A 42,223-nucleotide genomic window follows, 5' to 3' on the forward strand; every position below is an offset into this window, starting at 1 on the left:
ACACGATGGCGTACCGCGCGGGCTCCTCCCAGGCCACCCAGCCCGCCTTGGGCGTCACCGGTACGAAGACCAGCTCGGCGCCGGAGATCTCGCGCGGCGGGTACTCGTGCAGGTTCACCTGGAGCCGGTTCTCGCCGAGCCACCTGGTCCGCCCCGGCCGCAGCCCGTCCAGCACGGCCGCCCACCCTCCCTGCCCGAACCGCGCGGTACGGGCGACGACATCGGCCTCCAGCACGCGCCGCCGCCGCTCCCAGGTCGGCCGTACGCCCGTCTCCCAGACGTACTCCAGGAGCGCCGCCGCCCGCTCGGGCAGGTCGTCGCCGTGGAGCTCGGCCGGGAGCGGGGTGCCGGGGCGGTGGTCGGTGGCGAGGGAGACGGCGAGCTGGTCGCGGACCTCGGCCGCGGGGACCGCCCGGACGCGGGCCACGCCCGCCTCGAAGGACTCGCCGTCGCGGGGTGTGGGCGTGAGGAAGTCCGCGTTCCAGTTCCGGGCGAGCCCGGCCCGGACCAGGTGCGCGGTCACGGGGTCGGCGGCCAGCAGCGCGCGGTAGCCCGGCAGGTGCGCGCGCAGCCAGGCCCGCTCGCCGGGGTGCGTGCCGGCGCCGGCGTGCAGCAGCTTGAGGCAGGCGAAGGTCTCGGCGAGCGGCGAGATCACGAACCTGCTGCTCGCGAGGGTGTCGGCGTTCAGCTGCCACCAGCCCATGCGAACGCCCCCTTCTCCGTGCCCCACCTTTCGCCGTCACGCGAAACATTACTGGCCGTCGCCGGGTCGTCTGAGACTCCACCGCATGCGCAGTTACCAGGACCTCTTCCGCACCCCGGAGTTCACGCCCCTCTTCCTCTCCTCCGCGCTGCAGAGCGCCGGGCAGACCGTCGGCGGCCTCGCCATCGGCACGCTCGTGTACGCGGCGACCGACTCTCCGCTCCTGTCGGCGGTCAGCATGTTCACCCCGCAGCTGGCCCAGGTGCTCGGCGCGACGACCCTGCTGTCGGCCGCCGACCGGATCCCGCCGCGCGCCGCGCTGACGGGCATCGCGCTCGCGTACGGGCTGGGCACGGCCGTGCTCGCGCTGCCCGGTCTGCCGGTGTGGGCGGTCTTCCCGGTGATCCTGCTGCTCGGCCTGATCGCCTCGCTCGGCGGCGGGGTGCGCTGGGGGCTCCTCAACGAGATCCTGGCCAAGGACGGCTATCTGCTGGGGCGTTCGGTGTTCAACATGATGAGCGGCCTCACGCAGGTCCTCGGGTTCGCTACGGGCGGTGTCCTGGTCGCCGCCCTCTCCCCGCGCACCGCGCTCCTGCTGTCCGCCCTGCTGTACCTGCTGACGGCCCTCGGCGCGCGCCTCGGCCTCGCCGCCCGTCCGCCGCGCGCGAGCGGCCGCCCGTCCATCGCGGCGACCTGGCGCACCAACGCCCTCCTGTGGTCCTCCCGCCCCCGCCGCCTCACCTACCTCGGCCTGTGGCTCCCCAACGGCCTGGTCGTCGGCTGCGAATCGCTCTTCGTGTCGTACGACCCCGGGTCCGCGGGCACGCTGTTCGCGGCGGCGGCACTGGGCATGCTGCTGGGGGACGTGACCGTCGGCCGGCTGGTCCCGCCCGCCGTACGCCCCCGGCTGGCCACACCCCTGCTGCTGCTCCTCGCCGGTCCGTACCTCCTCTTCGCCCTGCACCCGGCGACTCCCGTGGCCGCGGTGGCCGCCGCCCTCGCCTCCGTCGGCTTCGGCGCGAGCCTGGTGCAGCAGGAGCGCCTGATGGCCCTCACCCCGGACGAGCTCTCCGGCCACGCCCTGGGTCTGCACTCCTCCGGCATGCTGACCATGCAGGGAGTGGCGGCGACCCTGGCGGGCTCCGTCGCTCAACTCACCTCTCCCGCAACGGCGATGACGGTCATGGCGGGCGCGTCGGCGGCGGTTACGGTGACGCTGGTGGCGGCCGGCAGGCGGCGACCCGTGCCCGAGCCGCAGCCGGCGTGAGCACGCCGTCTTTCGCCGTACGTCCCGTCCCGCGAGGATGGCGGGATGCGTGTCGTGGTCGTGGGGGCGGGGTTCGGCGGGATCGCGGTCGCCGCCGAGCTGCTGCGGAACGGGATGGACGACGTCACCCTGCTGGAGGCCGCGCCGGAACCCGGCGGCACCTGGTTCCACAACCGGTATCCGGGAGCCGCCTGCGACGTCCCGAGCCACCTGTACTCGTACTCCTTCGCCCAACGCGCCTCCTGGACCCACCTGTTCTCGCACCGCGACGAGATCCTGCGGTACGCCCGGGAGACCGCGGACGCGCTCGGGATCACCCCGCGGATCGTCACGGACACGACGGTGACCTCGTGCGTCTGGGACGACACGGACCGGACGTGGACGGTACGGAGCCGTCGGGCCGGGGTGGCGGAGGAGCGGGTCGCGGACGCCGTGGTGCTGGCGACGGGGCAGTTGGACAAGCCGGCCTTCGCCGAGGTGGAGGGGCTGGGGGACTTTCGCGGGCACAGTTTCCACTCGGCGCGCTGGGACCAGGGCTACGACCTGCGGGGGAAGCGGGTCGCGGTCATCGGGACGGGAGCGAGCGCGGCCCAGCTGGTGCCGGAGATCGCCCCGGTGGCCGGCCACCTGACGGTGTTCCAGCGGACCGGGAACTGGTTCCTGCCGCGCCGGGACCAGCCGATGCCGAAGGTGCCGGCCCGTGTCCTGCGCCGGCCCTGGGCACGCCGGGCCTGGCGCCAACTGATCCACCACGCCCTGGAGTTGATCACTCTCTGCGTACGTCACCCACGTACGGTCGGCCGTGTGGGCGCGCTCGTCTCCGGTGCCCACATGCGCCGTCAGCTGCCCGACCCGGAACTGCGGCGGAAGGTCTGGCCCGACTACCCCTTCGGCTGCAAGCGGGTGCTGCTCAGCTCCGACTTCCTGCCCGCGCTGCGGCGGCCGGACGTCGAGCTGGTGACGGAACGGATCGTGCGGATGACACCCGAGGGCCCGCTGACCGGGGACGGGCGGGTGCACGAGGTCGACTGCGTGATCCACGCGACCGGATTCCGTACCAACGTCTTCATGCTCCCGATGGAGGTGCGCGGGACGGGCGGCCGGTCGATCGCGGACGCGTGGGCGGACGGGGCCCGGGCGCATCTCGGGATCATGGTGTCCGGGTTCCCGTCGCTGTTCCTGATGTACGGGCCGAACACGAACACCTCCGGCGGGTCGATCCTGTTCTTCCTGGAGGCCCAGGCCGCCTATGTCCGGCGGGCCCTGCAACTGGCGCGGCGCAGTGGGGCGGCGGCGCTGGACGTGCGGCCGGAGGTGGAGGAGGCGGGGCTGGACGCGGTGCGGGCCCGGTTCGCGGGGACGGCCTGGCAGGCGTGCTCGTCCTGGTACCGGACCCGCGACGGCCGCAATGTCGCCAACTGGCCCGGATACATGGGTGAGTACGCGCGGCGCACCCGCCGTCTCCTCCCCGCGGATTTCAGGTTCCTGCGGGCGCGATGACCGCTTTCCCGCCCCGTGTTGAGGGGATGACCGTGGGGGCGGAGACTGGAAGGGTACGCGGTGTGGGAGAGAGGCCGGGGTCATGGGCGAGTACGTGAAACTTCCCGGTGTCGAGACCTGGTACGAGACCGACGGGGCCGAGGGCGCCGAGCCGCTGCTTCTGCTGCACGGCGGAATGTGCACCAACGAGACCTGGGCGGCCCAGCGGCCCGACCTCGCGGCGGCCTACCGGCTGTTCCTGCCGGAGCGGCGCGCGCACGGCCGTACCCGTGACGTCGAGGGGCCGCTGAGCTACCTCGACATGGCCGACGACACCGTCGACTTCGTCGAGGCGGTCGTGGGCGGCCCGGCCCATCTCGTCGGCTGGAGCGACGGCGGGATCGTCGCGCTGCTGGTCGCACGGGCCCGCCCCGAGCTGGTGCGCAAGGTCGTCGCGATCGGCGCCAACTTCCGCCCCGCGCCGGAGATCTCCTCCGGCCCGAACATGCTGGACGAACTGGACCCGGACGAGCCGGACCTGGCGCCGCTCCGGGACATGTACCAGGCGGTCACGCCCGACGGCGCCGACCACTGGCCGGTCGTCGTGGGCAAGTTGAAGGACATGTTCACCCGGGAACCGGACCTCACACCGGCCGACCTGGCGAAGATCACCGCCCCCACCCTGATCCTCACCGGCGACGACGACATGATGACCCTGGAACACACGGCGGCCCTCTACCGCTCGATCCCGAACGCCCAGCTCGCCGTCATCCCGAACGCCTCCCACGCAGCCCCTCTTGAGAAGCCGGCCGAGGTCAACCGCATCATCCTGGACTTCCTCACGAACGACCCGGCTCCGACGATGCTGCCGGTGCTGCGGGCATCGTCGGAGGCCGGGTGAGCCGTGGGCCGGCAGCGCTGGGCCGCCGGGCCGGTGTCGTTCAGGCCACGACCGTGAACAGGCCCGACTTGTCGCCGAGTTTGGCGAGGGAGATCTTGCCGGGGATGCCGTTGGCGTCCGTGCCGGTGTAGCCGAGGTGGTGCTGCCACTTGGCGTACGCGGCGACCGTGGTGGTGCCGAAGGAGCCGTCGCCCGCGTAGGTCTTGGCGAGGTAGCCGAGCTTGACCAGGGCCGCCTCGGTGAGGTTGGTGCCCGCCATGTAGCTGACGTGGCCCTGCTTGGCGCCGGGGTCGGTCTTCGCGGCGGCGACCAGGCGGGAGAGGTCCACGCGGGGCTTGGACGCCTTGGTGGGCTTGGTCGGCTTGCTGGGCGCGGGGCTCGTCTTGGTCGCCGTGGCCGCGAGCTGCTTCTTCACGTCGGCCCGGAAGTCGTCCATGTCGAAGCTCGGGTCCACCTTGCCGGGCTGGACCTCCTTGTGGCCGGCCACCGACTTCTCGGACCAGCCGTGGGCCCGGCAGATGGCCGCCGCCCACAGGACCGCCTGGCGGTACTGGGCGTCGGGGTAGGGGTCCTTGCCGTTGCCCAGGTTCTCGATCTCCAGGCCGTACAGGCAGTCGTTGCCGTCGGCGTTGGCCTGGTTGTCGGTGGGCAGCGGGGACTTCTCCTCGCGCAGGGCGTTCAGGACGTCGAGGTCGACGCCGCCCGCGTGGTTCGTACGGCCGTTGCCGATCGTCCACAGGCCGTCGGTCTTGCCGAGCCAGGCGTGGCAGAGCGGGCCGGGCAGGTCGGATCTGCCGTTGTAGCAGAGCTCCTTGTCACCGTGGCCCGCGGTGTGGTGGATCAGTACGCCTATCACCGGGCCGAAGCTCTTGCCGGTGGCCGCGTCGCGGTTGTGGGTGGTCCAGCCGGTGTGCTCGTGGACGGTGAGGCCTTCGGCCTTCAGCGCGGCGAGCATCTGTGCGGCGGTCAGGGGTGTTGCCATGACTGCGGTCCTTTCGGGCGGATCCGGCAACGTAACCGGGAATCCTGTGAAGGGAGTTGACGCCTCAGGCCGCGTGCGGGGCGGCAACCGCCTTCGTACCGGTTGAAAGGCGTACTGGCCACGCGACGCGCTGATGTGTCACAAACTCAGCTACCGGCTCCTCCGCTAGCTCTTCTGCAGGGTTCGCGTCACGCCCGCGATGACCGCCGTGGTGAGGATCCAGCCGAAGGCGATGAGGACGTACGACAGCGCCTGGAGGGAGGCGTCGGTCCAGTACCAGTTGGTGCGCTGGCCGAGGCCGCCGATCGGGATCAGGAGGTCGAGGGTGTAGACGAGGGGCTGGAAGGGGGCGCCCTCGCCCTTCTCCGCCCGGGTGGGGGAGCTGGCGCCGAAGACCGCCGTGCCCAGCAGGGTCAGTACGAGCAGCCAGACGCCGGCCAGCCAGGGGCGGTAGCCGTAGCCGACCGTGGCGTCCAGCAGGTGGCCCCACACGCGGGCCGGCAGCGAGAGGGAGCGGCGCCGGTGACGCTGCTTGGTGAGCAGCACGCGGCGGGCGTCGTCGTCGTGACCGGCCTTGCGGTACCAGCTCGCCAACTGCTCGTACGGCTGCGGGCTGTAGCCGGGGCTGCGGCGGATCCACGCCAGCCGCTGGGCCGTAGAGTCCGGCCGCGCCACCGCCTCCCGGCGCTCCCCGGCCTCCGTCACCTTGATGGAGCCGTAGACCAGGCCGTCCAGCTCCACCACCTCCGGCCAGCTCTGCTCGCTGTCGTGCAGCTGGGACACCTGTGCGCCGCGCAGATCCACCGTGCCGGACGGCGGACGGGCGAGGGTGAGGTCGAAGTCGACGGCCTGCATGAGCGTGCAGAGCAGGGCGGGTCCGGTGCCGTCGGGCGGCCCGTTCAGCACGGCTCCCTCGAAGGTGACGTAGTCCGAGACGTGGGTGCCGCGCAGGCGTACGGTGCCGTACGCGGTGAATCCCCGGGAGAACTCGAGCGCCGAGACCGCCGCGTTGTCGAGGGCCAGGGCGACACCGCGCGGACCGGGACGCTCCAGCCGCGCGCTCCGCATGAACAGCCCGCCCGGCAACTGGGCGCCCAGCAGCCGTACTTCACCGTGCACGACCATCCGGCGGCAGAACACCCCGCCGTCCGCGACCAGCCCACCGCCCGACAGGGCCCACCCCTCGGGCGCGTTCAGCACGGTGTCGTTGAGGATCACCCCGCCGGTCACGTGCGCGTGGGTGAGGGACAGAGCGCTGATCTCGCGGTGGAAGGCGGAGACGGGCATGGTCTCCACGGTCGAGCGGAGCAGGTCCAGACGCCCCTCGATACGGGTCGACCCGGCTTCCAAGCCGGGGATGCGGCTGCCGGTGATGGCGACGGTACGGGTCTCGGCGCCGAAGAGGTGGACGCCCTCGTCGAACCAGCAGTCCTCGAACCACATCGGGTGCCCGATCTGCGCGCCGCCGAGGTTGAGCGTGCCGGATATCCGGGCGCCGACGAGCCCGACGGAGGCCACGGCACCGGCGTCCTCCGCACCCGGCGCGCCGAGCAGCAGGGCGGCGATCACCTCGGCCCGCACGGTACGCCCGGGCCCCCACTCCCCGCCCCCGGCTACCCGGTCGCCCTCTTCGCTGCCCACCCGCAGATCCACGCGCCGCCCTTCGGGGAACGCGTTCCACAACTCCTGCTCGGGTGAGGTCAGTTCGTCGTACGACAGCACGGCGGCAGCCTACTGACAGGGGTCGGCCGCGCTGTGGGTGACGGCCGGTTGGGGGACCGGCCGTCGTGAGGGGAGGGGCGGTTCAGGGGGCCACGGCTCGGCCCGTCGTCGGTGAGATCTGGCCGGCGCACAGGCCGCGGGCGGCGAGGCCCTGGGCGATGCGCGGGATCGCGGCGAGGGTGTTGGCCGCCCAGTCGTGCATGAGGATGACCTGGCCGTTCGTGAGCCGTCCGGCGGCGGCCACGATCGCGTCCGTACTCGCGCCGTTCCAGTCCTGCGAGTCCACGTCCCAGATGATCTGGGTCAGACCGTACTTGGCGGCCACCGTCTTCACGGTCGCGTTGGTCTCGCCGTACGGCGGCCGGAACAGCCTGGGCGTACCGCCGCCCGCGGCCGCGACGGCCGACTGGGTCCGGGAGAGCTCCGAGTCGATCTGCGCCTGGCTGAGCTGGGTCAGGTGCGGGTGGGTGTAGCTGTGGTTGCCGACCCACATTCCGGCGGTGACCTGGGCCTTGACCTGCGCCGGGTAGGCGGCGGCGTACTGGCCCTCGTTGAACATGGTGGCCCGCAGCCCGTTCTGCTTCAGGGCGCCCAGGAGGGCCGCGGTGTTGCCGGAGGGGCCGTCGTCGAAGGTGAGTCCGACGTAGCCGGAGCAGGCGGCGGCGTGGGCCGGGGCGGGGTGGAGGGCGAGGGTGCCGGCGGCGGCGAGTGCCAGGCCGGCGAGGGCGGCGGGCAGCGGTCGTAACGCATGACGGCGGGCGCCGCTCATGCCGACACCGTGATGTTGGAGCTGCCGCTGCTCTGGTATCCCTCGGTCGCGAGGATCATGTAGTACTTGAAGCTGCCGAGGGTCATCCCGGCGCGGGACCAGGCGTCGAAGTGGTTGCCGGTGGTGATGGTGCCGCCGGTGCGCTTCGACTGGCGCACGCTCCAGTACTGGTTGAAGGTCTTGGTGCCCTCGACGGACGGCGCGTTGTAACGCGTCGTCAGGTAGATGTCGTACGTGCCGCCGTCGCTGGTGACGGTGCCCTTGTACGTGCCGGTGGGGCGGTAGGTGCCCCAGTTGTCGACGATGTAGTACTCGACGAGCGGGCTGGACGTCCAGCCGTACAGGGACAGATAGCCGTTGCCGGACGGACTGAAGCTGCCGGAGTACGTCACGTTCCGGCGCGCGCCGGTGCTCCAGCCCTTGCCGCAGACGAAGTTGCCGGTGTTCTTCCAGCTGGTGCTGTAGTTGCCGCCGGAGCCCAGGGTCATGGAGACCGTGCCCTGTGCGTCCGTCCAGAACGAGTAGTAGAAGCCGTTGTTCGTGCCGGTCTGGTTCGTGGTGACGACGGTGGCGGCGCGCGCGGTACCGGGCAGCGCCAGGGCGGCGCCCGTGCCGAGCAGCAGCGCGCAGGCGCCCCTGCGGGTCAGGTCCGGGGTCGTGCGAGGGTTCGTGTGCGGGTCCATGTGAGGGGTCATGTGCGGGTGCCTCCTCGCGGTCCGAGGGCGGGTTTTGGACCGACAGTGTTGGCCTGTCCCGGTCAAGCGTCAATAGTTTCGGCAGCTGTTACGAAACATTCGGAGGCCTTGGGGTCCAGCTGGGCGAGTTCTGGCCACTTCTGGGAGTCTTGATCCCGGCGCCCACGCGTGACGAACGGCTTCGAATGTTTCGAAGCTGTTCCGGTGAAAGCCCACGACCAGCAGTGACCCTCTCGCTGGATTATTTTGCGGTTTCTTTGTTGCTGCGCGGGTTGGTTAAGTAGTTGTTGCGCCTGCTGTGAGGGTCACGAAAACCATTGAGGAGGGGTGCGGGGTCGTGTGAGGCTAGCCTCATCAACCTACGGAGATTTTGGGGGAGATTTCTATGGGCTTGCCGTTATCGTCCGCGGCGCAGGAGCAGGTGTACGGGGACGCGGGTCCCTGGTCGATCCTCGTTGTGGAGAGCGACGAGGCGAACAGGGAGATCCTCGTGGCCGACCTACGCCGGAGCGGACAGGATGTGCGAGCTGTGGGAAGCGGGCGGGAGGCGCTGGAGAGCGCGGAGGAATCGGACCTCGTACTGCTCGGCATGAAGCTGAAGGATCTTGACGGGCTCCATGTGTGTCGGCTGATCAGGGCCGTCACCGACACTCCCGTCATCTTCGTCGGAGCCGCCGCCTCGGAACTGGACACCGTGCTGGCGCTGCGCGCCGGCGGTGACGACTACCTGGCGCGACCGTATCGGCCTCGTGAACTCATGGCACGGATCGGCGCGGTCATGCGGCGGGCCGGCGTCTGTCGACCGGGGCCCCCGGTACTGGAAAGGGGGAACCTGAGCATCGACATACAGAAACAGGAAGTGAATTACCGCGGGCGTTCCCCGAGGCTGACGCGCAAGGAATTCGAACTTCTTCTTCTCCTGGCGAGGAACCCCGGGAAAGTGATTTCACGGGACGAGATAGTCAGCGAAGTGTGGGGAAATTCCTGGTCGCAGCGGACGGTCGACACGCACGTGAGCAACCTGCGGTCCAAGCTGGGCGACCGCAGCCTCATAGTCTCGGTGCGGGGCGTGGGATTCATGCTGGCAAGGACCTGAGACGCAGCTCTACTCCGCGGCGACGGCCGTGGGTTCCCGGTCGGCCGTGGCTCCGAAGTCCGCCCAGCCGAACCGCAACCGCTCGAAGACCGCCTTCAGGTCGTCCGGTGAGTGGTCGCCGTAGGTGGCGAGGAAGTTGGCGTCCAGTACGAAGCGGGCGAGCGTCGTCGCGAGCAGGTGGCCTTCGGGGAAGCCGGCCTCCTGCGCCAGGGTGGCGGCGAGGCTTGCCTCCCAGTGCCGCCGCACCCGGCCGGCGTACTCCAGCAACGCCGGTGTGGCTTTGACGAGTTCGACGAAGTCCTCGCCGGACGGGCCGTCCGCCGCGGGCTGCGCCGTGGGCACCAGGTGTGCTTCGAGCGCGTCCAGGATCGAGACGCCGACGGCACGGTCGCGGACCGCCGCTGTCAGGGCGCGCTCGTACTCGTCCTCCGCGTCGAAGACCAGCGCCTCCTTGCAGGGGAAGTAGGCGAACAGTGTGCTCACGGCCACGTCCGCGGCATCGGCGATCTCCGCGACGGTCACGTTCTCGAATCCGCGCTCACGGAACAGGGTGAACGCGGTGTCCGCCAGGCGCTTCCGCGTCTGAGCCTTCTTCCGTTCTCGCAGTCCCGACACTCCGGCACCCTCTCGCAACTAGGACGTTTCGCTCCATTGTCCGGCGACGACGGGCTCCCGGCGCCGGGAAAGCGCCTCTGACCTGCAAGGGTGCGAGCGTTCAGAGCGTATTCGGCGCGGCACCGGGGCGCCTGTCCGCTGAGTGAGCGTACAGGCCTGATCCGCTGTCTGTCTGTGATCGCCGACGAGAAGAGGCAGGTCGCAGGCGTGTGCCGACGATCGCGGGCCCCTCGGCGGCTTCTGTCAAGGCCCGGGTGCACCCCTTTTGACCTGCGGATTCACCGGCTCGCACTACCGCATCCCCGAACTTACAGGAGTGAGTACGGAAGTCGATTCCCTCGGCATTGACATGCCTGAGAATCTCGTATCTACTCTGAACTCGTAGTTACTTCGAAAATTTGGAGAGCTCATGGAAGTGACGGCCACGCGCCGATGGCTGGCCCTCGGCGCACTCGCCCTCGCGATGCTGACGGTCGGGCTCGACATGACGGTGCTCAACATCGCCCTGCCCACACTCGCCCGTGACCTGCACGCCGGCACGGCCGCGCTCCAGTGGTTCAGTACCGCGTACACGCTGACTCTGGCCGGCGTGATGCTCCCGGCGGGTGCGCTGGGCGACCGGTTCGGGCGGAAGAAGTTCGTGTTCGGCGCCCTGGTCCTGTTCGGCGCCGCCTCCGTCTGGTGCGCGTTCGCCTCGTCGTCGGGGGAGCTGATCCTGGCCCGCGTGCTGCTCGGTGTCGCGGCGTCGGTACTGATGTCCCTGTCGATGGGCATGATCCCGGTGCTCTTCCCCGACCAGGCCGAACGCGGTCGCGCCACCACTGTGTGGATCACGGCGGTGACCCTGGGAATGCCGCTGGGTCCCATCGTCGGTGGCCTGCTGCTCGACCACTTCTGGTGGGGCTCGGTGTTCCTGGTGAACATCCCGACCGTCGTCATCGGCGCGCTCGCGGTGGGCCTGCTGGTACCGGAGAGCCGCAGCCGGACCCGCCGGCCGATCGACCTGGTCAGCGTGGTGCTCTCGGCGGCCGGACTGGTCGGTCTCACCTACGGTCTGATCCGGTTCGGCGACGAGGGCTGGGGGGACGGCACGGCCTGGGCGACCTTCGTGGGCGGACTCGCCCTCATCGCGGGTTTCGTCGCCTGGGAACGCACCCGGGAACACGCCCTCGCGGATCTCAGCCTCTTCGGGGACCACGGATTCCGCATGGGCACCTTCTTCCAGCTGACCAACGCCTTCGCGATGTTCGGCCTGTTCTTCACCATCCCGCTGTACTTCCAGTCGGTGCTCGGCGTCGATTCGCTCGGCAGCGGACTGCGCATGCTCCCGATGATCGGCGGCCTGCTTGTGGCCTCGAACTTCCTGGAGGGCCTGCGCGACAAGATCGGCCTCAGGCTGACCCTGATGATCGGCTTCGGGACTCTCGCGATCGGGATGGCGGTCGGGGCGCTGACCGGCATCGACACCTCCTACGGATTCGTCGCCACCTGGATGGTCGTCGTCGGCCTTGGCATCGGACTGGTGCTGCCCACCTCCATGGCGCTGGCCGTGGGCGCGCTCACCCCCGAACGCGCGGGCGCCGGATCGGCCCTGCTGTCGGCGCTGCGCCAGGCCGCCGGCACCACCGGCGTGGCCGTGCTCGGCACCGTGCTGTCCACCCGGTACCACTCCGAGCTCGGCCCGCTGGACCGCAAGCCGATCTCCGACGGCGTCGGTTCCGGCGTGGCCGTCGCCGACTCGTTGGGCGACCGGTCGATGCTCCACCACGTCCAGACGGCCTTCATGAGCGGCATGGACCTGCTCCTCGTCGTCTGTGCCGCGATCGCGGTCGTCGGTCTCGTTCTGTCGTCGGTCGCCATCAAGGACCGCACAGCCGGATCCGAGGCGAGGATGCCCGATTCGGAAACCGCGCGGGTCGCGTGACTGAAAACCAAAACTCTCCCACGAGGAAGGGATGAACATGCGCAGCATGGTTACCGTCTCGAAGATGGACCGGAGCTCCATTCCCGAGGTCTCTAGGCTGTTCGCGGAATTCGACGGCACGGAGATTCCAGGACTGATCGGTCTGCACCGTCGTCAGTTGTTCATCCACCAGAACATCCAGGTCCACCTGTACGACTTCGTCGAGAAGTCCGACCCGGCCGCGTTGGAAAAGGTCAAGTCCGACCCGCGGATGGGCCGGCTTTCGGTCGATCTCCAGCCGTACGTCGCGCCGTACGAACCCGAGACGTGGAATTCTCCCGCCGATTCTGCCGCGGCCTGCTTCTACACCTGGGAGGGTGAGGAGATCGACAGCCCGGGGCCGACGGGGACCACCGTCACCATCGCCCGGATGGATTCGGACGCGATTCCCGACGTACAGAAGATCTTCCGGGATTTCGACGCCACCGCCCGGCTGCTGGGAATCCGCAGGCGTCAGCTGTTCGCCTTCAAGGACCTGTGCATCCACATTCAGGACCACGACGGTCTCGACGACACGAATGTCGCGCGGAAGACCGCCTCGGAGATCTGGTCCGGCAAGGTGCTCCAGGATCTGCCGCGGCTCGCCGGCCAGGAGCCCGTGGCGGACGGCTGGGCGAGCCGTTTCTACGGCTGGGAGGCGTCCTGACGCGATGAGCCGTTGACCGCAACGGCCGGAGAGGTGTGTGGAGCCTCAGGTGCAGACGGGATCAGGCCCCGCTCACCCGGGGCTTCACCGGCCCTCCGGGCAGCACCGGGACACAGGAGGGAACCCATGGTGGAAGTGCCGGGAAAGACCGCTTCGGGTTCACCGTCGCAACAGGACGGCGAGGCCACCGCGGCGGTGTGCGTGGGTCAGCCGGGCCTTGAGCGCCGTGTGCTGGAGGCGCTGATCGAGTACACGAAGGACGTCGGGCCGGTGGGCGGAGGCCTCCTCGGTCTCCGCGCGGCCTCGGCGGGTCCGGCCTGTCTGCACGTGGAAGGGGAGCCGACCCTCCTCGGCTACCTCGTCCACCGGCTCTGCCCCGCGATCGTGGGCGGCGGCGCGTACTTCGTGGGCGTCCCCGGGTTGAGGCTCGCGCGGAGCCGGCCGGGCCGCCTCGAACTGCGCTTTCGCGACGGGCATGGGCGGCTCGTCCTCCATCTGGACGCCGTCGGCGAGCGCGTTCTGGACGAATGGGATCGGGACCGGGCCACCGTCTACCGGGGCGGGCGCTGTGCCCTTGGCACGGTGGACGGGCTCCACCCGGCGGAACTGGAGGCCCTTCGCCACCGTGCCGAAGCGATCGTCGACGCACGGTGGAGCCTGGAGCTGCGCCGGATCGTGCGTCGTCTGCCTGCCATCCCCGATCCGCATGTCCGCTGCGTAGCTGTGCGGATCGGACGAATGCCGTCCTGACCTGCTGCATCGGCGGCGGCCGGTGAAGGACGAGCCAGTTCAAATGTGAAGTCGCAAGAATTAAAGAGCGACTCTTATTCCGATGCGGCTCCGGTTCGGGTACGCTGGCTGTGCCCAGGTGCGGCGCCAACGGGGGACGTGTCGACGAGGTTCTGTTTTGAAATAAATCACCGCGATCGATGCCCGCCTCGCGATCCCCCACGGCCGCATGCGGAACGTCAAGAAGAATTGACGAACCTCTGTGGTTTCGTGATCAGATTCCCGTTGCATGACCAAAGGCGAAGCTGGAGGGTGGAATGGTGGACGCGAGACAGGTGGACAGTGAAATAAGTGGACTTCTCGACCGTTATGTCCTGGGACTCGACTACGACAAACTCGACGACGAGTGGGCGGACGGGCTGTTCGCCGAAGACGTGGTCATCGAGTTCCCCGTGAGCCGACATGCAGGAATCGACGGCCTCGTCGAATACCATCAGCGGGCGCTGGCCATGTGGGCCAGAACCCATCACGTGAACACACCGCCGATCGTGAGCGTCACGGGAGGAAGCGCCACACTTCGCGCCAATATGACGTCCGTGCATGTGCATCACGAGCGAGAAGGCGAGATTCGACCGCACTACGTGTCCGGCACCTACGTCACCGGCGACGCGGTGCGCACCGAGCGGGGCTGGCGCCTGTCGCGTCTCTCGTTCGATCTGGTATGGAAGACCGGCAACCCGCCGGACTGACTTGGGTGGGCATTTATGCGATCAGCACAGATGAAACTGAGTTCTCAACCAGAGATACTCGAGACCCACGACACCGAGCACCGCATGGCGGCCCGAGCGGCATTCGGCGGCCGGGGCGGTGCGGCGACATCCTCGCCGGCGCCCGTTCGGAACATCTCGGACACCTGGCGGATCCTCGTCGTAGAAGGAAGCAGCAGCGATCGGGCGACCCTCACCGAAGCCCTGGAGCGGCACGGCCACCATGTCGACGCCCTCGACTCGGGTGGTGAGGCACTGGCCTGGTTCGAGACCGCGGACCTCGTCCTGCTCGACCTCGACCTCCCCGACCTGGACGGTCTCGAGGTGTGCCGCGAGATCCGGGCGGCCAGTGACATCCCGGTCATCACCGTCACTTCGCGGGCGTCCGAACTCGACTGCGTCCTCGCGCTGCAGGCCGGGGCGGACGACTACGTCATCAAGCCCTACGGGATCCGGGAGCTGATGGCCCGTCTGGACGCCGTGATGCGGCGGTCACGCCGCACCCCGTACCCCGACGACGAGGCCGACGGTGGGGCGGTGCTGGAGCACGGCCCGCTCCGGATCGACAGCGACTCGCGGGAGGTCGAGATGAGCGGCCGGCCGGTTCCGGTCACCCGCAAGGAATTCGATCTGCTCGCCCTGCTGGCCAGTGCCCCGGGGCAGGTGATCTCGCGGGAGTCCATCATGCGCAAGGTGTGGGGCGAGTCATGGTCGCGCCGTACCGTCGACACCCATGTCAGCAGCCTCCGCAGCAAACTGGGCGGACCGGAATGGATCGTCACCGTTCGCGGGGTCGGTTTCAAGCTTCGCGGTATGCGCTGACAATTCCTCGCGGTCGAATTGACATTCGCTGGACCCGGGTCTGTAGCTTCCCCGGTTATCGTGAGTCTGCAGGAAGCGGAAACTCCGATCGAGGGGTCGCATGACGAACACCGATGTCGACGAGGCCACCGAACTCGTCAAGTTCCCCATTCAGCGCACATGTCCTTTCGCCATTCCGCCGGTATACACGAAGTTCCGGGAGGAGTCGCCGGTCGCCCAGGTGGTCCTCCCGGACGGTGGAAAAGCCTGGCTGGTGACCAAGTACGAAGACGTGCGGGCCGTAATGTCCAATCCGAAACTCAGCTCGGACCGCCGTAAGAAGGATTTCCCGGTCGTGGTGCCCGGACAGAACGCGGCGCTGTCCAAGCACGCCCCTTTCATGATCATCCTCGATGATCCGGAGCACGCGGAGCTGCGGCGGCCCGTGATCAGCGAGTTCTCGGTCCGCCGGGTCGCCGCGCTGAAACCGCGCATTCAGGAGATCGTCGACGGATTCATCGACGACATGCTGAAGCTGCCGAAGCCCGTCGACCTGAACCAGGTCTTCTCCCTGCCGGTGCCTTCGCTGCTGGTCTCCGAGATCCTCGGGATGCCCTTCGAAGGGCACGAGTACTTCATGGAGCTGGCCGAGGTCCTGCTGCGCCGCACCACGGACGAGCAGGGCCGGATCAACATCTCGATCAAGCTGCGCGAGTACATGAACAAGCTGGTCGAGGAGAAGATCGACAACCCGGGCGACGACCTGCTCAGCAGGCAGATCGAACTCCAGCGGCAGCAGGGCGGCATCGACCGGCCGGCCCTCGCCAGCCTCTGCCTGCTGGTCCTGCTGGCCGGGCACGAGACCACGGCGAACATGATCAATCTCGGCGTGTTCTCCATGCTGACGAGGCCGGAACTGCTCGCGGAGATCAAGGCGGATCCCTCGAAGACCCCGAAGGCGGTCGACGAACTGCTGCGGTTCTACACGATCCCGGACTTCGGCGCGCACCGGCTGGCGATGGAGGACGTCGAGATCGGCGGTGTCCTGATCCGCAAGGGCGAGGCCGTGATCGCCTCGACCTTCGCGGCGAACCGTGACCCCGCGGTGTTCGAAGATCCGGAAAAGCTCGACTTCTCCCGGGACGCCCGGCATCACGTGGCCTTCGGTTATGGTCCGCACCAGTGCCTCGGTCAGAACCTCGGCCGGGTGGAGCTTCAGGTCGTCTTCGACACGCTGTTCCGTAGGCTGCCGGACCTGCGCCTGGCCGTGCCGGTCGAGGAGCTGTCGTTCAAGAGCGACGCGCTGGTCTACGGCCTGTACTCGCTCCCCGTGACCTGGTGAAGGAGGTGACCATGAGGCTGGAGAAGGACCACGAGCGCTGCATCGGCGCGGGTCAGTGCGTGCTGACCGAGCCGAGGATCTTCGACCAGGACGACCGGGGTCTGGTCCGCGTCCTGATCGAGCGGCCGCAGGGGCCCGACGAGGCCGCCGCCCACAAGGCGGTCTACATATGTCCGGCGAAGGCCCTGTCCATCACGGAGGAATGAGCTCCCTCCCACGAAGCCGCGCCGGTCCCCCTCCCCCGAGGGGACCGGCGCGGCTTCGTCTCCGGGTCAGTCGTGCATGCCCTGGTCGTCACCCGTCGTCCACACGGGTTCGATCTCGATCCGGGACAGCAGCCACGACCCTTCGGTCCGTACGGCGGTGAAGATGTAGCGGGCGCCGAGATCGAAGTGCCGGCCCGTCCCGTCCCGGCTCACGTGCACCGCGGTGACGTTCGCATGCACGGTCGCCCGGTCGCCCTCCGGTTCGGGGGTCACATTGCCCATGGAGTGCATGGTGGCCGCCCACATCAAGTCGTCACGCAGCATGTCGGCCAATGCCTCACGGCCGTCGATCCGGATATCGGGCATCAATTCCATGGTCACCTCCGGAGTGAACACCGTGGTGAGCGACTCGTGATCGCGGGCATCGACGGCCTGTGCGAATCGTGCCACGAGCGACTGCAGCTCGAAGATGTCTTCCATACGTTTGATCGCGGGGATCGCATACGATTCGGTCATGCCTGTGATATTGCCGTGCGAAATTCGTCCGGGGTCCGTCTTCAGGATTCTCTGACGCAGTTCTGACGAACATTGCCATCGTTCTGAACCAGTCCGTATTGAAACCTGTATCAAGGGCCGGAAGACTCGTTCTCGAAAACAGCGGACTCGCGTAACGGGGATGGGTATATGCACAGCACCGTAATTGTGGACCGGATCGAACCGGGATTCACGGAGCAGCTGGCCGGGACCTTCGCAAAGGTGGATGGTGGACCGTCCGCCCATCGGAACCTGGTACGTCGCCAACTCTTCGAGTACAAGGGCGTGTTCATCCACCTTCAGGACCACGCCGAGGAGAACCGGGCCGGGACCGCCCCCTCGGGCGGGCCGGCGACCCGGTTCTACGAGTGGCACGGGAAGCCGGTCACCGACGAGCACCGGATGCACAGCACCATCATCGTGGCCCGGCTCGAACCGGCCCACATCGGCACCGTCGCGAAGCTGTTCGCGGACTTCGACACCAGCACCGAACTGCCGCACACCATGGGCACCCGCCGCCGGCAGCTGTTCGCCCACGACGGGCTCTACTTCCACATCCAGGACTTCGAGTCCGAGAACGGCGGGGAGCTGATCGAGCGGGCCAAACTGGATCCGCGCTTCCTCCAGATCCAGCAGGACCTGCTGCCGTACATCAAGGTCTTCGACCCCGAGACCTGGCGCTCGCCCTCCGACGCCATGGCCTCGCGCTTCTACACCTGGCAGGCCGCGGCATGAGCGGGCGTCGCGTCGTCGTCACGGGGATGGGAGTACTGGCCCCCGGCGGGGTGGGCACGGACAACTTCTGGTCCCTGCTCACCGAAGGCCGCACGGCCACCCGGGGCATCACATTCTTCGACCCTTCGCAGTTCCGCTCCCGCGTTGCCGCCGAGATCGACTTCGATCCGTACGAGCACGGCCTGACCCCGCACGAGGTGCGGCGCATGGACCGGGCCGCGCAGTTCGCGGTGGTCGCGGCGCGCGGAGCCGTCGCGGACAGCGGACTCGACACCGGCGCGCTGGACCCGTACCGGATCGGCGTCACCATCGGCAGCGCGGTGGGCGCCACCATGAGCCTCGACGAGGACTACCGGGTCGTCAGCGACGGTGGGCGGCTCGACCTGGTGGACCACAGCTATGCCGACCCCTTCTTCTACAACTACTTCGTGCCGAGCTCCTTCGCCGCCGAGGTCGCCCGCACGGTGGGGGCGCAGGGACCGAGCAGCGTCGTGTCGGCCGGGTGCACCTCCGGTCTCGACTCGGTCGGGTACGCCGTCGAACTCATCAGGGAGGGCACGGCCGACGTCATGGTCGCCGGTGCCACCGACGCGCCGATCTCGCCGATCACGATGGCCTGCTTCGACGCGATCAAGGCGACCACGCCCCGCCTCGATGAGCCGGAGCACGCCTCCCGCCCGTTCGACGGCACCCGCAACGGCTTCGTACTGGGCGAGGGCGCGGCGGTGTTCGTGCTGGAGGACCTGGACAGCGCCCGGCGGCGCGGCGCGCGCATCCACGCCGAGATCGCGGGATACGCCACCCGCAGCAACGCCTACCACATGACAGGGCTGCGCCCCGACGGTGCCGAGATGTCCGAGGCGATCAGGGTCGCGCTCGACGAAGCCCGGATGGACCCCACGGCGATCGACTACATCAACGCGCACGGCTCGGGCACCAAGCAGAACGACCGGCACGAGACCGCCGCCTTCAAGCGCAGCCTCGGCGACCACGCGTACCGCACCCCCGTGAGCTCCATCAAGTCCATGGTCGGGCACTCGCTGGGAGCCATCGGGTCGATCGAGATCGCCGCGTCCGTCCTGGCGATCCAGCACAACGTCGTACCGCCGACGGCGAACCTGCACACGCCCGACCCCGAGTGCGACCTCGACTACGTCCCCCTGATCGCCCGCGACCAGCTCGTGGACGCGGTGCTCACGGTCGGCAGCGGCTTCGGCGGCTTCCAGAGCGCGATGGTGCTGGCCCAACCGGAAAGGAACGCGGCATGACGGCCTCAGTGGTGGTGACCGGCCTGGGGATCACCGCCCCCAACGGGCTCGGTACGAAGGACTACTGGAGCGCGACCCGGGTCGGCAAGAGCGGCATCGGCCCGCTCACCCGCTTCGACGCGACGCCGTATCCGGCGAAGCTGGCCGGCGAGATCGACGGTTTCACGGCGAGGGAGCATCTGCCCAGCCGGCTGCTGCCGCAGACCGATCAGGTCACCCGGCTCTCGCTGGTCGCCGCGGACTGGGCGCTCGCCGACGCCGGGGTCAGCCCCGCCGACCTGCCGGCCTTCGGCATGGGCGTCATCACGGCCAGCTCCGCCGGCGGCTTCGAGTTCAGCCAGAACGAGCTGAAGAGCCTGTGGAGCAAGGGCGGCGAACACGTCAGCGCGTACCAGTCGTTCGCGTGGTTCTACGCGGTCAACACCGGCCAGATCTCCATCCGCAACGGGATGAAGGGGCCCAGTGGTGTCATCGTCACCGACGACGCCGGAGGACTGGACGCGGTGGCACAGGCGAGGCGCCAGATCCGTAAGGGCACCTCGCTCGTGGTGGCGGGAGCCGTGGACGCCCTGCTGTGCTCCTGGGGCTGGGTGGGCCTGCACACCAGCGGCCGGCTGAGCACGGCGAACGACCCCGGCCTCGCCTACCTGCCCTTCGACGACCGGGCGGCCGGTCATGTACCGGGCGAGGGCGGCGCCCTGCTCGTCCTGGAGTCCGCCGACTCCGCTCGCGGCCGCGGGGCCAGGGTGTACGGCGAGATCGCCGGGTACGCCGCCACCTTCGACGGGCGTGGACCGGGGCTGCGCAAAGCCGTGGAACTGGCCCTCGCCGATGCCCGCTTGGCGCCCTCGGACGTGGACGTGGTCTTCGCCGACGCCGCGGCCGAGCCCGAACGCGACCGGATCGAGGCGCGGACGCTGGTCGACGTGTTCGGTCACCGGGGCGTCCCGGTCACCGCGCCCAAGACGATGACGGGCCGCCTGTACGCCGGTGCGGCCGCCCTTGACCTGGCCACCGCCTTCCTCGCGATGGCGGAAGGGCTGATTCCGCCGACCGTCAACACCGAGCCCGCCGACCGCTACGGCCTCGACCTGGTCACCTCCCAGGCGCGCGCCGCCGAGCTGCGCACCGCGCTCGTGCTGGCCCGCGGCCACGGCGGCTTCAACGCGGCGATGGTCGTCCGTTCCTGAGCCCCCACACCCGATCAACCCGTGCGAAAGGCGGATCTCCATGTCCCAGACCACGTTCACCCTCGACGACCTCAAGCGGATCCTCCTCGAAGGCTCCGGGGCTCCCGAGGGCGGTGGACTCGACGACGACATCCTCGACACCGACTTCTCCGACATCGGCTACGACTCGCTCGCACTGCTGGAGACCGCGAGCCGGATCGAGCGCGAGTACGGCATCGAGCTGGACGAGACCGTCGTGGGAGACGCGACGACACCTCGTGCATTCGTCGACGCCGTCACCACACACCTCGCCGCAACGGCTGCCTGAGCAGGAGCAGAGATGACACAGCAGGAACAGCGCGTCGCCCTGGTGACCGGCGCGACGAGCGGAATCGGCCTGGCCGTGGCCCGGCTGCTGGCCGGGCAGGGCCACCGGGTGTTCATCGGCTCCCGGACCGAGGACAAGGTGCGGACCACGGTCAAGCAACTCCAGGAGGAAGGCCTGGACGTGGACGGAGCGGTGCTCGACGTGCGCTCGGTGGAGTCGATACGCGCTTACGTCCGGGCCGCCGTCGACCGGTTCGGGTCGGTGGACGTGCTCGTCAACAACGCGGGCATCAGCGGCGGCGGAGTGACCGCCGGCATCACCGACGAACTGTGGGACGACATCGTCGACACCAACCTCAACAGCGTCTTCCGGCTGACCCGGGAGGCCCTCACCACGGGCGGCATGGGCGACAAGAGCCGGGGTCGCGTCATCAACATCGCCTCCACCGCCGGCAAGCAGGGCGTTGTCCTCGGGGCGCCGTACTCCGCCTCCAAGCACGGCGTCGTCGGCTTCACCAAGGCGCTGGGCAACGAGCTCGCCCCCACCGGCATCACCGTCAACGCGGTCTGCCCCGGGTACGTCGAGACGCCCATGGCCGAGCGCGTACGGCAGAACTACGCCCGGCTGTCCGGCTCGTCGGAGGCCGACATCCTGGAGAAGTTCCAGGCCAAGATCCCGCTGGGCCGCTACTCGACCCCCGAGGAGGTGGCCGGTCTGGTCGGCTACCTCGCCTCCGACCTGGCTGCGTCCATCACCTCCCAAGCGCTGAACGTCTGTGGCGGACTCGGCAACTTCTGACCGCACCGCGCCCGCCCCAACCGAGGAGCCCCATGCCGTCCGAACTGCGCACGTCCGAGCACGAAATCAAGATCGCGGCACCCGCCGACGACATCTACCGTCTGCTGGCGCAGGCGGAGAACTGGCCCCAGCTGTTCCCGCCCAGCATCCACGTCGACCATGTGGAGCGCGGTGAACGCGAGGAACGTATCCGCATCTGGGCGACGGCCGGCGACTCCGTCAAGAACTGGACCTCGCACCGGGTCCTGGACCCGGAACGGCGCCGTATCGAGTTCCGGCAGGAGGTCAGTTCGCCCCCCGTCGCCGCGATGGGAGGAGCCTGGCAGATCGACGAACTGCCGTCCGGCGAGGCGCTGGTACGGCTCGGCCACGACTTCCGGGCCACCGACGAGAGCGGCCTGAGCCGGCTGGAGGAGGTCGTCGACCGCAACTCCCGCTCCGAACTCGAGTCCCTCCGGACGATCACCGAGTCGAAGGCCGCCATCGACGAACTGACCTGCTCCTTCGAGGACACGGTGCGGATCAGGGGCGAGGCCCGGGACGTCTTCGACTTCGTCTACCAGGCGAACCTGTGGACCGATCGGCTGCCCCACGTGGTCACGGTGCGTCTCGACCAGCCCTCGCCCGGCCTGCAGACGCTGGAGATGGACACGCTGTCCAAGGACGGCACCACGCACACCACGAAGTCGTACCGCGTGGGACTGGAACCCGACCGGATCGTCTACAAGCAGATCACGCTGCCCGCGCTGATCACCCTGCACACGGGCCGCTGGACCTTCGCACCGGCCGACGACGGGATCACGGCTTCCTCGCAGCACACGTTCAGGGTCGACACCGCCACCATCGGGCAGGTGCTGGGCGAGGAGGCGACAGCGCAGGACGCCATCGAGTACGTGCGCACCGCGCTCAGTACCAACAGCATGGCGACGCTCACCCTCGCGAAGGCGTACGCGGAAGGACTCGCCGGGGAAGGCCGGCCATGACCCCGGCAGCGCCTCCGGTGCCCCCGCCGGAGCGGGTGGCCGACCGACGGCACATCACCCTGGACGCGGTCGGCGTCACGCTCTCCGCCCGGCTGGCCCGGCCGGCGCACGTCCCGCCCAGGGCGACGGTCGTCGCCCTGCACGGGGCCGGGATGAGCTCGGCGTACTTCGACGGACCCGCGCACCCCGAGACGTCGCTGCTGACGCTCGGCGCGGAACTGGGTTTCGCGGTCGTGGCCGTCGACCGTCCCGGTTACGGCGCCTCGGCGGGACAACTGCCGTACGGGCAAGGGGTCGTGGAGCAGGCCGCCACGCTGGCGGAGGCGCTGCACGGTCTGGCGGACCATGGCGAGACGGGCGCGGGGATCTTCCTCGTGGCCCACTCGTTCGGAAGCAAGCCGGCGCTGCGGATGGCGGCGGACGGTACCGTTCCCGGCCTGCTCGGCCTCGATGTGTCGGGATGCGGTGCCGAGTACGTGGTTCCGCCCACCGTGCCGGTCACCCGGGCAGGGAGCTGGAAGCTCAACTGGGGTCCCCTGAGGCTGTACCCGCCGGGCACGTTCCAGGCCGGCCTCGGTGTGGTCGCCCCGGTGCCGCCGCATGAGCTCGACGCCGCCGCTCGGTGGCCCGATGTGTTCGCCGCGCTGGCGGGGCGGGTCCGCGTCCCCGTCCGGTTCACCTTCGCCGAGCACGAGGCGTGGTGGCGCCGGGACTCCTCGGCCCTGGCCCGGCTGCGCGGCCGGCTGGGAGCGGCGCCCAGGGTCCTGATCGACCACCAGCCCGACGCGGGCCACAACATCAGCCTCGGCTGGACGGCCCGGGCCTACCACCTGCGGGCTCTCGGCTTCGCGGAGGAGCGCCTGCGCAGCCCGGCGGCCGGGAGGGAAGCGACGGACATGACCGGGAAACGCTGCGAGGCGGCCGCCGGGCGACGGCAGGGAGGCGCCTGATGGCCGGCCCGGCGAGCACACCCCCGGACTTCCCCACGGAGGCGCAGCACCCGCTGGTCGCGGCACTGAGCATCTTCGGAGGCGGCAGGGCTCCCGGGAGCGCGGAGCGCGAGGCGGAGGGCGACGCGGACCTCTGTGAAGCGCCGGCCCGGTGCTTCGTACGACTGGGGGCGGCGTGACCGCGAGCACGGAACCGGCTCCGCCGCCGAAGAACCTCGTCCTCGCCTGCGACCTGCAGGCGCCGGGGACCGAGGCGGCGGCCCGGGCGGTACTGCGCAGACTGTCCGCGAACGACCGGGAACGGATCGCCCGCCTGGGCCGTTCCGCCGACCGGACCCGCTCGGTGATGGCTCGGTGGCTCGCTCTCCAGGCCGCCTCCCAGCTGCTCGGCACGACCTGGACCGGCATCCGGCTCGGGCGCCGCCGCCACGGGCCGCCGTATGTCGTGGCGCAGCCGCACCTGTCCGTGAGCATGGCGCACAGCGGACGCTATGCGGTGGCGGCGGTGGCGCTCGGCGGGCGGGTGGGCGTGGACGTGGAGCGGATTGCCCGGGTGGACACGCTGCCGGACAGCGCCTTCCTCACTCCCGTGGAGATCGCCGCCCTGCCCCCGGCGCGGCAGCGCGGCGAGTCCCGGGCGATGCTGTGGGCACTGAAGGAGGCAGCGACCAAACTGACCGGCGAGGGTCTGCGCGCGGGTGTGAGACGCGTCGGCTTCCACTGGCGCGGCGGAACGCGGGAGCTGGGCGCCGCCCGGACCCCCTACACCGCCGGCGAGTTCACGGTGTGCCGCCTTCCCGGCGGTTACGTCTGTGCGGTGGGGGTGTCGGCGGGCACGCCGCCGCCGGCCCCCCTGCTCCTTGCCGTCGGTCACCGACCTCTGCCGGAAAGAGAGAGGAGCGACTTCTCCATGCATCCCGTCTTCGACGATCCCGCCCAGGGGAACAGCGATCCGGAGCCTGACGGCACGACAGGCGGGGACGACCCCACCACGGCACATCAAGCGCAACCGGACAGGGCAGAGACCGAACCGCACATCTGGCTCAGCGTCGACTGAGCACGCCCAGCCGATCAGGAAAGAGGCCCCCTGTTCGAATAGAACAGGGGGCCTGCTCCCCTCTGACCTGCTAAGCAAGCTGTGCCCCCGGCAGGATTCGAACCTGCGACACCCGCTTTAGGAGAGCGGTGCTCTATCCCCTGAGCTACGAAGGCAGGGCCATGGCCGTGGAGGCCACAGGCGTCAGCGTACCGGATCTGTTGCGGGGGAGTGCCGGGGTCAGGACAGGGGGACGCGGGTGAAGCGGCCCGCCACCTGCAGGTCGGACTCGATGTGGTCCGCCGTCGTGCGCAGGGCGGGGAGGATCTGCTCGACGCACTCCTCCACCGTGTGCCGCGCCGCGTGCATCGCCACGTTCAGCGCCGCCACCACCCGGCCGGTGCGGTCGCGGACCGGGACCGCGATGGAGCGCAGGCCCTCCTCCAGTTCCTCGTCGACCAGGGCGTAGCCCTGGGAGCGGACCGAGGAGAGGACGGCGGTCAGGGCCTCCGGGTCCGTGATCGTGGACCTCGTCAGCGCGCGCAGGGGGCCGAGGTCCCGCTCCGGCTCCGGTACGTCCGCCAGCATCACCCGCCCCATCGACGTCGCGTACGCCGGCAGCCGCGTCCCCACCGTGATGTTCACGCTCATGATCCGGCTCGTCGCCACCCGCGCCGTGTACTGGATGTCCGTCCCGGAGAGCACGGACAGCGACGTCGACTCGTGGACCGCCGCCGCCAGTTCCGCCATGTGCGGGGCGGCGATCTCGGCGACCGACGTGCGGGACAGCGGCGGGAAGCCCAACGACAGCACGCGCGGCGTCGGTTCGAAGACGCGGTCCCTCGCCCGGACCAGACCCAGGTGTTCGTACGTGATCAGAGCGCGGCGGGCGGTCGCGCGGGCCAGGCCCGTCGCCTGGGCGACCTCCGTCAGCGTCAGCGCGGCGCGGCCCTCGCCGAACGCCGTCAGGACCGTCAGCCCGCGCGCCAGCGACTCGACGAACTCCCGGCCCAGGGCCTGCTTGGACGCGCCGGTCCAGGTCGCCAGACCCGACGGCGCCGACCCGGGCGGAGCGGGTGGCGTGGCGCGCAGGTCGTCCTCCATCGCCCTGACCGCCGCCCGCAGCCGGGGGAGCAGGGCGTCGCGCAGGTCCGCCGCGGTGTGCCGGCTGGTGTGGCTCACCACGCTCGCCGCGCACGCGATCCGGCCGGTACGGGGGTCCCGTACCGGAACGGAGACCGCCACCAGCCCCGGCTCGATCAACTGGTCGTCCAGCGCCCAGCCGTTCGCCGCCGCCTCGGCCGCCCGTCGCTCGAACTCCTCGTCCGGGTAGGGGTGTTGGCGCGGTGGTACGGCGGGAAAGCCGCGGTCCTCCGGGTCCGCCGAGCGGCGTGCGCGCCACGCCCGCCACTCCTCCTCGTCCCACTCCGTCGCGAACAGCGGGCCGGGCGCGGTGCGTTCGGCCGGGAGCAGGTCGCCGATGCGGAAGCTGAGGGACATCGCGCGGCGCCGGGTGGCCTGGTGGATGAAACGGATGCCGTCGCGGTCGGCGACCGCCAGGGACACCGACTCGTCCAGCTCGTCCGCGAGGGCGTCGGCGCGCGCGTCCAGCAGTGCGGGCAGGCGCAGGGCGGCCAGGTAGGCGTTGCCGAGTTCCATCAGGCGGGGGGCGAGGACGGCGTCCCGGCCGTCGAGGCGGACGTACCCCATGCGCGCGAGGGTGGAGGTGATGCGGTCGACCGTGGAGCGGGCGAGGCCGGTGGCCCGTTCGAGCGCGCTCAGGCTCAGTGTGCCGTCCGCCTCGGTGAGCCGGTGCAGGACGGCGATCCCGCGGATGAGCGGCGCGACCGCCTCGGCGGGTACGGCGGCTGCGTCGGCGTCGTCGGCCGTCGTGGACTTCGCGGGCATCGGCTTCTCGGGTCTCCGGTACGGCGGTCGGGGCACGGTCACCGTACCCGGGGCCCGGCGCCCGGCAGCCCCCTCACCTCCGCGAGGGGCCCGGCCCCCGCCACTCCCTCACCTCCGCGTGACCGCCACCCGGTAGTTCCCCGCCAGGTCCGTCCCCTCCACCGCGATCCGGATCCCCCGCTTGGGGTCCTTGAAGCTCTCGCCCGGGGTGAAGGGCGCGTCCGAGAGTTCCGCGTGGACGTTCGGGCTGCGGGTGCAGCCGCCGCTGTCCCGGCGGGAGTCGTAGACCGTGACCGGGCCCATTCCGGTGTCCACGTCCGCGTCGACCCGGTAGACGAGGACGCCCGGGCGGCAGACCGCCTCGTCGTTGCCCTCGCGGGTGCGCAGCTCGACGGCGTAACCCGTGCCCCCGGACAGCGGCACGAAGACCAGCTTGGGGCCGCCGGGGCGGGCCAGCGGGGTGAGGGTGTACTCGGTCGTGCCGCGCGCCGTCGCGCAGCCGACCTGGTTCGCGTCCAGCCAGCCCAGCTTCCACTTGTGCCAGCCGAGCAGGTCGTTGTTGGCGCCCCAGTCCTCGCTCATGATGTCCCAGTGGCCGACCGAGCCGCCGCCCTCCTGGGTGTAGAGGTCGGGCAGCCCGAAGACATGGCCGTTCTCGTGCGGGAGCACGCGGTAGCCGGTCCGGTCGTAGGAGCCGGAGCCGTCGTCCTGGCGGGAGTAGACGAAGGACGCGTTGGCGACCGGGACGCCGTCCGCCACCGGCGCCTCCGTGTTGCCGGCGAAGGTCACCGACAGGACCGTGTCCAGGGCGGAGGGGCCCGCGTTGGGGGTGACCAGCACGTTCAGGAAGTCGTAGTCCCGGAAGTCGACCTTGGGGTCGGCCGCGCTGACTATGTCCTGGACCAGGTCGCGATAGCCGGGGTCGAAGGGGGCGCCGCGCTCTATGCCGTACGCCTTGAAGGGCTTGGGCATGCGCAGCCAGTGCGGGATCGGGGTCTCGGGGCGGTAGTCGAGACGGCCGTAGGAGGCGGTGCGGAACCACGCCTGGGTCTGCGGGAAGAACTCGTGGAAGCGGTCGAGAGCGTTGCCGGGGCCCGGTGCGTCCGGGAAGTCGACCATCAGGGTCAGGGCGCGGACGGTGCCCGTGGAGCGGGAGTAGCCGGTGGCCGTCGGTACGCCCTCCGACATCTGGACGGCGTGCCGGCCGCTGATCATGCAGGGGCCGAACGCCGAGCCGCGGGCCATCGCGATCGGACCCGCCCCGGCCGCCGTGCTGCCCGCGGTCGGACGACCGGTGCCGGCGGAGGTGCTGACCGCGAGGGTCAGGGCGGTCACGGACGCGAGAGCGGCCACGCGGCGCGGGCGTATCCGACGGCTGAGCTGCATGCACGGGCCCTTCGTCCATGGCAGCCGCCGGTCCCGGACTGCACCCTTTCGATCACCCTCGGGCGCGGGGTGCGGGGGCGCTCGCTGGAGGCGGCCGAACGTGGGGTTCCGGCAGCACGAGGATGTGACTCAGGTCACATCGATTCTTTCCGTCAACCCGAAATAACCGGGGAGCGTCTCCCCGTTTAGTCAGGTGTCCGAGCGAAACGGGGACTGGCTCCCCGGATCGCCCAAGCAGAACCACCGACCCGAGGAGTACGCCGTGACCGCCACGACGACCGCACAGCGCAAGGTGCCCCGGCCGCGCGCCGACGCCCTGCGCAACCGGGAGCGGATCGTCAGCGCGGCCCGGGAGATGTTCACCGAGCTGGGCCCGGACGTGCCGCTCGACGACATCGCCCGCCGGGCCGGCGTGGGCAACGCCACGGTGTACCGCAACTTCCCGGACCGGGACGCGCTCGTCCGCGAGGTCGTCTGCTCGGTCATGGACCGGACCTCGGAGGCGGCCGAACAGGCCCTCGCCGAGAGCGGCGACGCCTTCACGGCGCTGGAGCGTTTCGTGCACATCTCCGCCGACGAGCGGATCAGCGCGCTGTGCCCGATGGTCCAGTCGACGTTCGACAAGAACCACCCCGATCTCGAAGCGGCGCGTGAGCGCTGCGAGGAGCTCGTCACGGAGCTCATGGACCGCGCCAAGCAGGCCGGCCAGCTGCGTGACGACGTCGGCGTCGGCGACCTGATGGTCGTCGTGGCCCAGCTCAGCCGGCCCCCGGCCGGCACGGACTGCCTCCGCAGCGACCGCTTCGTCCACCGCCATCTGCAGCTGTTCCTGGACGGACTGCGGGCCCCGGCCCGATCCGTCCTGCCGGGTACGGCCGTGACCATGGAGGACATGCGCACGTCCTGACCGATGAGTTCAGCGCTCCACACCAGTCCCTAGTGCAGGGCGGCACAGCCAGTCCCTGACTTCCTCAGCGATCCCTTTTTCCGTCCCGAAGTCCCGAAGTGGGTACCCCCATGTCTGAAACAGCCTCAAAGGCTCTCGGCGTCAGCGATACCAGCGCTCACGCCAACCGCTGGAAGGCGCTCGTCTTCATCGCGCTCGCCCAGCTGATGGTCGTCCTCGACGCCACCATCGTGAACATCGCCCTTCCGTCCGCCCAGACCGACCTGGGCATATCCGACGGCAACCGCCAGTGGGTCGTCACGGCCTACGCCCTGGCCTTCGGCGGTCTGCTGCTCTTCGGCGGCCGTATCGCCGACCTGTGGGGCCGCAAGCGGGCCTTCGTCGTCGGTCTCGTCGGCTTCGCCGCCGCCTCCGCGCTCGGCGGAGCGGCCACCACCGGCGCCATGATGTTCGGCGCCCGTGCCCTCCAGGGCGTCTTCGGTGCCCTGCTCGCGCCCGCCGCGCTCTCCCTGCTCGCCGTGATGTTCACGGACGCCAAGGAGCGCGCCAAGGCCTTCGGCATCTACGGTGCGATCGCCGGTGGCGGTGGCGCCGTGGGCTTCATCCTCGGCGGTGTGCTCACCGAGTACATGGACTGGCGCTGGACGTTCTTCGTCAACATCCCGTTCGCGGTCATCGCCGCGCTCGGCGCGTACTTCGTCATCCGTGAGCCGGAGGGCGGCCGCAACCGCAACCCGCTCGACATCCCCGGCGTGCTGCTGTCCACTCTCGGTCTGGTCTCGCTGGTCTACGGCTTCACCCGCGCCGAGTCCGACGGCTGGGGCGACTCGCTGACCGTCGGCCTGTTCGTCGCGTCCGCGGTCCTGCTGCTGGCCTTCGTCGTCACCGAGTCCCGGGTCAAGGCCCCGCTGCTGCCGCTGCGCGTGGTGACCGACCGCAACCGCGGCGGCATCTACCTCTCGCTCGGTATCGCGATCATCGCGATGTTCGGCACGTTCCTCTTCCTGACCTACTACCTCCAGGTCATCAAGGGCTACTCGCCGATCAAGACCGGCTTCGCCTTCCTGCCCATGATCGCGGGCATGATGGTCGGCTCGACCCAGATCGGCACCCGCCTGATGACCCGGGTCCCGGCCCGGGCGCTGATGGGCCCCGGCTTCCTGGTCGCGGCGGCCGGCATGCTGGTCATGACCCAGATGGAGATCGGTTCGTCGTACGTCTCGATCATCCTGCCGGCCATGCTGCTGCTCGGTCTCGGCATGGGTACGGCGTTCATGCCGGCCATGTCCCTGGCCACCCTGGGCGTCGAGCCGCGTGACGCCGGTGTCGCCTCCGCGATGGTCAACACCTCGCAGCAGGTGGGCGGCGCGATCGGTACGGCCCTGCTGAACACGATCGCCGCGTCCGCGACGACGTCGTACATCAAGGACCACATCGCGGGTGCGACCTCCAAGTCGCAGGCCCAGCTGGTCCAGATGCAGGGTGCGGTGCACGGCTACACCAACGCCATCTGGTTCGCCGTCGGCATGCTGGTGCTGGCCGCGGTGATCGTCGTGACCCTGGTCAACGCGGGCACCCCCGGCTCGACCGCCGTGTCGGGCTCCGAAGAGGGCGCCGAGGACGAGCTCGCCGTCCCGGTGATCGCCCACTGACGGCGACCGCCCGGTCGTACCCCTTCGGCATCACTCGTACGCGGAGGAAGGGGACGCCTCCCGCGTACGACCCCCAGGACCTGCCCTGGCCCTAGCGGAGCCAGGGCAGGTCCGCGCCCGCATCGCTGGGCTGGAGTCCCTCGGCGACGATCTGCATGATCTCGCCGAGGGACTTCTGCTGTTCCGGGGTGAGCCGCTCGAACACCGCCTGCCGTACGGCGCGGACATGGCCGGGCGCGGTGCGCTGGAGCACCTCGTACCCCGCGTCCGTCAGTACGGCGAACTGGCCCCGCTTGTCGGAGGGGCAGTCCTCGCGGCGCACCCAGCCGTTCTTCTCAAGGCGCGCGATCGCGTGCGAGAGCCGGGAGCGGGTGATCTTCGCCTTCATGGCCAGCTCGGTCATCCGCAGCCGGCGCCGGGGCGCCTCGCCGAGGCCGACGAGAAGGCCGTAGTAGATGTGCGGCATGCCCGCGTCCCGCTGGAGCTGGCGGTCGAGGTGGTCCTCCAGGAGGGTGCTGGCGTGCACGTAGGAACGCCAGATGCGCTGCTCGTCGTCGGTGAGCCAGCGGGTGTCTTCGGTAGCGGGTGCTGCGTCCATGTTCTCCACTCTACGAGAACCCTCCTTGAAATTTAAACAATTGGCGCGTACAGTCTTCCGTAGAGTTTGAGACTTAAAGTAACTGCGAGGGAGTCACCGCCATGTCAGCCGCCGCACCGGAGCGCATGCCCGCCCTCTACCTCAGCCACGGCGCCCCGCCGCTCGCGGACGACCCGATCTGGCCCGGCGAACTCGCCGCCTGGTCCGCCGGCCTGCCCCGCCCCAAGGCGATCCTCATGGTCTCCGCCCACTGGGAGGAGGCCCCCCTCGCCCTCGGCGCGGTGGACCCCGTCCCCCTCGTCTACGACTTCTGGGGCTTCCCCGAGCACTACTACCGGGTCCGGTACGACGCCCCCGGCGCCCCCGAACTCGCCGAGTCCGTACGGAAGTTGCTGCGCGCCCCCGGTACGCCGGTGCAGGACATCCCGGACCGCGGCCTCGACCACGGCGCCTATGTCCCGCTCGTCGAGATGTTCCCGGACGCCGACATCCCGGTCCTGCAGATCTCCATGCCGACCCTCGACCCGCGCCGGCTGATGGACATCGGCCGCAAGCTGGCTCCGCTGCGCGACGAGGGCGTGCTGATCGTCGGCTCCGGCTTCTTCACCCACAACCTCGCGGCGCTGCGGCACACGGGCGGGGGAGTGCCGAGCTGGTCGTCGGAGTTCGACGACTGGGGGAAGCGGGCGCTGGAGGCCCGGGACTGGGACGGCCTGCTCGACTTCCTCGACAAGGCCCCGGCCGGACGTTACGCGCATCCGCGCACCGAGCATTTCGCTCCGCTGTTCGTGACCATGGGGGCGGCCGAGGCGGGGGGCGAGCTGGACGCGCAGAGGTCGGTGATCGACGGTTTCTGGTTCGGGATGGCGAAGCGGTCGGTGCAGTTCGGCTGAGCTACAACTGCTTTTCGTACCAGGCGACATCCCAGTAGCGGCCGAACTTCCGGCCCACCTCGCGGTACGTGCCGACGTACCGGAACCCGAAGCGTTCATGCAGCCGCGTGGACGCTTCGTTGGGTTGCGCGATGCCGGCGTAGGCGCGGTGCACGTCCTCGCCCGCGAGGGCCTCGAAGAGCGCCTTGTAGAGGAGCGTGCCGATGCCGCGGCGTCCGGCGTGCGGGGCGAGGTAGATCGTCGTCTCGACCGAGGTCTCGTACGCGGGCTTGGCGCGATAAGGGCTTGATGTGGCGTAGCCCAGAATTTCCTTAGTGTCCGCATCCGTGGCAACCATCAGGCGGTGCGGGCCGTCTTCAGGGTGGGAGAGCAGCCAGGGGCGCCGCTCCTGAGGGGTGAAGACGACGGTGTCGAATGTGATGGACGTCTCACGTACGTAGTGGTTGTAGATGTCGGTGAGGGCTTCGAGGTCCTGCTCGACTCCCGGCCTGACCTGCACCTCTGTACGTTCTGACGACATCGGGCCTCCTTATGTACTCCTGATGCGGCCGCACAGGGTACTGCATGATCAGAAAAATAGGGGGACGGGTTGGGAATTCTGTCCGGATTCCAGTCGTTGTTTCCAACAGATGCTGGGCACCCGAGCAGGGTGCTGAGAGGTACTCGAAGGCGAGCGCCTGGCATCTGAAGGACCACCCGCCAGCCCACCATCGCAAGGGAGCACGCATGGCAACCCGTGCCGTCGCCCGTCGTCAGTCCGCCACCGGCGAGACCGACACGGCAAGCAGTGTTCGCGCACATGGCGGCGAGATCGCAGACCGCGACCTGGTCGGCATGTACCTCGACGAGATAGCGCGCACACCGCTGCTCGACGCCGCCAAGGAGGTCGAGCTGTCCCAGATCATCGAGGCGGGTGTGTTCGCGCGACAGGTTCTCGACGGATACGAGGAGTCCAAGGCCGACGCCTCCCGCGAGGAGCTGGAGGCCCTGGTGGCCGACGGCGAGCGGGCGAAGGACGTCTTCATCCGCTCCAACCTCCGCCTGGTTGTGGCCGTGGCCCGCCGCTACCCCCGCAGCGGCCTGCCCCTGCTCGACCTGATCCAGGAGGGGAACGCCGGCCTGGTGCGCGCGGTCGAGAAGTTCGACTACCGCAAGGGCTTCAAGTTCTCGACGTACGCGACCTGGTGGATCCGTCAGGCCATCACCCGCTCCATCGCCGACCAGTCCCGCACCATCCGCCTCCCCGTCCACCTGGTCGAGGAGCTGGGCCGGATCCGCCGCGTGCAGCGCGAGTTCAACCGCGAGCACGGGCGCGACCCGGAGCCCGCGGAGATAGCGGCGGAGCTGGGCTCCAACGCGGACCGTGTGACCGACGTCCTGGACTGGGCCCGCGACCCGGTCTCGCTGAACATGTCGGTGGACGATGACGGCGACACCCAGTTCGGCGACCTCCTGGAGGACACGTCGGCGGTCTCCCCCGAGCAGTCGGTCCTCACGCTCCTGCGCAGCGAGGAACTGGACCACCTGATCGGCCGCCTGGACCCGCGCACGGCCTCCATCATCAAGATGCGGTACGGCATCGAGGACGGCCGCGAGCGCACGCTGACCGAGGTCGGCAAGGAACACGGCCTGACGCGCGAACGCATCCGCCAGATCGAGAAGCACGCCCTGCTGGAACTGAAGAAGCTGGCGCGGGATACGGGCTTCGAGGCGGCGGCGTAATCGGGCGCAGTCAGGCGCAGTCAGGCGTAATCAACGGTTCGGTGGCCGAGGGTGTGCGCGTGGGGGCTCGGGGGAGCGTGCGGCTCGGCGGTCACCGGGCGGTGCAGGGGGGGCGTGGGCCTCCCGGGGCCTTCCGGTGCAGGACGGCAGCGGGTGTTGAACTCGACCGCGACCGCGTACGCCGGGTGGCGAAAGACCGCGCAAACAATGGCGGTGTTATGCCGCTTCAAGTCTTGGGGGCATGGGAAAAAGACTTCAGGGCACAGGAGTTCGGGGGACTGGGGACTGGGGGACTGGACCGGTCGGGCCTTCTGGTCCGGGAGCGACTGGGCGGGACTTCTAGTCCAGGAGCGACTGGGCGGACTTCAAGTCCAGGAGCGACTGGGTGACGGGTTCAGGCCCAGGAACGACTGGCCGAGGACTCAAGCCCCAGGAACCGACCGAACTTCAGGAACCCGCGAAGGCCAGAACCCTCAACAGAGCCAAGTCCCGACGCACCACCCCCCCGGCGCCGGGACTCTCCCTGAGCCGGGCTCCGGCGCCCCTCCCCCTGGGCGCTGGGGCCCGGCTCTCTTTTTTGTGTGTGGGGGGAGGCGGGGCGGAAGGCGGGGGTTGGGGGCTGGGGATAGGGGGCTGCGGGGCTTGTGGTGCCTTGTGAGCGGGAGCGGGCTCGGCGGGTGGTTGGGGTGGGGTGGCTCGTGGGTCGGGGCAGGTGTCGGAGCGGGGTTTGTGGTGGGGTGGCTCGTGCGCAGGGGCGGGCGTCGGCGCGTGGCTTGTGGTGGCTCGTGGGCGGGGTGGCGTCGGTCCGGGTGCCCGGGTGGCCTGCGGTGCCTCGTGGTGCCTTGCGGTGCCTCGTGGGCTAGGCAGAAGTTGGCCGGGGATGGCTCGCGGTGTCTCGTGGGTGGAAGCGGGCGTCGGCCGGGGGAAGGTTGTGGCGGGCCGGGGCGGGGGCCGGTGTCGAGGCATCGTCGGGGTGCGGGCATGCTGGATGGCGGGGCACCCCGGACCTGAACCCCGGGGTGGCCCGCCGGATGGCAGATTGTGCCACATGGGCATAGCCTGCCGGTGTGAGCAGCTCCACCCCCGCACCCAGAACCCGTGCATCCGTTTCCGCGTCGTCCGGCTCGCTCACCGAGCGGCGCAAGGCCGAGACCCGGATGGAGATCGCCCGCGCCGCGGCCGGGCTCTTCGTGAGACAGGGTCTGCGGGCCACGCGGGCCGAGGACATCGCGCAGGCCGTGGGGATCGCGCCGCGCACGTTCTACCGCTACTTCGCGACCAAGGAAGAGGCCGTCGCCCCGCTCTACGCGGCCGGCGCGGAACGCTGGGCGGAAGCGGTGGCGGCGGCCCCGGCCCACCTCTCCGTCCCCCAGGCCCTGGAACACGCGGTCGAGTACACCCTGACTCCCGGCGCGGGCGTCTCATCAGCCTCCTGGGAACTGGTCCGCACCCTGATCCGCCTGACCGACACCAGCCCGGCGCTGGGGAAGGTGTGGGCAGAGGTGTGCCGTGGGGCGGAGGGGCGGTTGGCGGAGGTTTTGGCCTGCCGGTTGAGTGCGGCGCGTGATGGTGGGCGCGGTCGGGCTGGTGGCGTCGGTGATGGCGAGGGCGGCCGGGCTGATGGTGCGGGCGCAGTTGGTAGCGGGGCCCGCTCGGCCGATGGTGGTGCGGGCGGCGGCCGCTCGGTCGGCGGCGACGATGCTCCTTCGGCGGGTGGCGTTGGCCCGACTGGTGGTGCTGGCTCGGCGGGTGGCGTCGGATCGGACGGTGGCAGCCGCTCGGTCCACGGTGGTGATGCCCATTCGGCTGGTGGTGCTGGCTCGGCAGGTCGCGTCGGACCGGACGGCGGTGGCGTCGGACCGGACGGTGGCGGTGCCGGCTCGGTCAGCGGTGGTGCCGGCTCGGTCGGCGGTGATGGTGCCCGCTCCACTGGTGGCGCCCGCTCGGTCGGTGGCGCCGGTGCTTCCTCGCGCGGTGATGACAACGTTGCTGTGCCCTCCGCTCTCTCCCCATCCCTGCGTTTCGCCGCCGCGGTAGCCGGTGCCGCTGTGCGCGTGGCCGTGGAACGCTGGGCCGCCGGCGAGGCGCCGGCCCGCGGTCCCGAGGGGCCGGGCGCACTGGCGCTGCAGAACCTGGCGGCGCTGAGGAGCTTCCCGTGGGAGGAGTTGGCGGGGTAGACGGGCGTGGGGCGAGGCGGCGGGGGCGGTGAGGCGCGCGGGGTGTGTCTTCGTGGCGGTTGAAAGCCGGCGCGGGTTGCAGCCGGGGTTGAGAGCGACGCGAGCGATGCGCGTCGGGCCGGGGCGGCGTTAGACCGAAACGGCATCGAACCGAGGCGGCGTCGGACCGAGCAGCGCGGGCAGGGGCCACGTCAGGCCAGCCGCCCACACCTCGGCTCTGAGCAACCCGCGTTCAGTTCACCAGCGTTGACACCCCGCCGTCCGCCTGCAATTCCCCGGCGTCGATGCCCCGCCGCCCACGAGCCACCACAAGCCACGCGCCGACGCCCGCCCCTGCGCACGAGCCACCCCACCCCAACCACCCCCGAGCCCGCCCCCGCCCACAAGGCACCACAAGCCCCGCAGCCCCCGCTCACTCCCCGCCATCCGCACCCCCCGCCCCCGCTCAGCCCCCCGCCGCCCGCACCAACCGACCCCCCAACTCCCGTACACAATCCACAAGTTCCACCGGCTCCTGAACCGTGAACTCGAACCCCAGCAGCGCCAGCCGTACCGCCGTCCACTCCACCGCGTCGCCCACCGTCGCCCGCAACCGGCACGACCCGGCGTCCAACGGCTCCGGCACGCCCAGCCACTTCGGCAGCCGCGCGGCGACCTCCGGTGCGGACGCGGCGAAGGTGACCTCGAAGTCGTAGGACTCCTGATGCCGTTGCATGGACCGCCGCAAATACTCCGCCGCGCTCCCCGTCGGCAACTCCCGCGGCACGAACCGCGCCCCCGTGGCGAACGGCTCGCTCACCCGGTCGACCCGGAACGTCCGCCAGTCGGCCCGATCGAGGTCGTACGCGACGAGATACCACCGCCGCCCGGTCGAGACGAGCCGGTACGGCTCCGTCACGCGCCGCGACTCGGTACCGTCCCCCGCCCGGTACGCGAACCGCAGCCGCTCCCGCCCCGCCACCGTCGAGGCCATCACGGTCAGCGTCTCGGGCGCGATGCTCGCCCCGTCCCCGCTGGTCAGCGGCGTGGTCGCGGCCTGGAGCGTGGAGACGCGGTGCCGCAGCCGGGAGGGCAGCACCTGTTCCAGCTTGGCGAGGGCCCGTACGGACGCCTCGTCCACGCCTTCGAGCGCGTGCCCGGCACCGGCCCGCAGCCCGATCGCGATGGCCACCGCCTCCTCGTCGTCGAGCACGAGCGGCGGCATCGCCTTGCCGGCCACGAGCCGGTAGCCGCCCTCCGCGCCCAGGGTGGCCTGCACGGGATAGCCCAGCTCGCGCAGCCGGTCGATGTCGCGCCGGATCGTGCGCCGGGAGACCCCGAGCCGCTCGGCGAGCTCGCCGCCGGGCCATTCGCGGGGCGTCTGGAGGAGGGAGAGGAGCGTCAGGAGCCGTGCCGGGGTGTCCGTCGTCATGAGTTCGAGGATGCCGTAGAACTAGGACATGATCTGACCTATTGGGGTCGTAGCTTCAAGGTATGACCTCCACCGAAACACCTGGACCGAGTACAGCCGCTGTGGCGGACCGGCGCCGCTGGTTCGCCCTCGCGATCGTGATGACCGCGGCCTTCATGGACCTCGTCGACGTCACGATCGTCAACATCGCGATCCCGTCGATCCAGCAGGACGCGGGCGCCTCCTTCAGCCAGATCCAGTGGATAACGGCGGGCTACGCGCTGGCCTTCGCCGCGGGCCTGATCACCGGCGGCCGCCTCGGCGACATCCACGGCCGCAAGCGGCTGTTCCTCGTCGGCATCGGCGGTTTCACTATCGCGTCGGCGCTGTGCGGCCTCGCCGCCAACCCGGAGATGCTGGTCGCCTCCCGCATTCTGCAGGGCGGCATGGCGGCGATGATGGTGCCGCAGGTCCTCGCCATCGTGCACGCGACCTTCCCGGCACACGAACGCGGCAAGGTGTTCGGCCTGTTCGGTGCGGTCGTCGGCCTCGGCGCGGTCACGGGCCCGCTGCTCGGCGCCCTGCTGACGGAGTGGAACCTGTTCGGCCTGGAATGGCGTCCGATCTTCCTGATCAACCTCCCTGTCGGTATCGCGGGCCTGCTCCTCGGCAGCCGCTTCATCACGGAGTCCAAAGCGCCGCGGGCGCTGAAGCTGGACCTGGTGGGCGTGGCACTGGTGACGCTGGGCCTGCTGATGCTGCTGTACCCGCTCACGCGCGGCCGGGAGTTGGGCTGGCCGCTGTGGGGATACCTGTCGATGGCGGGTGCGGTGTTGGTCTTCGGAGTGACGGTGGCATACGAGAAACGGAAGGCCGCACGGGACGGTTCCCCGCTGATCGAGCTGTCCCTCTTCCGAGTGAAGAGCTTCGCGGCGGGCATCGCCGTACAGACCGTCTTCGGTGTCGCGCTGGGCGTGTTCTTCCTGGTCTGGACCCTGTACATGCAGATCGGCCTGGGCTGGAGCCCCCTGCGCGCCGGCCTGACGGGCGTCCCCTTCTCGATCGCGGTCTCCACGGCGGCGGGCCTGTCCGTCCAGCAACTGGTCCCACGCTTCGGCCGCAAGGTCCTGCAAGCGGGCGCGCTGCTGATGGCGACAGGCGTACTCCTCTACATCTGGGAGTCCCACCGCTACGGCCTCGCCATCGCCTCCTGGCAGATGACCCTGCCCCTGGTCGTGATGGGCGTGGGCATGGGCCTGATCGTGGCCCCGCTGACGGACGCGATCCTCTCCGACGTGCCACGCGAACACGCGGGCTCGGCGTCGGGCCTCATCAACACGGTGCAGCAGATGGGCAACGCGCTGGGGCTGGGCCTGGTGTCGGTGGTGTTCTTCGGCCAGATCGACGACCGGCTGACACGGGCCGAGGTGGGGCCGGCGTTCGTGAACGGGTTCCAGCATGCGCTGGGGTGGGTGGCCGGGGTCATGGGGGTGATCTTCGTGCTGATGTTCGCGCTGCCGGGGCGAAAAGACGCCGCTGAGGCGCCCATCGAGGGTGCGTACGACGGCTCGGCGCAGAGGAAAGAGCTGGCCTCGGCCCGCTGAGTATTCGATCCCCTGCCCGAGGCTTTCGCATCGGACAGGGGATTGTGCTTTGGATCACATGCGTGTATTCTTCGCGGGCGCCCGGTCCCTTAGTTGATGAAACCGGGATCACTGGAACCGGCAAACAACGGGGCGTCATGTCGTCGATCAACCAGGCCACTTCGACCGAGGCGGCAGCGCTGGAAACGGCACAGCCGAGCTGGCTGCCCAATCTCTCGGGTCTCTCGCTGGGCGAACTCACCGCTCTTGACGGCATGGTTCTGGAGTCCTCGGTCGACCATCTGAAGCACTACGTCAACCGGCCGCTGTCCACGATCGGTGGCAGTCAGGGGAGCTGATTCCCTGACATCCGACAGGGCGCTCTCCTCGCCGTGTCTGGACGGCTACCTGGTCGGGAACGAGGAAATCGTGCCGATGCACCACCACCATCTCTCCGCGTCTGTGCTGCGGTCCTTGATGTCCACCACCGAGGACGAGACGGCGGTCGCCGCGCTCCTCGACTCCGAGTACAGCCGTCGGCTCCTGATCCTGCGGGCGGTCCTGGACGCTGTCGCCGACCTTCCCGAGGCCGCCACCGCCGGTGTCCGAGAGGCGTGGCGCCTGCTGGAGATCGCTCAAGAGCGCGATCCGGCGGTCCTGCGCCACGTTCTGCTCGACCCTCAAGTCGGCCTGTGGGCAGCCACTCTCTTTCGCAGACTGTCCCGTACGGACCGGGCGGCCGACGCCGAAGAGGTGCCGCTGTGGGTGGAACTCGGCTTTCTGGGGCAGTGCGCCGCAGCGGCGTCGATCCTGGCAAATATCCCCTTCCGGACGCGGGTTCCGGTTCGGAACGGAACCGTGTTCCTTCCCTGCCTGGGGCGTGCCCGTCTGGTTACCGCCGGGCCCTGGGACTCTGCCGAGATCCGGTCGCGGGACGGCGTTGTCGAGGTCGTCGCGCCCGGTACGACCGTGTTGCTGCCCGAGGATCCTGAACGCGAGCTGCCCGGCTGGGAGGGGCTGCGTCGCCTGCGGGCCTCGCGTGCGGGTCTGGACCTCACGCTTGCTGTCGACGATCTCGGTCCGTATCCGGCGGTGCCCGGCCTGGCCGCTTCCGGCCGGCTGACAGCTGACGAGTTCGACCGCTGGCAGCGTCGTGTCACCGCCATGTGGGACCTTCTCGCGACAGACCATCGAGCTGATGCCCGCACCCTGGCCGCCGGGTTGAAGTCCTTGGTCCCCCTCCCGCACAGGGAACGCCTCAGAGAGCGCACGGCCTCGTCCAGTGACGCGTTCGGCTGTGTGCTGCTCTCCGAGCCGGACCAGGACGCAGAGGAGCTTCCAGCCCAGTTGGGCGTGACACTCGTCCATGAGTTCCGGCACACACTGCTGAACGGCCTCATCTTTCTCGTGCCCCTGTTCGAGGAGTGCGGCGACCTGTTCTACGCCCCGTGGCGCGACGATCCGCGTCCACTCGGTGGGCTTGTGCATGGCGCGTACGCCTTCTCAGGGGTCGCCCGCTACTGGCGCACGCGCGGTACCGAGGGGCTCGCGGGCTTTGAGTTCGCGCTCTGGCGTGACGCCCTGCAACAGGTACTCGCCGTCCTGCGCGATCACCCCGTACTGACTCCACTCGGACGGCAACTCGTCGAGGCGCTCACGGAACAGACCGCCTCCTGGCGCGATGAGTCGGTCAGCGAGCATGAGGAACACCTCGCGCGCCTGGCAGCCGTCCATCACCAGACGGCCTGGCGGGCCCATCATCTGAGGACTCTTCCCGCCCATGCGGCGGCGCTGGCGCAGGAGTGGGAGCGTGGCCGAAAGGCGGCCGACGGCTCGGGCTTGCCGACGGCCCGGGGCCTGGAGTCCGAACTGCGCCCGGACCCGGCCGCCTGCCGACTGGACACCATGGCCCTGCTGGCCCGCCTGAGCATCGTCGACCCGCCGGAGTTCGCGCGACTGCTCACCGAGGACGACCCAGCCTCCCAGGTCCGGGGGTGCGGCCCCGCCGATCTGGCGCTGGTGGCGGGTGACGCGGAGGCCGCGGTGAAGCTGTACGCGGAGGAACTGGCCCTGCCGGACGCCAGACCCGCAGCCTGGGCCGGGCTCGGCCTGGCGCTGGCCGAGTGCGGGGAGCGGAGGGCGGGCACGGCCCTGCTCGCTCGCCCCGAACTGGCTGTCGCCATCAGCCGGTCGCTGCCGGAACAGCCTGACCCTGTCGCGCTCGCGCAGTGGCTGGCCCGATAGCCTCAGCGCGGTCTCGGTCTCGTCTTCACGGGTCACAGCGGCATCGGGTCGATGTCGCAGTTGGCGCGGTGCTCCCAGTCGGCAGCCTGTGCCACGGCGGGGTGGCTGCTGCCGAGCTTGCGGCCGAGTCGTTCCCGGGTGTCGGTGTGGAGGATGTCGCCTTCCTCGGTGCGGCCGAGGGTACGCAGGTCCATGGCGAGGTTGGCGGCACAGGCCAGGGAGGAGGGGTGGTCGTCGTCGAAGACCTCCCGGCTCCGGCGGAGGGTCTCGGTGTCCAGCTCGAGGGCGGCGGCCGTGTCGCCAAGGGTGTAGTGGTCGCTGGCGAGGTTGGTGCGGCAGATCAGCGTGGACGGGTGATTTTCTCCCAGGGTCCGTGTGAATTCCTCCAGCACCAGTGAGTTCATGTACTGAGAGGCCGTGGGATTGCCCAGCAGACGGTAGGTGATCGCGAGATTCAGTGCGGCTGACAGGGCATGCGGATGGTGCTTGCCGTACGTCTGCTCGTACCGCTCGCAGATCTCGGTCCCGAGCTGCTGTGCTTCCACGAGATCACCGCTGTGCCGCAGATGGACACTCAATTCGAGAGTGGCGGCGATGGACTCGGGGTTGTGGGTGCCGTACCTGCGGACGAGCGCGGTGCGGGCCTGTTCCGCCGCCGTGATCGCCTCCTCGTGTTCACCGGCCTTGCGCAGCGCCACGGCGAGATGCCGGAAGCTCGAAAGGCTGAGCGGGTTGTCATTGCCGAGCAAGGCGTTGCACCGCTCGAGGAGTTCACGGTGGAACGTCAGGGCGACGCCGTATTCTCCGAGCTCGCGGGTGTCGAGGATGTAGCCGAGCCAGGTGCCCAGTGAGGACACATGGTCCTGGCCGTAGATCTCGGTGTACGCGTGCCAGGTCTCCTGGTCGAGACCGCGGGCGCGGGCGAAGTCGCCGACGAGGCGGAGGCTCACGCCGAGGTTGTGCGCGGCGCGGAGGGTTTCGGGGTCCTCGGGACCCAGGAGCCGTAAGTACTGCTGATGGACGGACTCGGAGAGGGAGAGGGCTTCGGAGAAGGCGCCTCGGACACGGTGGTCGATGGCGACGTTGCCCAGGGCGTCGATGGTGTCCTGGGCGTCGGGCCCGACGCTTCGCCGATAGGCCTCCAGAACCTTCGAGTTGAGGTCCGCCGCCTGTTTGTGGCTGCCTGTCGACGATCACGAAATTCCCCAGGTGGGGCGGGTTCCGCGTCACGTAATTCCCCACCCCCGCGGTCACGTAATTCCCCATGGGGACGACGGGT

General features: G+C 69.9%; 39 protein-coding genes, 1 tRNA gene and 4 pseudogenes (1 of these 44 running past the window's edge). 30 read left to right on the plus strand and 14 right to left on the minus strand.

Features of this window, described 5'->3' with window-relative positions; genetic code table 11:
• Positions 1 to 703, minus strand: the 5' portion of a protein-coding gene (locus ABZ848_RS23125; protein ID WP_360834652.1) for an ArsR family transcriptional regulator. The gene continues 341 nt to the left of window position 1, outside the view; only the first 703 of its 1,044 coding nucleotides appear in the window; it begins with the start codon at positions 701 to 703; the stop codon falls past the left edge of the window.
• An 85-nt stretch (positions 704 to 788) separates the two neighbouring features.
• On the opposite strand from ABZ848_RS23125, the gene ABZ848_RS23130 reads away from it, so the two are divergent.
• The 3 genes from ABZ848_RS23130 (at position 789) to ABZ848_RS23140 (ending at position 4,350) form a co-directional block, all read left to right on the plus strand.
• Positions 789 to 1,970 carry an MFS transporter gene (locus tag ABZ848_RS23130; protein WP_360834654.1) on the plus strand — a complete coding sequence of 394 codons (1,182 nt, stop codon included), beginning with the start codon at positions 789 to 791 and terminating at the stop codon, positions 1,968 to 1,970.
• A 45-nt stretch (positions 1,971 to 2,015) separates the two neighbouring features.
• Positions 2,016 to 3,470, plus strand: a complete 1,455-nt coding sequence (locus tag ABZ848_RS23135; protein WP_360834656.1) for an NAD(P)/FAD-dependent oxidoreductase — start codon at positions 2,016 to 2,018, stop codon at positions 3,468 to 3,470.
• Positions 3,471 to 3,552: 82 nt separating this feature from the next.
• Entirely contained in the window at positions 3,553 to 4,350 is a 798-nt protein-coding gene (locus tag ABZ848_RS23140; RefSeq protein ID WP_360834658.1) for an alpha/beta hydrolase, read from the plus strand.
• Positions 4,351 to 4,390: 40 nt separating this feature from the next.
• Here the strand turns inward: ABZ848_RS23140 and ABZ848_RS23145 are convergent, their stop codons facing one another.
• The 4 genes from ABZ848_RS23145 to ABZ848_RS23160 form a co-directional block, all read right to left on the minus strand.
• Positions 4,391 to 5,332: an N-acetylmuramoyl-L-alanine amidase gene (locus tag ABZ848_RS23145; RefSeq protein ID WP_360834660.1), complete on the minus strand. Its 942-nt coding sequence runs from the start codon at positions 5,330 to 5,332 to the stop codon at positions 4,391 to 4,393.
• A gap of 165 nt (positions 5,333 to 5,497) precedes the next feature.
• Positions 5,498 to 7,054, minus strand: coding sequence for an oxidoreductase (locus ABZ848_RS23150; RefSeq protein ID WP_360834662.1), 1,557 nt, complete (start codon positions 7,052 to 7,054; stop codon positions 5,498 to 5,500).
• An 82-nt stretch (positions 7,055 to 7,136) separates the two neighbouring features.
• Entirely contained in the window at positions 7,137 to 7,823 is a 687-nt protein-coding gene (locus tag ABZ848_RS23155) for a polysaccharide deacetylase family protein (protein WP_360834664.1), read from the minus strand.
• The gene (locus ABZ848_RS23160) at positions 7,820 to 8,506 is read right to left on the minus strand and encodes a glycoside hydrolase family 11 protein (RefSeq protein ID WP_360834735.1); all 687 of its coding nucleotides are present in this window, start codon (positions 8,504 to 8,506) and stop codon (positions 7,820 to 7,822) included. The genes ABZ848_RS23155 and ABZ848_RS23160 overlap by 4 nt, the downstream gene beginning before the upstream one ends.
• A gap of 433 nt (positions 8,507 to 8,939) precedes the next feature.
• Between ABZ848_RS23160 and ABZ848_RS23165 the strand changes: the two genes are divergently transcribed.
• A complete protein-coding gene (locus ABZ848_RS23165; RefSeq protein WP_360834666.1) occupies positions 8,940 to 9,614 on the plus strand; it encodes a response regulator transcription factor in 675 nt (224 codons plus the stop codon).
• Between the two features lie 9 nt (positions 9,615 to 9,623).
• Here ABZ848_RS23165 and ABZ848_RS23170 read toward each other — a convergent pair whose 3' ends face one another.
• Complete coding sequence (locus ABZ848_RS23170; RefSeq protein ID WP_360834668.1) at positions 9,624 to 10,229, minus strand: TetR family transcriptional regulator; 606 nt, start codon at positions 10,227 to 10,229, stop codon at positions 9,624 to 9,626.
• 409 nt (positions 10,230 to 10,638) lie between these two features.
• Here ABZ848_RS23170 and ABZ848_RS23175 point away from each other — a divergent pair, with 409 nt between their 5' ends.
• The 7 genes from ABZ848_RS23175 (at position 10,639) to ABZ848_RS23205 (ending at position 16,683) form a co-directional block, all read left to right on the plus strand.
• Positions 10,639 to 12,153, plus strand: a complete 1,515-nt coding sequence (locus tag ABZ848_RS23175; RefSeq protein ID WP_360834670.1) for an MFS transporter — start codon at positions 10,639 to 10,641, stop codon at positions 12,151 to 12,153.
• 46 nt (positions 12,154 to 12,199) lie between these two features.
• Positions 12,200 to 12,838: a TcmI family type II polyketide cyclase gene (locus ABZ848_RS23180; protein WP_360834737.1), complete on the plus strand. Its 639-nt coding sequence runs from the start codon at positions 12,200 to 12,202 to the stop codon at positions 12,836 to 12,838.
• Between the two features lie 126 nt (positions 12,839 to 12,964).
• Positions 12,965 to 13,588, plus strand: coding sequence for a hypothetical protein (locus ABZ848_RS23185; protein ID WP_360834672.1), 624 nt, complete (start codon positions 12,965 to 12,967; stop codon positions 13,586 to 13,588).
• A 296-nt stretch (positions 13,589 to 13,884) separates the two neighbouring features.
• Entirely contained in the window at positions 13,885 to 14,316 is a 432-nt protein-coding gene (locus tag ABZ848_RS23190; protein ID WP_360834674.1) for a nuclear transport factor 2 family protein, read from the plus strand.
• A gap of 84 nt (positions 14,317 to 14,400) precedes the next feature.
• Complete coding sequence (locus ABZ848_RS23195) at positions 14,401 to 15,156, plus strand: response regulator transcription factor (RefSeq protein ID WP_360834676.1); 756 nt, start codon at positions 14,401 to 14,403, stop codon at positions 15,154 to 15,156.
• A gap of 100 nt (positions 15,157 to 15,256) precedes the next feature.
• Complete coding sequence (locus tag ABZ848_RS23200; RefSeq protein ID WP_360834678.1) at positions 15,257 to 16,477, plus strand: cytochrome P450; 1,221 nt, start codon at positions 15,257 to 15,259, stop codon at positions 16,475 to 16,477.
• An 11-nt stretch (positions 16,478 to 16,488) separates the two neighbouring features.
• Positions 16,489 to 16,683, plus strand: a complete 195-nt coding sequence (locus ABZ848_RS23205) for a ferredoxin (protein ID WP_360834680.1) — start codon at positions 16,489 to 16,491, stop codon at positions 16,681 to 16,683.
• 66 nt (positions 16,684 to 16,749) lie between these two features.
• Here the strand turns inward: ABZ848_RS23205 and ABZ848_RS23210 are convergent, their stop codons facing one another.
• The gene (locus ABZ848_RS23210) at positions 16,750 to 17,199 is read right to left on the minus strand and encodes a nuclear transport factor 2 family protein (protein WP_360834682.1); all 450 of its coding nucleotides are present in this window, start codon (positions 17,197 to 17,199) and stop codon (positions 16,750 to 16,752) included.
• A gap of 168 nt (positions 17,200 to 17,367) precedes the next feature.
• On the opposite strand from ABZ848_RS23210, the pseudogene ABZ848_RS23215 reads away from it, so the two are divergent.
• The 10 genes and pseudogenes from ABZ848_RS23215 to ABZ848_RS23260 all read left to right on the plus strand — a co-directional run.
• Positions 17,368 to 17,529 (plus strand): annotated as a pseudogene (locus ABZ848_RS23215) (TcmI family type II polyketide cyclase); the annotation flags it as partial.
• Between the two features lie 90 nt (positions 17,530 to 17,619).
• Entirely contained in the window at positions 17,620 to 17,952 is a 333-nt protein-coding gene (locus ABZ848_RS23220) for a TcmI family type II polyketide cyclase (protein WP_360834739.1), read from the plus strand.
• Positions 17,949 to 19,220 carry a beta-ketoacyl-[acyl-carrier-protein] synthase family protein gene (locus tag ABZ848_RS23225; RefSeq protein WP_360834684.1) on the plus strand — a complete coding sequence of 424 codons (1,272 nt, stop codon included), beginning with the start codon at positions 17,949 to 17,951 and terminating at the stop codon, positions 19,218 to 19,220. Before ABZ848_RS23220 ends, ABZ848_RS23225 begins: the two co-directional genes overlap by 4 nt.
• On the plus strand, positions 19,217 to 20,410 hold the full coding sequence (locus ABZ848_RS23230; protein ID WP_360834686.1) for a ketosynthase chain-length factor: 1,194 nt from the start codon (positions 19,217 to 19,219) through the stop codon (positions 20,408 to 20,410). Before ABZ848_RS23225 ends, ABZ848_RS23230 begins: the two co-directional genes overlap by 4 nt.
• 40 nt (positions 20,411 to 20,450) lie before the next feature.
• Complete coding sequence (locus ABZ848_RS23235) at positions 20,451 to 20,717, plus strand: acyl carrier protein (protein WP_360834688.1); 267 nt, start codon at positions 20,451 to 20,453, stop codon at positions 20,715 to 20,717.
• A 12-nt stretch (positions 20,718 to 20,729) separates the two neighbouring features.
• On the plus strand, positions 20,730 to 21,515 hold the full coding sequence (fabG, locus tag ABZ848_RS23240) for a 3-oxoacyl-ACP reductase FabG (RefSeq protein WP_360834690.1): 786 nt from the start codon (positions 20,730 to 20,732) through the stop codon (positions 21,513 to 21,515).
• 32 nt (positions 21,516 to 21,547) lie between these two features.
• Positions 21,548 to 22,498, plus strand: coding sequence for an aromatase/cyclase (locus tag ABZ848_RS23245; protein WP_360834692.1), 951 nt, complete (start codon positions 21,548 to 21,550; stop codon positions 22,496 to 22,498).
• Positions 22,495 to 23,448: an alpha/beta fold hydrolase gene (locus ABZ848_RS23250; protein ID WP_360834694.1), complete on the plus strand. Its 954-nt coding sequence runs from the start codon at positions 22,495 to 22,497 to the stop codon at positions 23,446 to 23,448. Before ABZ848_RS23245 ends, ABZ848_RS23250 begins: the two co-directional genes overlap by 4 nt.
• On the plus strand, positions 23,448 to 23,627 hold the full coding sequence (locus tag ABZ848_RS23255; RefSeq protein ID WP_360834696.1) for a hypothetical protein: 180 nt from the start codon (positions 23,448 to 23,450) through the stop codon (positions 23,625 to 23,627). The genes ABZ848_RS23250 and ABZ848_RS23255 overlap by 1 nt, the downstream gene beginning before the upstream one ends.
• Positions 23,624 to 24,505: a 4'-phosphopantetheinyl transferase superfamily protein gene (locus tag ABZ848_RS23260; protein WP_360834697.1), complete on the plus strand. Its 882-nt coding sequence runs from the start codon at positions 23,624 to 23,626 to the stop codon at positions 24,503 to 24,505. The genes ABZ848_RS23255 and ABZ848_RS23260 overlap by 4 nt, the downstream gene beginning before the upstream one ends.
• An 82-nt stretch (positions 24,506 to 24,587) precedes the next feature.
• Here the strand turns inward: ABZ848_RS23260 and ABZ848_RS23265 are convergent.
• From ABZ848_RS23265 to ABZ848_RS23275, 3 genes are all read right to left on the minus strand, one after another.
• Positions 24,588 to 24,660: transfer RNA gene (locus tag ABZ848_RS23265), tRNA-Arg, on the minus strand.
• A 64-nt stretch (positions 24,661 to 24,724) separates the two neighbouring features.
• Entirely contained in the window at positions 24,725 to 26,392 is a 1,668-nt protein-coding gene (locus ABZ848_RS23270) for an IclR family transcriptional regulator C-terminal domain-containing protein (protein ID WP_360834699.1), read from the minus strand.
• 108 nt (positions 26,393 to 26,500) lie between these two features.
• Positions 26,501 to 27,778: a M6 family metalloprotease domain-containing protein gene (locus ABZ848_RS23275; RefSeq protein WP_360834701.1), complete on the minus strand. Its 1,278-nt coding sequence runs from the start codon at positions 27,776 to 27,778 to the stop codon at positions 26,501 to 26,503.
• A 262-nt stretch (positions 27,779 to 28,040) separates the two neighbouring features.
• Here ABZ848_RS23275 and ABZ848_RS23280 point away from each other — a divergent pair, with 262 nt between their 5' ends.
• Positions 28,041 to 28,685 (plus strand): TetR/AcrR family transcriptional regulator, encoded by a 645-nt coding sequence (locus tag ABZ848_RS23280; protein WP_360834703.1) that lies wholly within the window; start codon positions 28,041 to 28,043, stop codon positions 28,683 to 28,685.
• A gap of 110 nt (positions 28,686 to 28,795) precedes the next feature.
• A complete protein-coding gene (locus ABZ848_RS23285; protein ID WP_360834705.1) occupies positions 28,796 to 30,337 on the plus strand; it encodes an MFS transporter in 1,542 nt (513 codons plus the stop codon).
• 91 nt (positions 30,338 to 30,428) lie between these two features.
• Here ABZ848_RS23285 and ABZ848_RS23290 read toward each other — a convergent pair whose 3' ends face one another.
• Positions 30,429 to 30,935, minus strand: a complete 507-nt coding sequence (locus ABZ848_RS23290; RefSeq protein WP_360834707.1) for a MarR family transcriptional regulator — start codon at positions 30,933 to 30,935, stop codon at positions 30,429 to 30,431.
• Between the two features lie 101 nt (positions 30,936 to 31,036).
• Here ABZ848_RS23290 and ABZ848_RS23295 point away from each other — a divergent pair, with 101 nt between their 5' ends.
• Entirely contained in the window at positions 31,037 to 31,828 is a 792-nt protein-coding gene (locus ABZ848_RS23295) for a class III extradiol ring-cleavage dioxygenase (protein ID WP_360834709.1), read from the plus strand.
• A 1-nt stretch (position 31,829) separates the two neighbouring features.
• Here ABZ848_RS23295 and ABZ848_RS23300 read toward each other — a convergent pair whose 3' ends face one another.
• Positions 31,830 to 32,348, minus strand: a complete 519-nt coding sequence (locus ABZ848_RS23300; protein ID WP_360834711.1) for an N-acetyltransferase family protein — start codon at positions 32,346 to 32,348, stop codon at positions 31,830 to 31,832.
• A gap of 206 nt (positions 32,349 to 32,554) precedes the next feature.
• Between ABZ848_RS23300 and ABZ848_RS23305 the strand changes: the two genes are divergently transcribed.
• From ABZ848_RS23305 to ABZ848_RS23315, 3 genes and pseudogenes are all read left to right on the plus strand, one after another.
• The gene (locus tag ABZ848_RS23305; protein WP_242765579.1) at positions 32,555 to 33,550 is read left to right on the plus strand and encodes a sigma-70 family RNA polymerase sigma factor; all 996 of its coding nucleotides are present in this window, start codon (positions 32,555 to 32,557) and stop codon (positions 33,548 to 33,550) included.
• 1,067 nt (positions 33,551 to 34,617) lie between these two features.
• Positions 34,618 to 35,106 (plus strand): annotated as a pseudogene (locus tag ABZ848_RS23310) (TetR family transcriptional regulator); the annotation flags it as partial.
• A 438-nt stretch (positions 35,107 to 35,544) separates the two neighbouring features.
• Positions 35,545 to 35,727, plus strand: a pseudogene (locus tag ABZ848_RS23315) (TetR family transcriptional regulator); the annotation flags it as partial.
• A gap of 445 nt (positions 35,728 to 36,172) precedes the next feature.
• On the opposite strand, the gene ABZ848_RS23320 reads toward ABZ848_RS23315, so the two are convergent.
• Positions 36,173 to 37,138 carry a WYL domain-containing protein gene (locus tag ABZ848_RS23320; RefSeq protein ID WP_360834713.1) on the minus strand — a complete coding sequence of 322 codons (966 nt, stop codon included), beginning with the start codon at positions 37,136 to 37,138 and terminating at the stop codon, positions 36,173 to 36,175.
• 62 nt (positions 37,139 to 37,200) lie between these two features.
• Between ABZ848_RS23320 and ABZ848_RS23325 the strand changes: the two genes are divergently transcribed.
• The 3 genes from ABZ848_RS23325 to ABZ848_RS23335 all read left to right on the plus strand — a co-directional run bounded on the left by ABZ848_RS23325 (position 37,201) and on the right by ABZ848_RS23335 (position 40,944).
• Positions 37,201 to 38,721, plus strand: coding sequence for an MFS transporter (locus ABZ848_RS23325; RefSeq protein WP_360834715.1), 1,521 nt, complete (start codon positions 37,201 to 37,203; stop codon positions 38,719 to 38,721).
• A 137-nt stretch (positions 38,722 to 38,858) separates the two neighbouring features.
• On the plus strand, positions 38,859 to 39,059 hold the full coding sequence (locus ABZ848_RS23330; RefSeq protein ID WP_360834717.1) for a hypothetical protein: 201 nt from the start codon (positions 38,859 to 38,861) through the stop codon (positions 39,057 to 39,059).
• A 76-nt stretch (positions 39,060 to 39,135) separates the two neighbouring features.
• Positions 39,136 to 40,944, plus strand: coding sequence for an HEXXH motif domain-containing protein (locus ABZ848_RS23335; RefSeq protein WP_360834741.1), 1,809 nt, complete (start codon positions 39,136 to 39,138; stop codon positions 40,942 to 40,944).
• A 32-nt stretch (positions 40,945 to 40,976) separates the two neighbouring features.
• On the opposite strand, the pseudogene fxsT reads toward ABZ848_RS23335, so the two are convergent.
• Positions 40,977 to 42,122, minus strand: a pseudogene (gene fxsT / locus ABZ848_RS23340) (FxSxx-COOH system tetratricopeptide repeat protein); the annotation flags it as partial.
• Positions 42,123 to 42,223 lie beyond the last annotated feature (101 nt).

Origin of the sequence: Streptomyces sp. NPDC047081, assembly GCF_040643775.1 — a bacterium.
GTDB lineage: Bacteria > Actinomycetota > Actinomycetes > Streptomycetales > Streptomycetaceae > Streptomyces.

What these genes read in the sequence shown, in the direction of transcription:
- ABZ848_RS23250 (WP_360834694.1), top strand. Translation starts at nt 22,495, where the DNA reads ATGACCCCGGCAGCGCCTCCGGTGCCCCCGCCGGAGCGGGTGGCCGAC.
- ABZ848_RS23225 (WP_360834684.1), top strand. Translation starts at nt 17,949, where the DNA reads ATGAGCGGGCGTCGCGTCGTCGTCACGGGGATGGGAGTACTGGCCCCC.
- ABZ848_RS23145 (WP_360834660.1), bottom strand. Translation starts at nt 5,332, where the DNA reads ATGGCAACACCCCTGACCGCCGCACAGATGCTCGCCGCGCTGAAGGCC.
- ABZ848_RS23160 (WP_360834735.1), bottom strand. Translation starts at nt 8,506, where the DNA reads ATGGACCCGCACACGAACCCTCGCACGACCCCGGACCTGACCCGCAGG.
- ABZ848_RS23175 (WP_360834670.1), top strand. Translation starts at nt 10,639, where the DNA reads ATGGAAGTGACGGCCACGCGCCGATGGCTGGCCCTCGGCGCACTCGCC.
- ABZ848_RS23300 (WP_360834711.1), bottom strand. Translation starts at nt 32,348, where the DNA reads ATGTCGTCAGAACGTACAGAGGTGCAGGTCAGGCCGGGAGTCGAGCAG.
- ABZ848_RS23210 (WP_360834682.1), bottom strand. Translation starts at nt 17,199, where the DNA reads ATGACCGAATCGTATGCGATCCCCGCGATCAAACGTATGGAAGACATC.
- ABZ848_RS23235 (WP_360834688.1), top strand. Translation starts at nt 20,451, where the DNA reads ATGTCCCAGACCACGTTCACCCTCGACGACCTCAAGCGGATCCTCCTC.
- ABZ848_RS23335 (WP_360834741.1), top strand. Translation starts at nt 39,136, where the DNA reads ATGCACCACCACCATCTCTCCGCGTCTGTGCTGCGGTCCTTGATGTCC.
- ABZ848_RS23135 (WP_360834656.1), top strand. Translation starts at nt 2,016, where the DNA reads ATGCGTGTCGTGGTCGTGGGGGCGGGGTTCGGCGGGATCGCGGTCGCC.
- ABZ848_RS23155 (WP_360834664.1), bottom strand. Translation starts at nt 7,823, where the DNA reads ATGAGCGGCGCCCGCCGTCATGCGTTACGACCGCTGCCCGCCGCCCTC.
- ABZ848_RS23255 (WP_360834696.1), top strand. Translation starts at nt 23,448, where the DNA reads ATGGCCGGCCCGGCGAGCACACCCCCGGACTTCCCCACGGAGGCGCAG.
- ABZ848_RS23295 (WP_360834709.1), top strand. Translation starts at nt 31,037, where the DNA reads ATGTCAGCCGCCGCACCGGAGCGCATGCCCGCCCTCTACCTCAGCCAC.
- ABZ848_RS23180 (WP_360834737.1), top strand. Translation starts at nt 12,200, where the DNA reads ATGGTTACCGTCTCGAAGATGGACCGGAGCTCCATTCCCGAGGTCTCT.
- ABZ848_RS23330 (WP_360834717.1), top strand. Translation starts at nt 38,859, where the DNA reads ATGTCGTCGATCAACCAGGCCACTTCGACCGAGGCGGCAGCGCTGGAA.
- ABZ848_RS23185 (WP_360834672.1), top strand. Translation starts at nt 12,965, where the DNA reads ATGGTGGAAGTGCCGGGAAAGACCGCTTCGGGTTCACCGTCGCAACAG.
- ABZ848_RS23130 (WP_360834654.1), top strand. Translation starts at nt 789, where the DNA reads ATGCGCAGTTACCAGGACCTCTTCCGCACCCCGGAGTTCACGCCCCTC.
- ABZ848_RS23320 (WP_360834713.1), bottom strand. Translation starts at nt 37,138, where the DNA reads ATGACGACGGACACCCCGGCACGGCTCCTGACGCTCCTCTCCCTCCTC.
- ABZ848_RS23270 (WP_360834699.1), bottom strand. Translation starts at nt 26,392, where the DNA reads ATGCCCGCGAAGTCCACGACGGCCGACGACGCCGACGCAGCCGCCGTA.
- ABZ848_RS23305 (WP_242765579.1), top strand. Translation starts at nt 32,555, where the DNA reads ATGGCAACCCGTGCCGTCGCCCGTCGTCAGTCCGCCACCGGCGAGACC.
- ABZ848_RS23220 (WP_360834739.1), top strand. Translation starts at nt 17,620, where the DNA reads ATGCACAGCACCATCATCGTGGCCCGGCTCGAACCGGCCCACATCGGC.
- ABZ848_RS23195 (WP_360834676.1), top strand. Translation starts at nt 14,401, where the DNA reads ATGGCGGCCCGAGCGGCATTCGGCGGCCGGGGCGGTGCGGCGACATCC.
- ABZ848_RS23325 (WP_360834715.1), top strand. Translation starts at nt 37,201, where the DNA reads ATGACCTCCACCGAAACACCTGGACCGAGTACAGCCGCTGTGGCGGAC.
- ABZ848_RS23230 (WP_360834686.1), top strand. Translation starts at nt 19,217, where the DNA reads ATGACGGCCTCAGTGGTGGTGACCGGCCTGGGGATCACCGCCCCCAAC.
- ABZ848_RS23140 (WP_360834658.1), top strand. Translation starts at nt 3,553, where the DNA reads ATGGGCGAGTACGTGAAACTTCCCGGTGTCGAGACCTGGTACGAGACC.
- ABZ848_RS23205 (WP_360834680.1), top strand. Translation starts at nt 16,489, where the DNA reads ATGAGGCTGGAGAAGGACCACGAGCGCTGCATCGGCGCGGGTCAGTGC.
- fabG (WP_360834690.1), top strand. Translation starts at nt 20,730, where the DNA reads ATGACACAGCAGGAACAGCGCGTCGCCCTGGTGACCGGCGCGACGAGC.
- ABZ848_RS23285 (WP_360834705.1), top strand. Translation starts at nt 28,796, where the DNA reads ATGTCTGAAACAGCCTCAAAGGCTCTCGGCGTCAGCGATACCAGCGCT.
- ABZ848_RS23275 (WP_360834701.1), bottom strand. Translation starts at nt 27,778, where the DNA reads ATGCAGCTCAGCCGTCGGATACGCCCGCGCCGCGTGGCCGCTCTCGCG.
- ABZ848_RS23200 (WP_360834678.1), top strand. Translation starts at nt 15,257, where the DNA reads ATGACGAACACCGATGTCGACGAGGCCACCGAACTCGTCAAGTTCCCC.
- ABZ848_RS23245 (WP_360834692.1), top strand. Translation starts at nt 21,548, where the DNA reads ATGCCGTCCGAACTGCGCACGTCCGAGCACGAAATCAAGATCGCGGCA.
- ABZ848_RS23290 (WP_360834707.1), bottom strand. Translation starts at nt 30,935, where the DNA reads ATGGACGCAGCACCCGCTACCGAAGACACCCGCTGGCTCACCGACGAC.
- ABZ848_RS23190 (WP_360834674.1), top strand. Translation starts at nt 13,885, where the DNA reads ATGGTGGACGCGAGACAGGTGGACAGTGAAATAAGTGGACTTCTCGAC.